66 protein-coding genes (2 of these 66 cut by a window edge) are annotated in these 57671 nt (G+C 32.6%); 29 read left to right on the top strand and 37 right to left on the bottom strand.

The genetic code is table 11. The features are described 5' to 3' along the window. The 6 genes from metH to O5O44_RS15640 all read left to right on the top strand — a co-directional run. A protein-coding gene (gene metH, locus O5O44_RS15665; protein WP_289195147.1) for a methionine synthase crosses the window boundary here: on the top strand, positions 1-1524 show its 3' portion. The gene continues 1149 nt to the left of window position 1, outside the view; 1524 of the gene's 2673 nt are visible here — the last part of the coding sequence; the start codon falls outside the window, past its left edge; the stop codon is at positions 1522-1524. Between the two features lie 5 nt (positions 1525-1529). After that, positions 1530-1763: a hypothetical protein gene (locus O5O44_RS15660; protein ID WP_289195146.1), complete on the top strand. Its 234-nt coding sequence runs from the start codon at positions 1530-1532 to the stop codon at positions 1761-1763. A gap of 142 nt (positions 1764-1905) precedes the next feature. Next, positions 1906-2862, top strand: a complete 957-nt coding sequence (metF, locus tag O5O44_RS15655; RefSeq protein ID WP_289195145.1) for a methylenetetrahydrofolate reductase [NAD(P)H] — start codon at positions 1906-1908, stop codon at positions 2860-2862. A gap of 34 nt (positions 2863-2896) precedes the next feature. Then, on the top strand, positions 2897-3997 hold the full coding sequence (locus tag O5O44_RS15650) for an acyloxyacyl hydrolase (RefSeq protein ID WP_289195144.1): 1101 nt from the start codon (positions 2897-2899) through the stop codon (positions 3995-3997). Positions 3998-4007: 10 nt separating this feature from the next. After that, entirely contained in the window at positions 4008-4427 is a 420-nt protein-coding gene (locus O5O44_RS15645) for a VOC family protein (RefSeq protein WP_289195143.1), read from the top strand. Between the two features lie 13 nt (positions 4428-4440). Next, positions 4441-5187 carry a head GIN domain-containing protein gene (locus tag O5O44_RS15640; protein WP_289195142.1) on the top strand — a complete coding sequence of 249 codons (747 nt, stop codon included), beginning with the start codon at positions 4441-4443 and terminating at the stop codon, positions 5185-5187. Here the strand turns inward: O5O44_RS15640 and O5O44_RS15635 are convergent. The 3 genes from O5O44_RS15635 to gldA all read right to left on the bottom strand — a co-directional run bounded on the left by O5O44_RS15635 (position 5173) and on the right by gldA (position 9566). Beyond that, on the bottom strand, positions 5173-6360 hold the full coding sequence (locus O5O44_RS15635; protein ID WP_289195141.1) for an acetate/propionate family kinase: 1188 nt from the start codon (positions 6358-6360) through the stop codon (positions 5173-5175). The two genes, O5O44_RS15640 and O5O44_RS15635, sit on opposite strands and share 15 nt — an antisense overlap. A gap of 3 nt (positions 6361-6363) precedes the next feature. Then, the gene (gene pta, locus O5O44_RS15630; protein ID WP_289195140.1) at positions 6364-8454 is read right to left on the bottom strand and encodes a phosphate acetyltransferase; all 2091 of its coding nucleotides are present in this window, start codon (positions 8452-8454) and stop codon (positions 6364-6366) included. A gap of 215 nt (positions 8455-8669) precedes the next feature. Next, positions 8670-9566: a gliding motility-associated ABC transporter ATP-binding subunit GldA gene (gldA, locus tag O5O44_RS15625; RefSeq protein WP_289195139.1), complete on the bottom strand. Its 897-nt coding sequence runs from the start codon at positions 9564-9566 to the stop codon at positions 8670-8672. A gap of 330 nt (positions 9567-9896) precedes the next feature. On the opposite strand from gldA, the gene O5O44_RS15620 reads away from it, so the two are divergent. The 4 genes from O5O44_RS15620 to O5O44_RS15605 are packed head-to-tail and all read left to right on the top strand — an operon-like array spanning position 9897 to position 13810. Continuing rightward, positions 9897-10724 (top strand): prephenate dehydratase, encoded by an 828-nt coding sequence (locus tag O5O44_RS15620; RefSeq protein WP_289195138.1) that lies wholly within the window; start codon positions 9897-9899, stop codon positions 10722-10724. Next, positions 10721-11866: a pyridoxal phosphate-dependent aminotransferase gene (locus O5O44_RS15615; RefSeq protein ID WP_289195137.1), complete on the top strand. Its 1146-nt coding sequence runs from the start codon at positions 10721-10723 to the stop codon at positions 11864-11866. Before O5O44_RS15620 ends, O5O44_RS15615 begins: the two co-directional genes overlap by 4 nt. After that, positions 11866-12717: a prephenate dehydrogenase gene (locus tag O5O44_RS15610; protein ID WP_289195136.1), complete on the top strand. Its 852-nt coding sequence runs from the start codon at positions 11866-11868 to the stop codon at positions 12715-12717. The genes O5O44_RS15615 and O5O44_RS15610 overlap by 1 nt, the downstream gene beginning before the upstream one ends. 10 nt (positions 12718-12727) lie before the next feature. Further along, positions 12728-13810, top strand: a complete 1083-nt coding sequence (locus O5O44_RS15605) for a bifunctional 3-deoxy-7-phosphoheptulonate synthase/chorismate mutase type II (protein ID WP_019387765.1) — start codon at positions 12728-12730, stop codon at positions 13808-13810. 119 nt (positions 13811-13929) lie between these two features. Here the strand turns inward: O5O44_RS15605 and O5O44_RS15600 are convergent, their stop codons facing one another. Then, a complete protein-coding gene (locus O5O44_RS15600) occupies positions 13930-14379 on the bottom strand; it encodes a hypothetical protein (RefSeq protein WP_289195135.1) in 450 nt (149 codons plus the stop codon). An 88-nt stretch (positions 14380-14467) separates the two neighbouring features. Here O5O44_RS15600 and rsgA point away from each other — a divergent pair, with 88 nt between their 5' ends. The 10 genes from rsgA (at position 14468) to O5O44_RS15550 (ending at position 25556) form a co-directional block, all read left to right on the top strand. Continuing rightward, a complete protein-coding gene (rsgA, locus tag O5O44_RS15595) occupies positions 14468-15418 on the top strand; it encodes a ribosome small subunit-dependent GTPase A (RefSeq protein WP_289195134.1) in 951 nt (316 codons plus the stop codon). A gap of 42 nt (positions 15419-15460) precedes the next feature. Further along, entirely contained in the window at positions 15461-15913 is a 453-nt protein-coding gene (dtd, locus tag O5O44_RS15590) for a D-aminoacyl-tRNA deacylase (RefSeq protein ID WP_289195133.1), read from the top strand. Next, a complete protein-coding gene (locus tag O5O44_RS15585; protein ID WP_289195132.1) occupies positions 15913-16449 on the top strand; it encodes a metal-dependent hydrolase in 537 nt (178 codons plus the stop codon). The genes dtd and O5O44_RS15585 overlap by 1 nt, the downstream gene beginning before the upstream one ends. A gap of 61 nt (positions 16450-16510) precedes the next feature. Further along, on the top strand, positions 16511-18421 hold the full coding sequence (locus O5O44_RS15580; protein WP_289195131.1) for a DUF3857 domain-containing transglutaminase family protein: 1911 nt from the start codon (positions 16511-16513) through the stop codon (positions 18419-18421). Between the two features lie 5 nt (positions 18422-18426). Beyond that, complete coding sequence (locus O5O44_RS15575) at positions 18427-20445, top strand: transglutaminase family protein (protein WP_289195130.1); 2019 nt, start codon at positions 18427-18429, stop codon at positions 20443-20445. Continuing rightward, on the top strand, positions 20445-20771 hold the full coding sequence (locus O5O44_RS15570; RefSeq protein WP_289195129.1) for a nucleotide pyrophosphohydrolase: 327 nt from the start codon (positions 20445-20447) through the stop codon (positions 20769-20771). Before O5O44_RS15575 ends, O5O44_RS15570 begins: the two co-directional genes overlap by 1 nt. 112 nt (positions 20772-20883) lie before the next feature. Then, positions 20884-22107, top strand: coding sequence for a 3-phosphoshikimate 1-carboxyvinyltransferase (aroA, locus tag O5O44_RS15565; RefSeq protein ID WP_289196452.1), 1224 nt, complete (start codon positions 20884-20886; stop codon positions 22105-22107). Positions 22108-22197: 90 nt separating this feature from the next. Continuing rightward, on the top strand, positions 22198-23247 hold the full coding sequence (gene queA, locus O5O44_RS15560) for a tRNA preQ1(34) S-adenosylmethionine ribosyltransferase-isomerase QueA (protein ID WP_289195128.1): 1050 nt from the start codon (positions 22198-22200) through the stop codon (positions 23245-23247). A 254-nt stretch (positions 23248-23501) separates the two neighbouring features. Next, positions 23502-24542, top strand: coding sequence for a dual-specificity RNA methyltransferase RlmN (gene rlmN, locus O5O44_RS15555; RefSeq protein WP_019387775.1), 1041 nt, complete (start codon positions 23502-23504; stop codon positions 24540-24542). A 36-nt stretch (positions 24543-24578) separates the two neighbouring features. Then, positions 24579-25556, top strand: a complete 978-nt coding sequence (locus tag O5O44_RS15550) for a polyprenyl synthetase family protein (RefSeq protein WP_289195127.1) — start codon at positions 24579-24581, stop codon at positions 25554-25556. Here the strand turns inward: O5O44_RS15550 and O5O44_RS15545 are convergent, their stop codons facing one another. Genes O5O44_RS15545 through O5O44_RS15535 form a run of 3 tightly spaced genes read right to left on the bottom strand, consistent with a single transcriptional unit; the run spans position 25557 to position 28898 of the window. Beyond that, entirely contained in the window at positions 25557-26510 is a 954-nt protein-coding gene (locus O5O44_RS15545; protein ID WP_289195126.1) for a transglutaminase family protein, read from the bottom strand. A gap of 3 nt (positions 26511-26513) precedes the next feature. Then, a complete protein-coding gene (locus O5O44_RS15540) occupies positions 26514-27437 on the bottom strand; it encodes an alpha-E domain-containing protein (protein ID WP_289195125.1) in 924 nt (307 codons plus the stop codon). A gap of 18 nt (positions 27438-27455) precedes the next feature. Beyond that, positions 27456-28898, bottom strand: coding sequence for a circularly permuted type 2 ATP-grasp protein (locus tag O5O44_RS15535; RefSeq protein WP_019387779.1), 1443 nt, complete (start codon positions 28896-28898; stop codon positions 27456-27458). A 317-nt stretch (positions 28899-29215) separates the two neighbouring features. On the opposite strand from O5O44_RS15535, the gene O5O44_RS15530 reads away from it, so the two are divergent. Genes O5O44_RS15530 through O5O44_RS15520 form a run of 3 tightly spaced genes read left to right on the top strand, consistent with a single transcriptional unit; the run spans position 29216 to position 31662 of the window. Beyond that, positions 29216-29815, top strand: a complete 600-nt coding sequence (locus O5O44_RS15530; protein ID WP_289195124.1) for an RNA polymerase sigma factor — start codon at positions 29216-29218, stop codon at positions 29813-29815. Further along, the gene (locus tag O5O44_RS15525) at positions 29802-30533 is read left to right on the top strand and encodes a hypothetical protein (RefSeq protein ID WP_289195123.1); all 732 of its coding nucleotides are present in this window, start codon (positions 29802-29804) and stop codon (positions 30531-30533) included. Before O5O44_RS15530 ends, O5O44_RS15525 begins: the two co-directional genes overlap by 14 nt. 49 nt (positions 30534-30582) lie before the next feature. Next, on the top strand, positions 30583-31662 hold the full coding sequence (locus O5O44_RS15520) for a hypothetical protein (RefSeq protein ID WP_289195122.1): 1080 nt from the start codon (positions 30583-30585) through the stop codon (positions 31660-31662). 28 nt (positions 31663-31690) lie between these two features. On the opposite strand, the gene O5O44_RS15515 is transcribed toward O5O44_RS15520, so the two are convergent. Together O5O44_RS15515 and O5O44_RS15510 are read right to left on the bottom strand one after the other, a co-directional pair. Then, a complete protein-coding gene (locus O5O44_RS15515) occupies positions 31691-32236 on the bottom strand; it encodes a cupin domain-containing protein (protein ID WP_289195121.1) in 546 nt (181 codons plus the stop codon). Positions 32237-32319: 83 nt separating this feature from the next. After that, positions 32320-33123: a helix-turn-helix domain-containing protein gene (locus tag O5O44_RS15510; protein ID WP_019387784.1), complete on the bottom strand. Its 804-nt coding sequence runs from the start codon at positions 33121-33123 to the stop codon at positions 32320-32322. Between the two features lie 344 nt (positions 33124-33467). Between O5O44_RS15510 and O5O44_RS15505 the strand changes: the two genes are divergently transcribed. Continuing rightward, entirely contained in the window at positions 33468-33944 is a 477-nt protein-coding gene (locus O5O44_RS15505) for an Hsp20/alpha crystallin family protein (RefSeq protein ID WP_019387785.1), read from the top strand. Between the two features lie 59 nt (positions 33945-34003). Here O5O44_RS15505 and O5O44_RS15500 read toward each other — a convergent pair whose 3' ends face one another. The 10 genes from O5O44_RS15500 to O5O44_RS15455 all read right to left on the bottom strand — a co-directional run bounded on the left by O5O44_RS15500 (position 34004) and on the right by O5O44_RS15455 (position 41430). Continuing rightward, on the bottom strand, positions 34004-34906 hold the full coding sequence (locus O5O44_RS15500) for an alpha/beta hydrolase family protein (RefSeq protein WP_289195120.1): 903 nt from the start codon (positions 34904-34906) through the stop codon (positions 34004-34006). Between the two features lie 39 nt (positions 34907-34945). Further along, on the bottom strand, positions 34946-35557 hold the full coding sequence (locus O5O44_RS15495) for a MarC family protein (RefSeq protein ID WP_289195119.1): 612 nt from the start codon (positions 35555-35557) through the stop codon (positions 34946-34948). Position 35558: 1 nt separating this feature from the next. Then, a complete protein-coding gene (locus tag O5O44_RS15490; protein ID WP_289195118.1) occupies positions 35559-36065 on the bottom strand; it encodes a DUF3124 domain-containing protein in 507 nt (168 codons plus the stop codon). A gap of 15 nt (positions 36066-36080) precedes the next feature. After that, positions 36081-36587 (bottom strand): hypothetical protein, encoded by a 507-nt coding sequence (locus tag O5O44_RS15485; RefSeq protein WP_289195117.1) that lies wholly within the window; start codon positions 36585-36587, stop codon positions 36081-36083. A 187-nt stretch (positions 36588-36774) separates the two neighbouring features. Beyond that, positions 36775-37314 (bottom strand): NUDIX hydrolase, encoded by a 540-nt coding sequence (locus O5O44_RS15480; RefSeq protein ID WP_289195116.1) that lies wholly within the window; start codon positions 37312-37314, stop codon positions 36775-36777. A gap of 146 nt (positions 37315-37460) precedes the next feature. Continuing rightward, on the bottom strand, positions 37461-38402 hold the full coding sequence (locus O5O44_RS15475; protein WP_289195115.1) for a TerC/Alx family metal homeostasis membrane protein: 942 nt from the start codon (positions 38400-38402) through the stop codon (positions 37461-37463). A gap of 172 nt (positions 38403-38574) precedes the next feature. Beyond that, on the bottom strand, positions 38575-39696 hold the full coding sequence (chrA, locus tag O5O44_RS15470) for a chromate efflux transporter (protein WP_289195114.1): 1122 nt from the start codon (positions 39694-39696) through the stop codon (positions 38575-38577). A 73-nt stretch (positions 39697-39769) separates the two neighbouring features. Then, positions 39770-40204, bottom strand: coding sequence for a DUF1801 domain-containing protein (locus O5O44_RS15465; RefSeq protein WP_289195113.1), 435 nt, complete (start codon positions 40202-40204; stop codon positions 39770-39772). 173 nt (positions 40205-40377) lie between these two features. Then, positions 40378-40743 (bottom strand): nuclear transport factor 2 family protein, encoded by a 366-nt coding sequence (locus O5O44_RS15460; RefSeq protein WP_289195112.1) that lies wholly within the window; start codon positions 40741-40743, stop codon positions 40378-40380. A gap of 174 nt (positions 40744-40917) precedes the next feature. Continuing rightward, entirely contained in the window at positions 40918-41430 is a 513-nt protein-coding gene (locus tag O5O44_RS15455; RefSeq protein ID WP_289195111.1) for a VOC family protein, read from the bottom strand. 124 nt (positions 41431-41554) lie between these two features. Between O5O44_RS15455 and O5O44_RS15450 the strand changes: the two genes are divergently transcribed. Next, entirely contained in the window at positions 41555-41863 is a 309-nt protein-coding gene (locus O5O44_RS15450; protein WP_434088357.1) for a winged helix-turn-helix transcriptional regulator, read from the top strand. A gap of 185 nt (positions 41864-42048) precedes the next feature. Here O5O44_RS15450 and O5O44_RS15445 read toward each other — a convergent pair whose 3' ends face one another. The 9 genes from O5O44_RS15445 to O5O44_RS15405 form a co-directional block, all read right to left on the bottom strand. Continuing rightward, on the bottom strand, positions 42049-42966 hold the full coding sequence (locus O5O44_RS15445) for a hypothetical protein (RefSeq protein ID WP_289195109.1): 918 nt from the start codon (positions 42964-42966) through the stop codon (positions 42049-42051). Positions 42967-43223: 257 nt separating this feature from the next. Continuing rightward, on the bottom strand, positions 43224-43979 hold the full coding sequence (locus O5O44_RS15440) for a DUF6090 family protein (protein WP_289195108.1): 756 nt from the start codon (positions 43977-43979) through the stop codon (positions 43224-43226). Positions 43980-44200: 221 nt separating this feature from the next. Continuing rightward, positions 44201-44950, bottom strand: a complete 750-nt coding sequence (locus O5O44_RS15435) for a CPBP family intramembrane glutamic endopeptidase (RefSeq protein ID WP_289195107.1) — start codon at positions 44948-44950, stop codon at positions 44201-44203. A gap of 134 nt (positions 44951-45084) precedes the next feature. Next, positions 45085-45945 (bottom strand): alpha/beta hydrolase, encoded by an 861-nt coding sequence (locus O5O44_RS15430; protein WP_289195106.1) that lies wholly within the window; start codon positions 45943-45945, stop codon positions 45085-45087. A gap of 143 nt (positions 45946-46088) precedes the next feature. Further along, on the bottom strand, positions 46089-46859 hold the full coding sequence (locus O5O44_RS15425) for a DUF6090 family protein (protein ID WP_289195105.1): 771 nt from the start codon (positions 46857-46859) through the stop codon (positions 46089-46091). A gap of 166 nt (positions 46860-47025) precedes the next feature. Then, on the bottom strand, positions 47026-47931 hold the full coding sequence (locus O5O44_RS15420; protein WP_289195104.1) for a hypothetical protein: 906 nt from the start codon (positions 47929-47931) through the stop codon (positions 47026-47028). A 186-nt stretch (positions 47932-48117) separates the two neighbouring features. Further along, positions 48118-48417: a type II toxin-antitoxin system RelE/ParE family toxin gene (locus O5O44_RS15415; RefSeq protein WP_019387801.1), complete on the bottom strand. Its 300-nt coding sequence runs from the start codon at positions 48415-48417 to the stop codon at positions 48118-48120. After that, positions 48410-48661: a type II toxin-antitoxin system ParD family antitoxin gene (locus O5O44_RS15410; RefSeq protein ID WP_289195103.1), complete on the bottom strand. Its 252-nt coding sequence runs from the start codon at positions 48659-48661 to the stop codon at positions 48410-48412. The genes O5O44_RS15415 and O5O44_RS15410 overlap by 8 nt, the downstream gene beginning before the upstream one ends. A 153-nt stretch (positions 48662-48814) precedes the next feature. Beyond that, a complete protein-coding gene (locus tag O5O44_RS15405) occupies positions 48815-49225 on the bottom strand; it encodes a winged helix-turn-helix transcriptional regulator (protein WP_289195102.1) in 411 nt (136 codons plus the stop codon). Positions 49226-49330: 105 nt separating this feature from the next. Here O5O44_RS15405 and O5O44_RS15400 point away from each other — a divergent pair, with 105 nt between their 5' ends. Genes O5O44_RS15400 through O5O44_RS15385 form a run of 4 tightly spaced genes read left to right on the top strand, consistent with a single transcriptional unit; the run spans position 49331 to position 52016 of the window. After that, on the top strand, positions 49331-49912 hold the full coding sequence (locus O5O44_RS15400) for an NAD(P)H-dependent oxidoreductase (protein ID WP_289195101.1): 582 nt from the start codon (positions 49331-49333) through the stop codon (positions 49910-49912). A 10-nt stretch (positions 49913-49922) separates the two neighbouring features. Next, positions 49923-50441, top strand: coding sequence for a peroxiredoxin-like family protein (locus tag O5O44_RS15395; protein ID WP_289195100.1), 519 nt, complete (start codon positions 49923-49925; stop codon positions 50439-50441). Between the two features lie 9 nt (positions 50442-50450). Then, positions 50451-50876, top strand: a complete 426-nt coding sequence (locus O5O44_RS15390; RefSeq protein ID WP_105217437.1) for a hotdog fold thioesterase — start codon at positions 50451-50453, stop codon at positions 50874-50876. 6 nt (positions 50877-50882) lie between these two features. Further along, positions 50883-52016 (top strand): low temperature requirement protein A, encoded by a 1134-nt coding sequence (locus tag O5O44_RS15385; protein WP_289195099.1) that lies wholly within the window; start codon positions 50883-50885, stop codon positions 52014-52016. A gap of 170 nt (positions 52017-52186) precedes the next feature. Here O5O44_RS15385 and O5O44_RS15380 read toward each other — a convergent pair whose 3' ends face one another. The 9 genes from O5O44_RS15380 to O5O44_RS15340 all read right to left on the bottom strand — a co-directional run. After that, the gene (locus O5O44_RS15380; RefSeq protein WP_289195098.1) at positions 52187-52987 is read right to left on the bottom strand and encodes an SH3 domain-containing protein; all 801 of its coding nucleotides are present in this window, start codon (positions 52985-52987) and stop codon (positions 52187-52189) included. Between the two features lie 137 nt (positions 52988-53124). After that, on the bottom strand, positions 53125-53682 hold the full coding sequence (locus O5O44_RS15375; protein WP_289195097.1) for a hypothetical protein: 558 nt from the start codon (positions 53680-53682) through the stop codon (positions 53125-53127). A gap of 224 nt (positions 53683-53906) precedes the next feature. Next, positions 53907-54275, bottom strand: coding sequence for a hypothetical protein (locus tag O5O44_RS15370; protein ID WP_289195096.1), 369 nt, complete (start codon positions 54273-54275; stop codon positions 53907-53909). Further along, positions 54272-54724 carry a hypothetical protein gene (locus O5O44_RS15365; RefSeq protein WP_289195095.1) on the bottom strand — a complete coding sequence of 151 codons (453 nt, stop codon included), beginning with the start codon at positions 54722-54724 and terminating at the stop codon, positions 54272-54274. The genes O5O44_RS15370 and O5O44_RS15365 overlap by 4 nt, the downstream gene beginning before the upstream one ends. A gap of 149 nt (positions 54725-54873) precedes the next feature. Beyond that, positions 54874-55356 (bottom strand): hypothetical protein, encoded by a 483-nt coding sequence (locus O5O44_RS15360; RefSeq protein ID WP_289195094.1) that lies wholly within the window; start codon positions 55354-55356, stop codon positions 54874-54876. Between the two features lie 139 nt (positions 55357-55495). Then, entirely contained in the window at positions 55496-56263 is a 768-nt protein-coding gene (locus tag O5O44_RS15355) for a hypothetical protein (RefSeq protein WP_289195093.1), read from the bottom strand. Between the two features lie 147 nt (positions 56264-56410). Continuing rightward, the gene (locus O5O44_RS15350; protein WP_289195092.1) at positions 56411-56887 is read right to left on the bottom strand and encodes an SRPBCC family protein; all 477 of its coding nucleotides are present in this window, start codon (positions 56885-56887) and stop codon (positions 56411-56413) included. A gap of 121 nt (positions 56888-57008) precedes the next feature. Further along, complete coding sequence (locus O5O44_RS15345) at positions 57009-57473, bottom strand: hypothetical protein (RefSeq protein ID WP_289195091.1); 465 nt, start codon at positions 57471-57473, stop codon at positions 57009-57011. A gap of 156 nt (positions 57474-57629) precedes the next feature. Then, positions 57630-57671, bottom strand: the final stretch of a protein-coding gene (locus tag O5O44_RS15340; RefSeq protein ID WP_289195016.1) for an alpha/beta fold hydrolase. The gene runs 723 nt beyond the window's last position; 42 of the gene's 765 nt are visible here — the last part of the coding sequence; its start codon lies beyond the right edge, outside the window — the gene reads right to left on this strand; its stop codon occupies positions 57630-57632.

Here is a 57671-nt window from a genome sequence, read left to right as displayed (position 1 = left end):
GTTGTAAAATCGGCTAGGGTCATGAAAAAAGCTGTGGCTTACTTAAATCCATTTATTGAAGCTGAAAAAACTGATAAGCAAGAACCAGTTGGTAAAATTTTAATGGCTACTGTTAAAGGCGATGTTCACGATATTGGAAAAAATATTGTAAGTGTAGTATTGGCATGTAATAATTATGAAATAGTAGATTTAGGGGTGATGGTACCGCCTGAAAAAATCATAGAAACGGCCATAAAAGAGCGTGTTGATGCTATTGGACTTTCTGGGTTAATTACGCCATCGCTTGATGAAATGGTGTATTTAGCGAAAGAAATGCAGCGTCAAAATTTTGAAATACCATTATTAATTGGTGGTGCTACAACATCAAAAGCACATACCGCTGTAAAAATTGATACGCAATACAATAAAGCCGTAGTTCATGTTAACGATGCATCACGTGCGGTAACGGTTGTGGGCGATTTATTAAATAAGAAAGGCACACACGAGTATACAGCGAAATTAAAAAAGGATTATGACGAATTTCGCACCAAGTTTTTAAAACGAGGCAAAGAGAAATCATATATTTCAATTGAAGAAGCTAGAGCCAGAAAATATAAAATTGATTGGGAAACTTCGGAAATTGTAAAACCAAAGGAACTTGGCGTTCAGATTTTAAAACAATTAAGTTTGAAAGAATTGGAACTTTTCATAGACTGGAGCCCGTTTTTTAGAAGTTGGGATCTACACGGTAAATATCCAGATATTCTGAAAGATAAGGTTGTTGGTGAACAAGCTACGCAGCTTTTTGAAGATGCTAAAGACATGGTGCAGCAAATTATTGCTAAACAATTGCTAAAACCCAAGGCGGTTTTTGGATTATTTGAAGCAAATTCGATTAATGACGATGACATTACTGTTCAGAAAAAAGGAAAGGAAGTCGCCGTTTTTAGAACTTTACGCCAGCAATTAAAAAAGCGTGAAGGGATTCCTAATCATGCGTTAGCAGATTTTATCGCACCCAAAGAAACTGGTAAAACCGATTATATAGGAGCGTTTTGTGTTGGAATTTTTGGAGCGCAAGAATTGGCTGATAGTTATCGTGCAAAAGAGGATGATTATAATGCTATTATGGCGCAGGCTATTGCCGATAGGTTTGCCGAAGCATTCGCCGAATATTTGCACAAGCAAATAAGAGTGAAGCATTGGAGTTACGCAGCCAATGAAGATTTAACTAACGACGATTTAATTAAAGAAAGTTATAAAGGCATTCGTCCAGCTCCGGGTTATCCGGCATGTCCTGATCATTTAGAGAAGGAAACCATTTGGGAACTACTAGAAGTGGAAAAGCTTATAGGTGTAAAATTAACCGAAAGTTTAGCCATGTGGCCTGCAGCAGCAGTTTCTGGATATTATTTTGCAAACCCGGAAGCCAAATATTTTGGTCTAGGTAAAATTACCGACGATCAAGTAACGGATTATGCAACACGAAAAGGAATAACAAAAGCAAAGGCCAGAAAGTGGTTGCACCCAAATATTGCAGAATAAAAGATATGGAATTTATAGAATTAACTTTAGGGAGTTATGTGATATCGCACGGATATGATGACAAGAACAAAGAAGTTTTAGAGCATGTACACTCGGATACATTTTCAAAGAAGATTGTTGCGGTTTCTCGAATAAAATCTATTAGTGATAAGTATATTTTAACGGATTATGTGGATGGACGATGGATATATTGGGAATATAAAGAGGCTTTTGCTGAGGTTAAAAAAGCTTTGATTTAGCGGCGTTAGCGATTGAAACGACATCCTTTTTTGAGGGACGAGAAAAAGATATAGTATAAAGCGCGACCCTTGTGGTAACGCTAAAAAAATAAAAATAAAACTGATGAGATTTCCGTTTTTTCGGGAATGACAAATACGAGTTATGAAGGTTACAGATCACATAAAACAGGCGAAAGGAAAAACGTTGTTTTCGTTTGAAATTATACCACCACAGAAGGGTAGAAATATTCAGGAATTGTATAATAATATTGACCCTTTAATGGAGTTTAATCCGCCATTTATTGATGTTACCACTTCGCGCGAGGAGTATGTTTATATTGATAAAGGTGATGGACTTTTAGATAGAAAAATTACAAGAATGCGCCCTGGAACGGTTGGTATTTGTGCTTCTATACAGCATAAATATAATGTGGATGCCATACCACATGTGCTTTGTGGTGGATTTACTAAAGAGGAAACGGAATATGTTTTAGTAGATTGTCATTATCTTGGGATACAGAATGTTATGGCGTTGCGCGGTGATGCCATGAGCCATGAAAAGTATTTTAAAGCATGCGCTGGCGGACATGAATACGCAACCGAATTGGTCGCGCAAATTCAGAATTTAAACACGGGTAAATATCTACATGATGTGATAGAAACGGAGCATAAATCTGATTTTTGCATTGGTGTTGCGGGTTACCCTGAAAAGCATATGGAAGCACCTTCTTTACAAACCGATTTAAGACGATTAAAAGAAAAGGTTGATGCTGGAGCAGATTATGTAGTTACACAAATGTTTTTTGATAATAACAAGTTTTTTGAGTTTGCAAAAGCGGCTAAAGCCATGGGTATAAATGTGCCTATTATTCCGGGTATAAAACCAATTGCAGTAAAGCGTCATTTGCAACTATTACCACAAGTATTTAAAATTGATTTACCTGAAGAATTAATTGTTGAGGTTGAAAAATGTAAAGACAATAAAGCGGTAAGACAAGTTGGAATCGAGTGGGCCATTAAGCAGTCTCAAGAGCTGAGGGAAGCTGGTGTGCCAGTATTACATTATTATTCTATGGGTAAAAGCGACAATATTAAATCCATTGCATCGGCATTGTTTTAATAATTAAGTTATTTTTGCTGCGTAACACCTATTTATGCGCCAAATACTTGTTTGTGTTTTTTGTTTTGTTTTTAGCTTTTCTTTTTCTCAAGATAAGACGCATACATCCTATGTAGATGTTAATTATTTTCGCGGGAATATTGCGCTTCATAACAATGAAATTCTTCATTTAATTAAAGGACATCCTGAAGGTGTTATTTTAGCTTGGAATAAAAAAACTTATGGTTTTCAAGACTGGGAGCAACGATTTAATTATCCTGACTATGGGGTTTCGTTGACTTATCAGAATATGAAAAACGATGTTTTAGGAAACAATATTGCGCTTTACGCACATTACAACTTTTACTTTTTAAAGCGTCATTTAATGTTTAGAATTGGGCAAGGTTTGTCATACAATACCAATCCATATGATATAGATACCAACTTTAAAAATGTGGCCTTTGGCTCTACATTTGGGAGTAGTACCTATGTAATGCTTAACTACAAAAAAGAGCGCATTATTGATAGATTTGGTTTGCAAGCTGGGTTTTCGTTGGTACATTATTCAAATGCGAATGTGAAATCGCCTAACAACGGAACCAATTCGATTACCTTTAATTTGGGTGTAACCTATAATTTAGACGATACCGATATAGAATACCAATATACTTTAGATAAACAGGCGGATCGGGATTTTTCTGAGCCTCTAAAATACAACCTTGTTTTTAGGTCTGGAATTAATGAGAGCGATGTTGTTGGTAGCGGACAATATGCTATGTATGTTATATCTGCCTATGCCGATAAGCGTATTAATAAATCAAGTGCATTTCAGCTAGGAACCGATGTGTTTTTTTCTAACTTTTTGAAAGAGTTAATTTATTATCAGAGTGTAGCTTTTCCTAACAAGGGGCTTTCAGGTGATGAAGACCATAAGCGTATTGGTGTTTTCGCAGGACATGAATTGTTCATTAATAAAACATCGTTAATCACCCAATTGGGGTATTATGTATATTATCCTTTTGATTTTGAAGGAAGAACCTATTTTAGAATAGGGTTAAAACGATACATTTCAAAGAAATGGTTTGGTTCGTTAACTCTAAAATCGCACGGTGCTAAGGCTGAAGGTGTTGAATTTGGACTTGGAATAAGACTGTAAATAGACAGATATGGAACAGAGATTAACCATTATAGGTTTAGGCGTAAAAAATCTAAAAGTATCTTCAGAGTTTTATGAAGAAAAATTTGGTTGGAAAAAAACAGAATCCAGTAATGAGAGCATTGTATTTTTTCAATTAAACGGGATGCTATTGTCGTTATATCCGATAGATAAATTAGCTGAAGATGCTGGAGTATCTAGTGAAGGTGAAGGATTTAAAGCGTTTTCTCTAGCCTATAATACTAGAACAAAAGAAGAAGTTGATACGTTGATTGAAACACTTAAAGCTAGAGGTGTTAAAATTGTAAAACAACCCGAGGAGGTGTTTTGGGGTGGCTATAGCAGTTATATTGCAGATCCTGATGAAAATTTATGGGAAATAGCATTTAATCCCTATTTGAAATTGGATGAGAAAGGAAACGTTGTTTAGTTTAAAATAATTCATGCAGAAATTAAAATACATATTAATTTGTCTAATCGTGATGGCTTGCGATAGTGAAAACGCAGGTGATTGTTTTCAAAAGTCAGGATCTATAATTCAGCAGGATATTGTAGTGGATAGTTTTGATAAAATTTTAGTGAATCGGGATATAGAATTGATTTTGAAAGAAGACGATAATCAAAAAGTAACTATTGAAACCGGTGAAAATTTACTAAATGATGTGGTGGCTGAAGTTATTGATGGCAGATTAATTTTAACTGATAATAACACCTGCAATTATGTTAGAGATTACGGTGTTACCAAAGTGTATGTAAACGCTCCAAATATTGCCGAAATAAGAAGCTCCACACAGTATGATGTGAGTTCAGATGGTGTTTTAACCTATCCTAATTTGAATATCTTGTCTGAAGATTTTGGCGCTGCAGGATCTTTTAATGTAGGTGATTTTAGATTACAAATCGATAATACTAGTCTAAATGTGGTGTTTAATAACATTTCTATTTGCTATGTTTCTGGGCAAACAGAGAATTTGAATGTAATCTTTGCTTCAGGAACATCGCGGTTTGAAGGGCGAAATTTAATCGCTCAAAAAGTTACAGTTTCTAATAGAAGTTCTAACGATATGATTGTAAACCCACAGCAAGAATTATCAGGACAAATTTTAGGTATTGGAGATGTAATTTCTACAAATACACCTCCAATAGTGAATGTTGAAGTCCTATATCGTGGGCAATTAATCTTCGAATAAGTCTACCGATTGTTTAGCGATTTCTAATTCTTCATTAGTAGGAATTACTAATATTTTTACTTTAGAAGTATCCGTATTTATTTCGGTTAACTTATCAGGTCTAATGTTGTTTTTCTCTTTATCTAAAACAATTCCTAAGTAGTCTAAATCTTCGCAAACACGTTCTCTTATGTCTGGAGAATTTTCGCCAATACCTGCAGTAAATACAATAGCATCTAAACCATTTAGAACAGCTGCATAACTTCCAATGTATTTTTTAATTCGGTAGGCATTCATCTGTAAAGCTAATTCACAATCTCTATTTCCTTTTTTCGCTTCGGCTAGAATATCTCTTAAATCACTATAACCTGTTAATCCTAACATGCCACTTTTTTTCTGAAGGATATCATTTATTTCATCTAAACTATAATTGAATTTTTTAGCTAAGTGGAAGATGATAGATTGATCTATCTCACCAGAACGGGTTCCCATAATTAAGCCGTTTATTGGCGAGAACCCTAAAGTATGGTCAATACTTTTTCCATCTTTAACTGCTGTCATGCTACAACCATTTCCTAAATGAATGGTAATAATTTTTGAATGCGTTTTACCCAAATATTCAACGGCCTTTTCTGAAATGTACTTATGGCTTGTACCGTGAAATCCATAAACACGAATATTGTGTTTTTCTAAAAACTCGTTAGGAATGGCATACTTATATGCATATTCTGGGATAGATTGATGAAAAGCAGTATCAAAAACAGCTACTTGTTTTGCGTTTGTAAAAATAGTTTCAGCTACTTCTATGCCTTCTAAATTGGCTGGATTGTGCAATGGAGCTAATGCGGAAAGCGCTTTTATTTTATCTTTTACTTCTATTGTAATTTCGGTAGTATCGCTAAAATGTTTTCCACCATGCACTACACGATGCCCAACAATATTGATATCGTCTGTAGACTTGATGATGCCCGTATCTTTATCTAAAAGTTGTTTTGATACCAGCTCTAAACCAACTTTATGGTTTGGTATTGATTTTACAACTTCTATAGAATCTTTGTCTGTTTTGTATTTAAATATGGCATCTTCTAAACCTATGCGCTCAATTATTCCAGAACAAAGTATTTTTTCTTCTGGCATTGAAAATAGTTGAAACTTTAATGATGAACTTCCTGAATTTAGAACTAATACTTGCATGTTTTATTGGTCTTGAGCTTGAATTGCGGTTATTATTACTGTGCTATATATGTCGTCTGCAGTACAGCCCCTGCTTAAGTCGTTCACAGGTTTGTTTAGACCTTGTAACATGGGTCCGATAGCTAAAGCTCCTGTTTCACGTTGTACAGCTTTGTAAGTATTGTTTCCGGTGTTTAAATCTGGAAATATTAAAACACTAGCTTGTCCTGCAACCTCAGAGTCTGGTAGTTTGCTTTTACCAATGCGCATATCAACGGCTGCATCATATTGTATTGGACCTTCAATTTTTAAATCTGGCGCCAGTGCTTTAGCCATTTCGGTAGCTTCTCTAACTTTATCAACATCTTCACCTTTTCCTGATGCACCAGAAGAATAAGAAAGCATTGCGACTTTAGGTTCTATACCAAAATCTTTAGCTGTTTTTGCAGAAGAGATAGCAATTTCGGCTAATTGTGCGGCATTAGGATTTGGATTTATGGCACAATCACCAAAAACAGAAACTCTGTCTTCTAAACACATAAAAAATACCGACGACACAATATTGACACCTGGTTTCGTTTTTATAAACTGTAAAGCTGGGCGCAAAGTGTGTGCTGTGGTGTGAACCGCTCCTGAAACCATACCGTCTGCATGCCCTTTATAAATCATCATTGTTGCGAAATAAGACACATCAGACATGGCATCTTTCGCCATATCTAAATTTACATTTTTATGTTTTCTTAATTCGTAAAATGTGTTTACATAATCTTCAAAATGTGGAGATTGTTGCGGTGATACGATATTAATATCTTCAATATTTAAAGCAATATCTAATTTAGTAATGGTCTCAATTATTTTGTCTTTATCACCAATTAAAGTTAAATCTACAACTTGTTCGTCAATTAATCTTGCGGTAGCACGAAGGATACGCTCATCATTTCCTTCGGGTAAAACAATATGTTTTTTATGTTTTAAGGCTTGTTGCAACAAGTTATACTGAAACATTCTAGGTGTGAATATACCAGATTCAAAAGTGATTAAATCTTCTGCGAGTTTATCCGTATCAACATGTTTTTCAAAAGACGCAATAGAAGTTTCAATTTTCTCGATATTCTCTGCGTAAATTCTAGATTTAATCTGACCAATTGAATTGGTAACATTAAACGTACCTTGTTTCACACTAATGATTGGTACAACACTCGAAAGTCCTTCAATTAATTTTAATATAGGATCTTCAGGAATTAAACCACCTGTAAGAATGATACCAGCAATTTTAGGATAGTTTTTCGATATATTAGCCTGAAGGGCTCCTAAGATAATATCGGCTCTATCACCAGGCGTAATTACCAAAGCATTTTCTTTGAGATGTGTTAAATAGTTACGCAGTTGCATCGCACCAACACTAAAGTTTTCAGACTGATTATTTATCATGTCTTCACCAAAAAGAATTGTGGCTTCAAGTTTCTTTACAATTTCTTTGATTGTAGGATTTGCTAAACTTTTAATTTTAGGTATAACAGTTACATCTGTACCGTTATTTATTTTTGCTTTTAAAAGCTCTTTTAAAGTTGTTATGTTTTGTGGATCAATTTTGTTGGTCATTATAGACAGCACATCCACCTCTTCTCTGTAGGTATTGTGCGCCAATTGCACATTATCAACAATCTCGTTTAACGGTTTTCCATCACCCTGAGATACAATAATAACGGGAAGACCTAAGTTTTTAGAAATTAATATATTGATATCTAGCTCTAAACTTGAATTTTCATGCGAAAAGTCGGTACCTTCAACCAAAACAAAATCAAAGCGCTCTTCAAGGTATTTATATTTTTTGATAATTTCATCAATAACATCACCAGATTTACCTTTATTATAAAGGTCTAAAACTTCACTTCTCGTAAAAGCAAAAGTTTTTTTGTAATTAATGTCAATTTCAAAATAGGACACCACCGTATTAATGTGGTTGTCGGGTTCTCCATTTTTTGTGTCTTCAATAATTGGTCTAAAATAACCTACTTTCGCTGTTTTCCCTAAAAGCATGCGCATTAAACCAAGTACTACAACAGATTTTCCACTATTTGGCTCAATGGTTGCTACATAAATTCCTTTACTCATAGTCTTTAATTGCTATAATTTTAATTTCTTTTATTAGAATATAGCTGTTGTTTATTGTGTTGTTTTATAAAATATGTGCGCAAAATTAGGGCGTTCACTTTATCTTTAAGATGATATTTATCATAAAAATAAATTGGTTAACCAATTTTAACAAAAATAAACTATTTCGTAAATAATGTACTAAAAAATAGAGGAAAAGCCCGAATTTTTATGATTTAACCTTGGGTTAATTCTCTAAACAGACTTTCTAAACTTGCGTTTTTTTGATTGAGCTGCAATATTTTTAATTGATTATCATGAGCAAAATCAAAAACATAAGAGCGCATATCTTCGGATGTTTTAAAAGTGATTTCGTAAATGAAATCATGAGTATTAACTACTTTTTCAACTTTTGGAAGTTTAAGTAAAAAGGCATCTTCCACACGATAATCAAATTCTACTATTACAATTTGTTGTTTTTCGTCACGCAGATCTTTAAGCTTTTTATCGGCAACTATTTCTCCTTTATTAATGATAATCACACGTTCGCACATCGCTTCAACCTCTTGCATGATATGAGTTGAAAGAAAAACTGTTTTTGTTTTACCAATGGACTTTATAAGGTTTCGAATATCCACCAATTGGTTTGGGTCTAATCCTGTTGTAGGTTCATCTAAGATTAAAACATCGGGGTCGTGCAATAATGCATTGGCTAACCCAACACGTTGTCTGTAACCTTTTGAGAGTTGACCTATTTTCTTGTGTGCTTCAGGGTTAAGACCTGTTAATTCGATAACTTCTTGTATGCGTTGTTTACTAACCCCGTATATATTTCCATTAAAAGCTAAATATTCTTTGACGTATTGTTCTAAATATAAAGGATTATGTTCAGGAAGGTAACCCACATTTTGCTGAACCGCTTTTTGTTGAGTATGCACATCAAAGCCATTAACTTTTGCGTTCCCGTTGTTGGCTTGTAAATACGTCGTTAAAATTTTCATCATGGTTGATTTTCCTGCACCATTAGGTCCTAAAAACCCAACAATTTCTGGTTTTTCAATTTTAAACGAAATATTGTTTAACGCCTTTTGTGTGCCATAAATCTTGGTAACGCCTTCAACTTCAATAGACATAATTAAAATAATTTGTTCAAAAATAATCGATTAACTAATGTAAAGGTACATTTGCTGTAAAATCTTTAAAACTTTTCAGAAAAATAAAAAAAAGGTTTTATTGTATTTTGATTTCTTAAAATAATAATTACTTTAGCCACATAATTATGAAGATGACAGCAACTTATACATATTTTAACAACTGGTTCTATTTCTTTTTTAGCAAAAGGATCGAGGCGTTGTATGTATAATTTATACTAATAAATTAAAATATGAGTCTCGATGAAAATCGAGACTTTTTTTTGTTTAAGCGTTTAAAAGATTGAATTAAAACCATAGAAATTTTAAATTTTGATAAAAGCAGTAGCCATTCAAGGTGTTAAAGGATCGTTCCACCATATAGTATCTCAGGAGTTTTTTACAAAACCTGTTGATGTTATAGAGTGTATGACGTTCGATGGTGTTGTTGATTCCTTAATAACAAAAACTTGTGATGCTGCAATTATGGCTTTAGAGAATTCTATTGCAGGTTCTATAATACCTAATTACGCTTTAATTGATAAGTATGGTTTACATATTGTTGGCGAGCATTATTTAGATATTCAACACAATTTAATGGCCTTACCAAATCAGAATATTACCGATATTAAGGAAGTGTATTCGCATCCTATGGCACTGTTGCAATGTAAAGAGTTTTTTAAATTACATCCGCATATTAAATTAGTTGAAGATAAAGATACGGCAGAAGTTGCACAACGTATTCAAGAACATAAATTGGAAGGTATTGCGGCCATAGCAAGCGTTACGGCTGCTGAAATTTTCAATCTAGAAATTTTAGCACACAGCATACAAACCATAAAACACAACGAAACGCGTTTTGTAGTTGTTAAACGTACCAATTCTGAAGTACCAGAAAATGAAATTAATAAAGCTTCGGTTAAATTTGAAGCCAACCATAAAAGAGGAAGTCTCGCTACAATTTTAAATGTGATGAGCGATTGTAAACTTAATTTAACAAAAATACAATCCTTACCCATTGTTGAAACACCTTGGAAATATGCTTTTTTTGTAGATGTGACATTTGAAAGTTTTGTAGATTTTAAAAAAGCAAAATCTATAATTGATATTATGGGTGATGCCTTTAAAGTTTTAGGAGAATATAAAAACGCTAAGTTATGATAGAAGTAGCTAACAGATTGCAAACTGTTGAAGAATACTACTTTTCTAAGAAATTAAGAGAAGTAAATTTACTTATAGCTAGTGGTAAGCCAGTAATTAATTTAGGTATTGGTAGCCCAGATTTGCAGCCACCAAAAAAGGTGTTATCTGCTATTTCTGCGAGTTTAGAAAATCCTATTGCACATAAATACCAAAGCTATCAAGGGCTACCAGAGCTAAGAGACGCTATCGCGAAATTTTATAAAACACATTTTTCGGTAAACGTAAGTCCTAGTACAGAGATTTTACCTTTAATGGGAAGTAAGGAAGGCATTATGCACATTTCTATGGCCTATTTAAATGAAGGCGATGAGGTTTTAATACCAAACCCTGGGTATCCAACTTACCAATCGGTAACCAAATTGGTTGGAGCAAAGGGTGTGCTTTACGAGCTTGATGAAGCTAACAACTGGATGCCAGATTTTAAGGCTTTAGAAAAATCAGATTTATCTAAAGTAAAGCTCATGTGGGTAAATTATCCACACATGCCAACAGGTGCAAAACCTAGTAAGTATGTGTTTGAAGAGCTAGTGGCTTTTGGAAAACGTCACAATATTTTAATTGTTAACGACAATCCGTATAGTTTTGTTTTAAACGATAATCCATCAAGTATTTTAAGTGTTGAAGGGGCGAAAGATGTGTGTTTAGAGTTAAACTCTTTAAGCAAGACTTTCAATATGGCAGGATGGCGTGTTGGGATGGTTTTAGGAGCAAGCGAACATATTAATAACATTTTGAAGGTAAAAAGTAATATGGATTCGGGAATGTTTTACGGCATTCAAAAAGGTGCTATTGAAGCTTTAAAATGTTCAGAAATGTGGTTTGCAACCTTAAATAATGTGTATAGAGAGCGCCGCAATTTAGTATGGAAATTAGCCGATGCTTTAAACTGTACTTACGATAAAGAGGCAACTGGGTTATTTGTTTGGGCAAAATTACCAGCATATTTAAAGTCTGAAGAGTTTATAGATTTGGTGTTGAAAGAAAACCACATATTTATAACACCGGGAACCATTTTTGGAACCCAGGGTGAAGGTTACATTAGGTTTTCTTTATGTGCATCAACCGAAGTATTAGAAGAAGCTATAGCAAGAGTAAAGTAATGAAAAATATATACGCCATAGGAGTTGGATTGATAGGAGGAAGTCTCGCTATTGATATTAAAAAGAATAATCCGGATGTGATTATTCACGGTATCAGTAGAAAAGATACAACGCTAAATACGGCTTTAGAATTAGGCTTGATTGACAAAAAAGCAACATTAGATGATTTAGGGAATGCCGATTTGGTTATTGTGTCTATCCCGGTTGATGCTACTGTAAAATTATTGCCAACTATTTTAGATAAAATATCTGATACGGGATTGGTGGTTGATGCTGGTTCTACGAAAGAAGATATTTGTAAGTCTGTTGAAAATCATCCTAAACGAAGAAATTTTTTAGCCATGCACCCCATTGCAGGAACCGAACATTCAGGGCCAACAGCTGCAATTGAAGGCTTATTTAAAGGCAAAACCAATATAGTTTGCGAAGTTGAAAAAACAACGTTTAAACTTCAAGAAAAAGCATTGAAGCTGTTTACAGATATTGGTATGCGTATTCGATATATGAATCCTGTAGATCATGATAAGCACATCGCATACATGTCTCATTTATCGCATATCAGTTCTTTTATGTTAGGAAAAACGGTTATTGATAAAGAGCGAAATGAACGCGATATTTTCGATATGGCGGGAAGTGGTTTTGCGTCTACAGTGCGTTTAGCAAAGAGTTCACCAGAAATGTGGACACCCATTTTTAAGCAGAATAAAACAAATGTAATTGAAACATTAGAAGAGTATATTATCAACCTCACTCATTTTAAAGAGTTGATGAAACAAGACGATTTTGATGCTATTTATGAAGAAATGGCAAGCACAAATCATATAAAAGATATTTTAAACGGAATTAGTTAAGAGTTAAATTATGGAAAACAAGAAAGAAATGAGAACCTGGTTAGATGATTTAAAATTAGATCATCCATTAGTAATTGCAGGTCCATGTAGTGCAGAAACAGAAGAGCAAGTATTAAAAATTGCTCACGATTTAAAAAACACAGATGTTAGCTATTTTAGAGCTGGTATTTGGAAACCAAGAACACGCCCAGGTATGTTTGAAGGTGTTGGTGCTTTAGGTTTAAATTGGTTACAAAAAGTAAAGGCAGAAACGGGCATGAAAGTTTGTACAGAGGTTGCCAATGCAGCTCATGTAAAATTGGCTTTAGAGCATGATATTGACATGCTTTGGATTGGTGCACGATCTACCGTATCACCTTTTATTATGCAAGAAATTGCAGATGCACTAGAAGGCACTGACAAACCTGTATTAATTAAAAACCCAGTAAATCCTGATTTAGCTTTATGGTTAGGAGGTATCGAAAGAATATACAAAGCAGGGGTAAACAATATTGGTGCTATTCACAGAGGGTTTTCAACTTATGAAAAAACGAAGTACCGAAATAATCCAGAATGGCAGATGGCTATCGAGTTTCAAAATAAATTCCCAGATATTCCATTAATAAACGACCCGTCGCATATTACTGGTAAAAGAGATATGATTTTTGATGTGTCTCAAACGGCATTAGATTTAAATTTTGATGGCTTAATGATAGAAACACATTACGACCCAGATAATGCTTGGAGTGATGCGGCTCAACAGGTTACGCCATCTACTTTAGTACAAATCATGAGAGATTTAAAAATTAAAAAAGAAACTGATCCAGAAGCAGAATACAATAGTGCTTTAGGTAATTTAAGAGCTCAAATTGATGTGATTGACAATCAAATTATAGAGTTGTTAGGTAAGCGAATGAAATCTTCGGATAGCATTGGTGAGCTTAAGAAGCAAAAAAATGTTGCTGTTTTACAATCTAAAAGATGGAACGAGATTTTAGGAAAAATGGTATTGGAAGGAGAGCAACATGGCTTAAGTGAAGAGTTTATCTTAAGAATGTTTAAAGCGGTTCATCAAGAATCTATAAACCATCAAGAGAAAATTATAAACGGATAAATTTATTTATCTATTCAATTAATTCCGATAAAAAATGCCTCATGAAAATGAGGCATTTTTTATTAAAATCTATTTTTCAAAGGGCTAAAAAATTCAGACGCCTAAGAAATATGTAACCACTATTTATTTCTTTTGAAAATATAACGCGTTATAAAAATACCTTGTCCGTCTCCTTTTCCTCCTTCACTTTCAACAGCACTAGCAACAAAAGCTAATTCCCAACCTTCGGCAATCATCGAATTAATTTTAGAAGTAATAATAGCATCATTGGCCGCAATATTTTGAAAACGAATGCCTCCAAGGTTATAGAAGTTTAATAATTTAGTTTCATCAAAATCTTTTACTCTAATTTCGTCACGTTTCGATTTGTTTCGAGAGTTATCATCTTCAGTTTGAGTCGTTGTAAACTCTTTGTAATCTTTGTCTTCGTTGGCGCTAATAATTCTTGAACGCCCTAAACCATTAGGTACAATGGATTCAACACTAGTGACAATTTTGTATTCTACTTGAGCATGTATCTCTATAAAACTAAAAAGCGAAACAGTAAAAAGGAATAATAATTTTTTCATGTTGTATGGATTTTTAAAAGTTGATGTCTAATATATGTCTATTCTTACGTTTAAAATAATTATTTTACTCTATTTTTGAAGAATTCTTATGACAGGACACGTTTATAAATCTACAGGAAGCTGGTATACCGTAAAAACCCAATTGGGCCATACGTACGAATGCCGTATAAAAGGCAAATTTCGTCTTAAAGGCATAAAAAGCACCAATCCTATTGCTGTTGGAGATTTTGTGGATTTTGAATTAGAAACTGATAACAATGAAGAAACAGGAATTATTCATAAGATTCACGATAGAAAAAATTATATAGTTAGGAAGTCGGTAAACTTATCGAAGCAAACTCATATCATCGCCGCTAATTTAGATCAGGTATTTTTAATGATTACCATTAATAACCCACCAACGTTAACGAGTTTTATAGATCGGTTTTTGGTAACTGCCGAGGCTTATTCCATAAAAACAGTTCTGCTTTTTAATAAAATTGATACTTACGATAAAGAAACACTTGATGAAGTTCGATATTTAGCCCACATTTATCGCAAAATAGGGTACGAATGTATTGGGGTTTCGGCAACTACGGGCAAAAATGTAGATAAAGTAAAGGCCTTAATGCAGGATAAAGTGAGTATGTTTTCTGGTCATTCTGGAGTTGGAAAATCAACTTTAGTTAATACCATTGAACCCACATTAAACATTAAAACCAAAGAAATCTCAACGCTTTATAGCCAAGGGCAACATACCACCACGTTTGCCGAAATGTTCGATTTGAGTTTCGGTGCAAAAATTATTGACACACCAGGAATAAAAGGTTTTGGAATAGTAGATATGGAACGCGAAGAAATTGGAGATTATTTTCCTGAAATTTTCGCACTTAAACAAGATTGTAAATTCAATAATTGTTTACACCTAAAAGAGCCCAAATGTGCTGTTAAAGAAGCTTTAGAGAATGATGAAATCGCCTATTCGCGTTATAGAAGTTATGTGCAAATTTTAGAAGGTGAAGATGAACATTACAGAACCGATATTTGGGAGAACCAATAATAAAATCACGAATATTAAAATACCTACTGAAATTAAGAATCTATGAAAGCGGTAATTCAAAGGGTTTCAAAAGCGAGCGTTACTATTGAAGGCAAACAAGTGGCTTCTATAAAAAACGGACTTTTAATTTTATTAGGAATTATAAATGAAGATGCTCAAGAGGATATTAATTGGCTTTCTAATAAAATTGTAAATCTTCGAATTTTTAATGATGATAGCGGTGTCATGAATACCTCGTTACTCGATGTAAAAGGCGATGCCATTGTAGTAAGTCAATTTACACTACAAGCATCAACAAAAAAAGGAAATCGCCCAAGTTATATAAAAGCCGCAAAACCAGATATAGCCATTCCGTTATATGAGCGTTTTGTGAAACAACTAGAAAAAGATTTAGGAAAAACCATTCAAACCGGACAATTTGGAGCGAATATGCAAGTGGAGTTAATAAACGATGGACCCGTAACTATTATTATTGATACTAAAAACAAAGAATAATGGCCTCAATATTCGGGCACAGTATTGTTGGGTTTACACTCACTAAATTAATTGATAATAAACAGGTTAAGTGGTTGTTATTTGCTGCTATTTTTTCTGCGATTTTACCAGATTTTGATGTGCTTACTTTTAAATTGGGCATACCATACGAGCATCCCTTAGGTCATCGTGGTTTTACACATTCTATACTTTTTGCTATTATTTGGGCACTCATATTAATGTTGGCTTTTGGTAGAAAAAATAAACTCATTTGGTTTATGGTTATTTTTTTAACCACCCTTTCACATGGTGTTTTAGATGCTATGACATCAGGCGGCATGGGCGTTGGCTTCTTTATTCCTTTTGATAATAGTCGGCATTTCTTTTCTTTTCAAGGTATTATAGTTTCCCCATTGGGTGTGGGAAGGTTTTTTTCAGAATGGGGGCTTCGAGTTATTGTAAGCGAAATAAAATATGTTTTAGTGCCGTGTTCTCTGTTATTGATTGTGCGATTTTTAGTCAATAAACTAAAAAACACGCATTACAACGAAATATGACTTTTCTCATAAAATCGTTTGTATAAAAACAATATTTTTAGGCTTCAACAAGATATTTTTTATGCATAAAACGAATTTAGCCTACATTCTACTACTGTTGTTTTCCATTCAAGTTTTAGCCCAAGAAAGTTTATACACGAGTTTAACAATTCCATCAAAATTACGAGAAAATGCCAACGCTGTGGTTCGTTATAACCATGTGCAGATAGCTTTAAATTCTTCTTATGAAATGTCTGTTCTTCAGAAAAGAGTTGTAACAATTTTAAACAAAGAAGGGGATGATGCGATTAATGCTGTAGTGCATTATGATAAAAATGTTAAAATAAAAAACTTAGAAGTTAAAGTTTATAATAATTTTGGAACTCAGATTAATAAATTCAAGAAAAACGACTTTAAAGATGTAAGTGCAGTTGATGGTGGCACCTTGTATTCAGATTCTAGAGTCAAGTATCTTGAATATACCGCAGTAAACTATCCATATTCGGTTGAATTCATCTCAGAAACCGTAAGCAATAACACAGCATTCATTCAGCCTTTTATGCCAATAGATGATTATTTTTTAAGTATTGAAAGAAGTACGTATCAAATTAACTATCCAACAGAAATTACACTTAGAACACTAGAGAGAAATTTTGATAATTATGAATTAATTAAAGAAGAAGCTAGTGGGGTTTTGAAATATAAAGTCAAGAATATTAATGCATTTAAGCCAGAAAAATATGCACCAGCGTTTTTTGATCTAGCTCCAAAAGTATTATTAGCTTCAAATCAGTTTACGTTAGAAGGGGTGCAGGCAAAAGTTGAAAATTGGAATGATTTTGGAAAATGGATGTATCATGATTTAATTAAAGATACACACGATTTACCTGAGAGTACTATTACTATGATTCAGGAACTAGTTAAAGATGAACCTAATGATATTGAGAAAGCAAAAAAAATATACAAGTATGTACAGGATAAAACACGATATATAAGTGTACAAGTGGGTATTGGAGGCTGGAAACCTTTTAACGCATCTGATGTTGATAAATTGGGCTATGGCGATTGTAAAGGGCTTACCAATTATACAATGGCGCTTCTTAATGCAGTTGGAGTTAAATCTAATTATTGTGTGGTTTGGCGATATACACAAGGTAGAAGCATTGAAAAAGATTTTACCTCAATGCAAGGTAATCATGTGTTTCTAAACATTCCCACCGAAAATAACGAAGATATCTGGTTAGAATGTACCAGTCAGAAATTGCCGTTTGGTTTTATAGCCAATAGTACAGATGATAGAGATGTGTTAGTCATTACAACCGATGGTGGAGAAATAAAACATACAAAAAAGTATAACGCAGAAGAAAGTATTCAAACCATTAATGGAAAATATAGTATTTCTAATGATGGTAACCTACAAGCGCAGGTTAAAGTTGGTTCAAAGGGGATTCAATACGATGATAAATATTGGCTAGAAACCGAAACTGAAAGAGATTTAGATAAACATTACAAAAAACGATGGCGCTATGTTAATAGCATGTCTATTGAAAGTATGGATATTCAAAATGATAAACAGGACATTCAATTTATTGAACAAGTAAGTTTTAATGCTACAAATTATTCTAAGGTTATAGGAGACCGAATGCTATTAACTGTAAATGCATTAAATAGAAGTACACATGTGCCAGATCGTTACAGAAATAGAAATTATCCACTTAAAGTAAGTCGTGGGTTTGTTGATATTGATGAAGTTGAAATTGAGTTACCATCAGATTATAAAGTAGAATCTATGCCTAAAAACATTGCTATAGAAAATAAGTTTGGACATTATAAAACGGAAATTGAAAAAATAGACGAAAACAAACTTTTGTACAAAAGGGAGTTTAAGGTAAATGATGGCGAATTTCCCAAAGAAGATTACGAAAAATTCAGATCGTTTTATAAAACAGTTTCAAGACAAGATAACGCAAAAATAGCATTAATTAAAAAGTAGTATCCATGAGAATTTCAGCATTAATAATAGCCCTTAGCTTTACTTTAAGCGCATTTGCACAAGATTATGATTTTGGAAAAGTATCCAAAGAAGAACTTCAAGAAAAATTTAACCCTTTAGATTCTACTGCCAGTGCAACGTATTTGTATAAAAACCGACGGACTTACTTTGATTACATTAAAGGTCTCGGGTTTGAGTTAAAAACAGAAATCCATGAGCGTATAAAAATATACAATAAAGATGGTTTTGATTATGCAACAAAACAGTTAAACTTATATAAAAATGGTAATACTAAAGAGTCTATTTCTCCAATAAAGGCTTTTACCTATAATCTTGAAAACGGTAAAATAGTAGAAGAAAAATTATCTAAAAAGGGAATGTTCAATTCTGAAACTAATAAATATTTTAATAAGGTGAAATTTACTATGCCTAATATAAAGCCTGGTTCTGTCATTGAATATAAATACCAAATTACCTCCCCATTTTGGTCTAATATTGAAGAATTGGTTTTTCAGCATGATATACCAATAAAGAAATTAGAATCAAATATTGAAATTCCGGAGTACTTTAATTTTAGAATCAATACAAAAGGATATTTAACAGTTAATCCTACTACAGATAGTAAAACGGAGTATATCAGATTCGTTAATAAAACTAGAAATCAAGGCTCTGGATATTCTGCAAGTAGCACTACTACTTTTAATACTTCAGAAGTGTCTTATTCTACAAAAATAAGTAAATATGAAATAGAAAATGTTCCAGCACTTAAAAATGAACCATATGTAAATAGTATTAATAATTACAGATCATCAATTAAATATGAACTTTCTTATACAAAATTTCCATATTCACAAATAGAATATTATACCACAACTTGGGAAGATGTAGTGGAAACGATTTTTAAAAGCTCCAATTTTGGAGATGAATTGGATAGAACGGGTTACTACGAAGATGACATAGATAACATCGTGTCTTCAATTTCCGACCCAGAAAGACGTATGTCTCTTATTTTTGATTTCGTAAAATCTAAAGTTAAGTGGAACGGTTACTATGGAAAGTATACCGATGATGGTGTTAAAAAATCTTTTAAAGAAGGCGTTGGTAATGTTGCCGAAATTAATTTAATGCTCACTTCAATGCTACGTTATGCAGGTCTAAAAGCGCATCCTGTTTTGGTGAGTACAAGAGGTCATGGTATTTCGTTGTTTCCAACAAGAGAAGGCTATAATTATGTGGTTACTTATGTAAAACTTCCTGATGGCAATGTTGTACTGCTTGATGCAACTAATAAGTATTCAGTACCTAATGTCTTGCCACTAAGAGCCTTGAATTGGCAGGGTAGGGTCATCGCAGAGCATGGGAGTTCAGAATTAATCGATTTGTATCCTAGTGTGGCTTCTAAAAATACAATTACCATGATGGCAAAGTTAGATAGTGAGGGTGGTGTTGAAGGCATGATTAGAAGTGTTAAAACCAATCATAAGGCGCTAGATTTTAGAGAACGCTATGTTGAGGCTAATAAAGAAGAGTTTTTAGAAAAATTAGAAAATAAATATAATGGATTAGAGGTGTCTGATTATGCTGTAAAAAACGATGTCGATTTGTCAAAACCAGTTATGGAATCGTATAATTTTTTCAAAGAAAATCAAGCAGATATTATTGGCGACAAGATCTATTTTTCACCTCTATTTTTCTTAAGAACAGCAGAAAACCCTTTTAAATTAGAAAAAAGAGAATTTCCAGTCGATTTTGGTTACCCATCGTCAACAACTTACAGAGTCATAGTTACGATTCCAGAAGGTTATAAAATGGAAAGTATACCAGAACCATCTGCTATGGCTTTGCCAGATAATTTAGGAGAGTTTAAGTATAATATATCCGGAAATGGTAATTCTATTCAGTTAATAATTTCAACTAAAATCAATTCTTCTATTATTACGCCATTGTATTATGATGCTTTAAAAGAATATTTTAATAAATTTATCGAAAAAGAAGCAGAACAAATCGTTTTAACAAAAGCATAATGAACATACAAAACGCGCAACAAGAAGTTGATAATTGGATAAAAGAACACGGTGTACGCTATTTTAATGAGCTTACAAATATGGCGCAACTTACCGAAGAGGTGGGGGAAGTAGCTAGAATTATTTCCCGCAGATACGGCGAACAAAGCGAAAAAGAAAGCGATAAAAATAAAGATTTAGGCGAAGAGTTAGCCGATGTGCTTTTTGTTTTGCTATGTTTAGCCAACCAAACCGATGTCGATTTACAACAAGCTTTTAACAAAAGAATGGATAAGAAAGCAAAACGAGATCACGATAGACATCATAGTAATGAAAAATTAAAATAACATTTTTATAATCGTACTTAAGTAAAACCTCAAAAAAAACACGAAATAACTTAGCATTAATATCCATTATCCAGTAAATTTGCTGCTTCTTTAAATAGAGATTTAAATGAGTATGCATTTTACACTTCAAAAATCTAATATTGCAAAACAATCGTCTATAAAAATCACAGGTTCAAAAAGTGAATCTAATAGATTGTTGCTATTACAAGCGTTATACCCAGAAATAGAATTGAACAATGTTTCAAATTCTGATGACAGTAATTTAATGACCAATGCATTAAAATCTTCATCTAAAGTGGTAGATATTCATCACGCAGGTACTGCAATGCGATTTTTAACCGCTTATTTTTCTATTCAAGAAGGAAGAGAAACGGTACTTACCGGTTCAAAACGCATGAAGGAGCGCCCCATTAAAATTTTGGTTGAAGCCTTAAAAGAACTAGGCGCCGAAATAAGTTATGTGGAAAATGATGGCTTCCCTCCAATAAAAATAATTGGAAAAAAACTTACCAAAAACAAGGTGTCATTAAATGCAAATGTGAGTAGTCAATACATTTCAGCGTTGTTATTGATAGCTTCAAAATTAGAAAACGGTATCGAATTAACCTTAGAAGGCGAAATTACATCGGTGCCTTATATAAAAATGACTTTAAGTTTATTGGATGAAATTGGTGTTGAGTCAACATTCAAAGAAAATACAATTACCGTAAAGCCAAACTCAAAAAAGTTAGAGGCTAAAACACTAACTGTGGAGTCTGATTGGTCATCGGCGTCATACTATTTTAGTATCGCAGCTTTAAGTCCTGTGGGTACCGAAATTACTTTATCATCATATAAAGAACATTCACTTCAAGGCGATTCGGCATTAGTTTCAATCTATAAACACTTCGGAGTTACTGCGCAGTTTCATGAAAATTCGGTAACCTTAACAAAGGAAAACACGACTTTAACACCGCTTAATCTAGATTTAAAAAACGCACCGGATATTGCACAAACCATAGCAGTTACCTGTTTTGCTTTAGGAATACCTTGCGATTTAACAGGGTTACATACCTTGAAAATTAAGGAAACCGACAGACTGGTCGCTTTAAAAACAGAAATTGAAAAGTTAGGTGGTAGCGTAAAAATCACTGATAAATCGTTGCATTTGGCAGCATCAACAGCAATTAAATCTATGGTGTCTATAGCAACTTATAACGATCATAGAATGGCAATGGCATTTGCACCTTTAGCTCTAAAAACCTCAATTGTTATTGAAGATGCTATGGTGGTTTCAAAGTCCTATCCAACCTTTTGGGACGACTTAAAATCTATTGGTTTTCAAATAACTAAATAATAATCACGCATTTACTTGACAACCCCTATCCTCAGATTGTATATTTGCAATCTTGTAAAAATTAAACACGCCTAAAAAATTAAATAATTTATGAAATTATCACACTTCGGCTTTGAGTTACCAAGCGAGTTATTAGCAGAATATCCTGCAGAGAATAGAGATGAATCTCGATTAATGGTTTTGAACAGAAAAGAACAAACCATTGAGCATAAAATGTTCAAAGATATCATCAACTATTTTGATGAAGATGATGTTTTAATGCTTAATAACACCAAGGTATTTCCAGCTAGACTTTATGGTAATAAAGAAAAAACAGGGGCAAGAATAGAAGTGTTTTTGTTAAGAGAACTAAACGAAGAACAACGCCTTTGGGATGTTTTAGTAGATCCGGCTCGTAAAATAAGAATTGGTAACAAGCTTTATTTTGGCGACGATGATACTTTAGTTGCAGAGGTTATTGATAACACCACATCAAGAGGGCGTACTTTACGTTTCTTATACGATGGGTCTTACAGAGAATTCCGCATCAAACTTAACGAATTAGGAGAAACACCACTTCCAAAATACATCAAAAGAGATGTAGAGCCTCAAGATGAAGAGCGCTACCAAACTATATTTGCTAAAAACGAAGGTGCTGTAGCGGCTCCTACTGCAGGTCTTCACTTCTCAAAACACTTATTAAAACGTTTAGAGATTAAAGGTGTAAAATTTGCAGAAGTGACGCTTCACGTTGGTTTAGGAACTTTTAATCCTGTTGAGGTTGAAGATTTGTCTAAACATAAAATGGATAGCGAAGAGCTAACAATTGATTCTAAAGCTGTTGAAATAGTAAACACTGCAATTAAAGAAAAACGTCGCGTATGTGCCGTAGGGACTACCGTTATGCGTGCTGTAGAAAGCTCGGTTTCGTCAAGCGGTTTACTAAACGAATTCGACGGTTGGACCAACAAATTTATTTTCCCACCTTACGAATTTAGCATTCCAAATGCCATGATTACTAACTTTCACACGCCAAAATCAACACTGTTAATGATGGTTTCAGCATTCGCAGGTCACGAATTTATCAAACGTGCTTACGACGAGGCTATCAAAGAAGGTTACAAATTCTATAGCTACGGTGATGCTATGTTAATCATCTAAAAGCTAAGGTTTTAAATATAAAAGGGTCCCGTTTTAGCGGGACTTTTTTTATGAATTATTTGGGCATTCCCCAAGGGTCGGGCTTTCACTACTCGCTTCCTCCTGCGTCGGCGAGCTTAAACATGCCGTTCAATCCCTAATGCAAATTACTGCTAGCATTTAAAAATCGTCAAGCAGTAATTCGGCAATCGTAAAACCTTTGCTTACTTTTGCAACTAATCGATTATAATTAATCCAAGTTTCAGGATTAAAACATGGAAATCAAGAAAAAAGACATACGTGCATTAACCAAAGAGCAACTCCGAGAATTCTTTGTGAATCAAGGCGATAAAGCCTTTCGTGGCAATCAGGTTTACGAGTGGCTTTGGCAAAAAGCAGCACATACTTTCGAGGATATGACCAACGTTTCCAAAGAAACGCGCCAAATGCTAGAAGATCATTTTGTTATTAATCATATCAAAGTCGATCAGATGCAACGTAGTTCAGACGGAACCATTAAGAATGCAGTACAATTACATGATGGTTTAATAGTCGAGTCTGTTTTAATTCCAACAAAAACCAGAACAACAGCCTGTGTGTCAAGTCAGGTAGGCTGTAGTTTAGATTGTAAGTTTTGTGCAACGGCACGCTTAAAACGTATGCGAAATCTGAATCCAGACGAAATTTACGACCAAGTTGTTGCCATCGATAACGAGAGCAGATTATATCATAATCGTCCGTTAAGTAATATTGTTTTTATGGGTATGGGCGAACCTCTTATGAACTATAACAATGTAATAAAAGCCATAGATAAAATAACATCACCAGAGGGATTAGGTATGTCGCCTAAACGCATTGTAGTGTCAACTTCAGGCGTGCCAAAAATGATTAAAAAAATGGCCGACGACGATGTGAAATTCAAACTTGCAGTGTCTTTACACTCAGCCATCGATGAGGTGCGAACATCGATCATGCCGTTTAATGCCACTTTTCCGCTTAACGATTTAAGAGAGGCACTTCAGTATTGGTATTCAAAAACTAAAAACCGAATTACTTACGAGTATGTGGTTTGGGATGGGATTAACGACAAAAGAAAAGATGTAGATGCCCTTGTAGAGTTCTGTAAATTTGCCCCTAGTAAAGTCAATCTTATTGAATACAATCCTATTGACGATGGTGAATTTCAACAAGCCAATTCGAAAGCCTTAGAAATGTATGTAAAAGTACTTGAAGCAAATAATATTACAGTAACTGTTAGACGCAGTAGAGGAAAAGATATTGATGCCGCTTGCGGACAATTGGCTAATAAATCTTAAATAAACTTATATTTGAACGTCTTTTAAACCAACCAATTGAAAGTAGTAGAACAAATAAAACAACCTATAGCCTACGAAATGGATCTTTTCGAGCAAAAGTTCCAGCTTTCTATGTCTAGCAAAGTGGCTTTGTTAAATAGGATTACGCATTACATTGTAAATCGAAAAGGCAAACAAATGCGACCTATGTTTGTGTTTCTTGTGGCTAAAATGGTTTCAAATGGCGAGGTGAGCGAGCGTACTTATCGTGGGGCATCGGTTATAGAATTAATTCATACGGCAACTTTAGTGCACGATGACGTGGTTGATGACAGTAATCGCAGGAGAGGATTCTTTTCTGTAAATGCCCTTTGGAAGAATAAAATTGCAGTTCTTATTGGCGATTTTCTGCTCTCAAAAGGTTTATTACTTTCTATTGATAATAACGATTTTGATTTACTTAAAATCATCTCGATAGCCGTTCGTGAAATGAGTGAGGGCGAATTACTACAAATTGAGAAAGCCAGAAAACTAGATATTACAGAAGCTGTTTATTACGAAATTATTCGTCAAAAAACAGCAACTTTAATTGCTGCTTGCTGTAGTTTGGGGGCAGCGTCGGTAAAACCAGAATCGCAACATGTTGAAACGATGCGCAAATTTGGTGAGTTAATAGGAATGGCGTTTCAAATAAAAGATGATTTGTTTGATTATGGCGAAGAGCAGATTGGAAAACCTACAGGTATAGATATTAAAGAACAAAAAATGACTTTGCCTTTAATTTATGTGTTAAATCAGGCCACTAAAAAAGATAAAAAATGGCTTATTAATTCCATTAAAAATCACAATAAAGATGTTAAGCGCGTTAAAGAAGTTATTGCTTTTGTAAAACAAAATAATGGCTTAGACTATGCGGTAACTAAAATGAAATCCTTTCAGCAGGAGGCGCTTCAACTATTAAATTTCTACCCCGAATCGGAATTTAAAAGTTCACTAATTCTTATGGTGAATTATGTTATCGATAGAAAAAAATAATTATTGCTGCATTTGTTGCTGTTGAATACGCTCTAAGTTTTGTTGGAAACTGTTGTCCGTTTCTAATGGAATGAAATTATCAGTTTGAGTCGTGCTATTCACCATGTTTTTTGACGTACTTACATGAACCTTAACATGCAATTCTGCCTCAACTTTCCCTTTAAAAACACCTTTTGCTGGCGAGCAATCGTTGTAATTTCTTCCTATGGCTAATCGCACATGATTTTCATTAGCGATGGCATTATTTGTAGGGTCAATACCTAGCCAGCCATAAAATGGAATGTACGCCTCAATCCATGCATGGGTAGCGCCTTCACCACGTGTAATAGCATCATTAGGGCAAATATAGCCGCTTACGTAACGGGCCGGAATCCCTAACATTCTAACCATTTGCAAAAGTAAAACAGTAAAATCCTGACAAACGCCCGCCTTTAATTTCCATACTTCTTCAATAGAAGAATCCACGTTAGTAATGCCTTTATGGTATTTAAAATTTTGGTAGATATATTCACATAGTTCTAAAACAGCTTTGTATGGCGATTTAGATTTTAAGTTTTTAGATTCTATTAGTTTTAATACATCTTGGCTACCACTAAATGGCCTATGCTGCAAAAAGTCTATAAAATTAATGTCTTGCTTTAACTTTTTTAGGGCTAACCATTGTGATGGTGTGTCTACACTATCATCCGGAAAAATTCTATCAAAAGTGATAACTTCAACATCCGATTCTATAACCAATTCACTATGTGGTTCAGTAATCATAAAAGTGCCTACCCTATTATTGTAAAAATCGGTAAAGGTTTCAACAAAAGTATTATTTGTTATGGTTAGGAAGTGCGAATTCACTTTCTGAAATTCATCATTAATAGGGTGGAGCCTAATTAACGTAGCGCCATCAATAACATCTTTACTATACGTGTATTTGGTAATATGTTTTATATAAAAAGTCGCCATAAATTAAGTATTAGAAAAGTAAACTGAATTGATATTCAAAGATATATTTCTAATATCTGCTTTAATATCATCTATAAAATTATGCAATCCTTGAGCATTAATACTTTCAATAGTAGTGTATTTAATTGTACTTTCAAGCTTTCCAAGTAAAAATTCCAAATTATTTTTCTCGAGCTCGTTGCTTTCTATAAGTTCATTGATGTGTCTGTTAAGTTTGTTAACACAATAATACACAGACCTTGGGAATAATTTGTCTTGAAACACCATTTTTATAACGTGATCTTCATTAAAGGTAGATTTATACGTTTTTAAATATAATTGGTAGCCTCCTACAGAAAGAAGTAAATTTTTCCAATACACAGTTTGTTCCAATTTATCAGTTGTTTTCGCAATATCTGCGAGTTTTAGTACGGTAAAATCTGAAATTTGAATAACACGTTCTAAATATTTACCAACATTTAAAAAATAATAAGAGGCACCGCGCTCTTGCGTGATATCTAAGGTGCCATTATAGATTAAATGATGACTTTTTAACTCCTCCAAAAATTGAACAGGGTCATCTTCTTTAAGTTTTTGAGGTAAATCTTTACGAGTAAGATGTAAATAATAGTTGTTGATGCATAACCACATTTCTCTTGATATGTGTTCTTGAACACTTCGGGCATTTTCTCTTGCCCTAGTAACAATATTAAGGAGTGAATTAGAATTATCAAGGTTGAAAACCATAAAATCGATGCATTCAATGGCGTCTTCAGTATAAAATTCGTTATCCGAAGTCGTGAAATTATTTATTATTGGTGTCCAAGAAAACAGTTCTGGAGAGTCTTGATTGGCATAAAAGTTTACTTTTAATAAACTTAAAATACCATTTCCACGTTCCATGTATCTTTCTAACCAAATAAGATTATTTGCTACTCTACTTAACATATATTGTTTTTTTTAAATTTATTGAAGTACCCAAGTATCTTTACTACCACCTCCTTGAGAACTGTTAACTACTAATGATCCTTTTTTAAGGGCGACTCTGGTAAGTCCGCCAGGGCAAATATCAATACCATCTCTACCAGAAAGCGCAAAAGGGCGTAAATCGATACAACGCGGTGTCAGTTGCCCATCAATATAACATGGCGCAGTCGACAATCTTAAAATAGGTTGTGCAATAAAATTTTCTGGTTTCTTTTTTACATTTTCTAAATAATCTTTTATTTCAGCTTCTGAGGCTTCATGCCCCATAAGCATACCATAACCACCACTACCATCGGTTTTTTTAATTACCATGTCTTTGATGTTTTTAGCAACGTAATCATACTCTTCTGGGTTACCCAATTGATAGGTTTCTATATTTTTTAATATTGGTTCTTCCTTCAAATAGTATTTTATCATGTCGGGCACGTAAATATAAATGGCCTTATCATCTGCAATTCCTGTTCCAGGAGCATTTACGATATTAACATTACCTTTTCTATAAGCCGCCATAATGCCGGCAACACCTAATACACTTTTAGCGTTAAATTCTAGTGGGTCTAAAAAGTCGTCATCAACGCGTCTGTAAATCACATCAACTTGCTTTAAACCATTTGTGGTTTTCATATAAACCGTATGGTTTTTAACTACCAAATCACTCCCCTCAACAAGTTCGATACCCATAAGTCTAGCTAATGTAGTATGCTCGTAATATGCCGAATTATATATGCCTGGAGTTAAAAGCACAATATTTGGGTTAGGTTTAATAGAGAGTTCTTTCAATTTTTTATAAAGCATGTTTGGGTAGTTTGACACCCCTCTAACATTACTTTTTGGTAAAATACCAGGAAATAATCGTTTTGAAATTTCTCTATTTTCAAGCATATAACTAACCCCAGATGGTGTTCTTAAGTTATCTTCAAGCACATAAAATTCACCATCATTATTTCGTATTAAATCAACTCCCGAAATATGCACATAAACGTCGTAAGGCACTTTCACACCCTTCATTTCTCTTAAAAAATTAGGGCACGAGTAAATCAATTCGGCAGAAATAATTCCATCTTTAATTATAAATTGCTCATTATAAATATCTTTTATAAATAAATTAAGTGCTTTAAGGCGTTGTTTGATGCCTCTTTCTATTTTATCCCATTCTGCTGCAGTTATAATTCTTGGTACAATATCGAAAGGAAATATTTTTTCGATACCTTCATTATCATTATATACAGTAAATGTAACCCCTTGTTTCATAAATAGCTGTTTCGATAATTCTTCTTTTTTATAAAGAATATCGGGTGAGGTTTTTTTAAGATATGCATTAATAACATCGTATTGCGATCTAATATTCGTAGGATCTGTATGCATTTCATCCCATGTTTTAGGGACTAATTCGTATGTAGAAGATAGCGCGTCGTTTGTCATATATATTTGCTTTTTAAAAGGAGAAAGTTGGTAATATATTATTAATCAATTTAAGGTTTTTTAATAAATAAATCATTGTTTACTTTATTTTGTTGCATATTATTTCGTATTTCAATAAAAACACTGCGAAAATTTATAGTTTTCTAATTCTGTTTACGTGAAAACCATCAATCTTTAAAAGATTCTTAAAAAAAATATAGATTCGAGGCAACCATTTATATAAAATTTACGTCTTTATAAATAGAAGTCTCAATGAAATATTCATATTTTAATTTTCTAATTATTGAAATACTTAAAATGAGTATTAATTCTGACCGATGAAAAAAAAGAGTTATCGACACATAAAATCATTTTTGAAAGTTATTCCGTTACATAAAAACGAATCGGCGTTGATAAAAAAAGCGATTAATAATAATCGTGAAGCGCAGCATGTACTTTTTGAATTACATGCCCCAAAAATGTTAAGTGTGTGTAGATATTATATAAAAGATTTGCAACAAGCTGAAGAAGCCATGTTAAACGGTTTTTTTAAAGTGTTTTCAAATTTAAAAAGCTTTAAAAGTGAAGGCAGTTTTGAAGGTTGGATAAGACGCATTATGGTAAGAGAATCTATTTCGTTTTTAAGACAACAAAAACATGTCGAGTTTTTATCTGATGAAATAGAAATTAATAACCAGCTAACCGATGTCATTCAAACCGATTTAGAAGTAGCAGAAATACAACAAATTATTGATGATTTGCCCGAAGGCTACAAAATGGTATTTGTTTTATATGCTATTGAAGGTTATAAACATCATGAAATTGCCAACTTATTACAAATTACAGAGGGCACATCAAAATCGCAATTATTTAAAGCTAGAAAAATGCTTCAGCAGAAAATAAAAAAATTAAACAACTTAAGTTATGGCACCAAATAATATTGAAAATAGCATAAAAGATAAGCTTGAAAAGAGAGCCTTAACACCATCGGTTGATGCTTGGAGCAAACTATCTAACAAGCTAGATATACAAGAAAAAAAACAAAATAATAAGGCATATTGGTGGCTTGGAATTGCCGCGAGTATTATTGGTGTTGTATTTGTGGTTTCTCAGTTCTTAAATGATAATACTCAAGAAATTGGCATACCAAAAATAGCCGATTCACCAGAGGTAATTCAGGACGAAAAATCGAATGCTATTGTTTTAGAAAATACAGATTTAAATACCGTTGAAGACCTCAGTGCAAGTCCTATTGAAATTCATGATCTTAAGAAAGTACAAGATATTGTTACTGTGGTTAAAAAGAATGAATTGGCTGAAAAAGAAGTAGCCAAAACCACAAGTATTGTTGAAACACCTAGGAAAGAACTGAGCTTTGAAGAACAGAAAATACAAGATGTTGTAGCTCAAGTTCAAATTATGAAAAATGAAAATCAAGAAATTACAGATGCCGATATTGAGCAACTGTTAATTGAAGCCCAGAAAGAAATTAAATTAAATAGATTAAATAATGAAACCCTAAATATGGTTGATGCCAATGCACTACTTCAAGACGTTGAACAAGAGCTAGATCAATCTTTTAGAAGTAAGGTTTTTGAAGCCTTAAAATCAAGTTTCGATTCGGTAAAAACTGCAGTTGCCCAACGTAACGATTAATAAAAAATTCAATCATCAAATCAATTAATTAAAATCAAAACGAACAGTTATGCAAACAATTACAAAACATGTGGTGCTTATTATCATGGCCTTAAGCATGCAACTTCTTTATGCTCAAGACACCATTAGAAACGTTAATAATAAGTATAAAATAGAAACACTAGAAGACATTAAAGAGCTCGTTAAAGAAGAAGAACGTAATTTCTTAAAAGCAGAAGTTGAAATTATTAATTCACGTTTAAGCAATGGTGAGATTACCCAAGAGGAAGCAGAAAATCTTAAAAAGCAATTGGCAAAAAAGCGCGCTCTAAATATTGAGAACCGGTTGGACATTATAAACAATAAAATTTCTTTATTAGAACGGAATGATGAAGGATATCACATTAACAATGAAGAGGATTTATCGAGAGTTGGTTTTAGTATTGGTGGAAATGACGACAGTTTCGCAGGTGTAAAAATTAATTATAAAAACAAACCTAAAAAATACGATTTACGAACTTCCAGCGATTTTGTATTAGCCTTTGGTTTAAATAATGCCATTATTGATGGTGAAAAATTAGATGATTCGCCTTATAAATTTGGAGGTTCTCGATTCTTCGAAATAGGTTGGGCGTGGAAAACAAGAGTATTTAAGAACTCAAATTTCTTGAGATTGAAATACGGGTATTCTCTTCAAATTAATGGATTAAAACCTACCGATAATCAATATTTTGTTCAGAATGAAGGCGAGACTTATTTAGAAGAATTCCCAGAAAAACTTAAAAAATCTAAACTTTCTATTACCAATTTAGTATTTCCTGTGCATTTTGAATTTGGCCCTTCAAAACGAATTGATAAGGATACTTATTTTAGATATTCCACAAAAAATCAATTTAAAATTGGCATTGGGGGTTACGCAGGTTTCAATATAGGTACAAGGCAGAAATTGAAATATGAACTGGATGGAGAGCGCATTAAAGACAAACAAAAGCGTTCGTTCAATACTACAAACCTCGTTTATGGTTTAAGTAGCTATATCGCATTTGATGATGTGGCACTTTATGTTAAGTACGATTTGTCACCTATATTTAAAAACCAGACGATAGACCAGAATAATATTTCGTTAGGAATTCGATTTGATATGGATTAGAAAGGGTTTTTATTCTAAGTCATCTTGTTTACAGAAAACTAATGCCGTGTCTGCCACAAATTTCTGTAACTTTTTCAAAATCTGGTGGTCCTGGAGGTAGTTTTGCTATTTCTTGAAACATCAATTCAATACCAGCAGGAAAAGCTGAAGTCATCATTTTAGCTTTTTCAGTTCCTATTACTTTCCATGAATGGGGAACGTTTTTAGGAGCAAAAGCCACATCACCAGGATTTAAAATAGTAGTTTGTCCATCTACCATGATTTCAATTTGGCCTTTAATAACTCTAAATATTTCATCTTCTAGAGTGTGAATATGAGGAGGAATACCAACACCTGGTTCAACATTATCAACCCATTCTACTATTTGGTTTCCAGTATCGCTTCCAACTAGTTTGTGGGTTTGTATATCGCCAATAACGTTTAATACATCACCTTCTGAATCTTTAACAATTTTAGGTTTGGCATTAGTAGAAAATGTGTTTTTGGCTTCTTGATTTTGGCCTTGAAGCAATTTAGGAACTAGCGCAAGGCCTAAACCTATACCTGTAGTTTGAATGAATTTTTTACGGTCCATGATTTTGTTTTATTGCAATTTACACTTTCAATTGTCTCATTGCCATGTGAAAATCACAGTAATCTCTTAGAATTTAGGAATTCCTAGCCCTTTCTCAATGCCGAAGGGGTTATTCCTGTATGAGTTTTAAAAAAGTAACTGAAATAATCGGGTGAAGAAAAACCTAAATCAAAACTAATCTCTTTTATTGATTTATCTGAGAATTTTAATGCGTGTCTGGATCGCATAAGTAATTGTTCTATAACAATGCTTTTTGAGCTCACAGAAAGTACTTCTTGGACACATTCATTAAGATATTTAGGTGTAATATTTAAAAGTTTGGCATAATAAGCTACATCATGATTTTCTAAAACATGTGCGTCAACAAGCGTTTTAAATTTATATACAATATTGGATTTAGAGTTGTTGTTCGAGGCTACCGATTTAATATTACATTGCCCGTCGCAATAAACAAAAAAGGTGTAAAGTAAAGAAAGTATAGCATCCTCTTTATGATTGAGATGAGAACCTGCAAGTTCATCAATCATTTCAAGTATGGCCTGAGTTCTTTTCTCAATTCCTGGACTTAATTTAAAAAGAGGAATTTCGCCAGAGTTAAAAAGTCTTACCTTATTGATATGAAGATTGCTTAACGCCGGATTATTCAAAACTGTTTTAGACAAATATAAAATATAGCCTGCAGAGGTTGAACTGTCTTTTTTCAATACCTTCCATTGATGTCTTGGGTCTAAGAAAAAAATAGAATTAGAGACATCCTTATAGAAAACACCATTTAATTCAATGCCCTTTATTTTGTTTTTAATCCAACAAAAAGCATAGTTTTCACTATTGGGTTTTACTGTAATCTCTTTAATTATTTGCGATATGTTAATTGAATCTTCAATCATATTTTACAAATTAAATAGCCTGATTAAGATTTACAGTTATGGATTTAGAATATTTTGTATCGTTTAGTATATGCAGAAGATTAGGTATTATAATATGAGTTAATGTTGGTTGAACACCTAATTTAATAAATATTATCTTAATAGAAAACAGAAAAACTTAAGAGTCTAAGTATCAGTGTCAATATGACATTTTGACCAATGAAAAAATGACAATTATTCTGAAATTTTAAGAAATTAATCATGTTTTTATGTCATTTTTATTTTGGTATTTTTTTTGCATTACACTCAATGAAAAAATAATATTTTCAAATTTGAAATCATGTTTAATTTAAAATTTTGTAATTATGAGCAACTTAGTTAATGTTCCTAAAAACGGAAGTTTATCAAACAGTAATTCAAATGTAAGCTTCCCAAATTGGTCTAACTGGATAGATGATTTATTCAATAGAGATTTACCTTCGGTATTTACCTCAAATTTTAATACCGGAATGTCTTTACCGAAAGTTAATATAAAAGAAACTGCTGATGCATATCTTGTAGAAATGGCGGTTCCCGGACTTAAAAAATCAGATTTCCATATAGACATTGATAATCAAGTTCTTTCTATTTCAACTGAAACGAAAGATGAAAAAGAGCTTGAAGAAGAGAATTACACAAGACGCGAGTTTGGTTATGCTTCTTTTAAAAGATCGTTTACACTGCCAGAAAGTGTTGATGATGATAAAATAAATGCGAAATATAATGAAGGTATTTTAACAGTGCATTTGCCTAAAAAAGAAGAAGCAAAGCAAAAACCAGCTAGAAGTATTAAAATTTCATAATTGATAAAGTCATTTTGGGATTTAATTACATAAAAGGAGGTACATATTTAGGCCTCCTTTTATTTTTTTAATCGTTTGTCAAACCAATCAATTATCATAGCATTCAATTCTGTTTTATATTCTGAAAAGTAATGGTCTGTTTTGAACTTCCTTAATTCATGGTCATATTTTATTTCCTTTAACTTATTGGCAATTTGATCTGCTTGTTCAGGATTAGCTCTTTTGTCGTTTGTTCCGCATAAAATTAAAAGACTACTATTTTTATCTAATTCATCTGCCCAATAAATTACCGAACGTTTTTTTAATTCCGATTCTTTATTATTCCAATAGTCAGGAATACATTCAGCAAACACATTGGTTTCCATTTCTGGTCTCATCTTGGTTGTGTCAAACAAGTTGGATACACCATTACCGACAATTGCTGTTTTTATTTTGTCAGATTTTTGTAGCGCTAAATAAGTCATCATGCCACCTCTGGACCAACCAAACATGCCTATACAATTCGGTTCGGCTTTATCAATATCTTTTACGGTTTTGGTTAAATTTAGTACATCGTTTATATCCGCACCTCCAAACTCGTCTTTTTCACGGTAATTACTACCAATTATCACGTAACCTTGTTCGGCTAGTTTAGAAGTGTACATAATCATTGTTGCCACCGTTAAACCTCCAAAATCTCTATTCCCACCACGATTGAAAATCACAACTGGGTATTTTCCTTGATTTTTCGGTTCTATTAATATGCCTTTAACTTTTAGGCTGTCACTTTGGTAGGTAATAAAATAGAAGTTCAATTTTTTTAAATGCTCAAAATTTGGTTTCAATTCATCGTCTTGAGATATGGTATTCCAAATAGGTGTTTTAGAAAGATCAACTAATCTTTTTGAGAGTAGTTTTCCGTTTTGAGCAAATCCAAAACTTAAAAAGAGTAAGAAAATAATGGATGATATAATTCTGTTCATCGGTTGGGTTAAATAACAGCTAACTTCTTTTATTAAACTTTACACTTGCCCAAAGTAATGACTTATACCACTCAATATACTTTGTACAGCGTAAGATGCTAGAATGAGTCCCATAATTTTACTGATGACTGTAATTCCGTAACTCCCGATGCGCTCTTGTAAATGATTTGCAGTTAAAAGTATTAAACAAGTAATCCCAATTACAACCAATACAAGTCCGGTTGTAATGCTTTGTTGCTGGATGGTGTAAATATGATTATCAGTCATTAAAACTACGGCCATTATTGCTCCTGGTGACGCTATTGAAGGTATGGCTATTGGAAATATGGTAACATGTTTATAGTCTGTAATTCTGTTTTTTTCTTGCTCTGGTTTACCATCGCCAAATATCATTGTTAATGCGAAAAGGAATAGAATAACGCCTCCTGAAATTTGAAAAGCATCTAGAGAAACCGACATGCCTTCTAAAATTAACTGCCCAATAACAATAAAAAACAGTAGGATAAAAAAGGCCATGACCGAAGCTCTTATGGCAATTTTTTTCTTATGTGCTATGTCAAATTCCTTTGTGGCTTCAAGATATACAGGAATAGATCCAATCGGGTCAATAACTGCAAATATGAAAAACAAGGTGGTTATATATTCTGCCATATTATTTTATGCGTATTGCTTTTGTGGTGAATGAAAGTCCTTGTTGTCCAACAGTAGAATTCATAATACCTTCAAATAAAGGTTCCGGACAACCTTTTGGAATGTTCCATTCAAAAATAAAATTCGACCCCGTTCCTCCCGATGTATCAATTTCATCAATTATAATTTCAGTAGTTTCCATTGGCGCCAAAAAAATGGGCTTTTCAAAATATGTTCTTACTAGTACACCGTGTGTATCAAAATACTTGGCTTTTAACAAGTAAATAGTGTCTGTGTCACTGGTGTTTCTCAAACTAACCATGGCTGTTAAATTGTGCGTTTTATGTTCAGACATGCTATAAATTTGCGAGTAAATAGAAAGATAAGATTTCCCGTATTCTAGTGAATCTTTAGTGCTTATGTTAGCCGTTCGTTTCGACCAGTTTTCTGGATTTATTGAACTGATTTCTTTGGTTTCGTTACATCCCAAAACTAGAACTAAAGCGATTATTAGATATTTTATTTTCATAGTCTTTATTTCTATTTATTCATTTTTATCAAGAGTCATTTCAAAAAACTGGTTCCAGTTACCTTCTCTTTGATATTCTCCTTTTTCATACCACTGACCATTTTCAGTTAACCAAATGATATATCGTACATTTTCATTGGGATACCAATACAGTTTGCTATCAATTAATTCCGCTTTAAACTCTGCGTTTTGCCCGCTAGGGAGGTAAGATCTGAATAAATAATTATCATCATTTTTGTTGTAAGTAAGAATGGCAAGAGCATCATGAATTGTTTTCCCGTTTGCCATTCCTTTTCCTTCAATATGAATTGCGGTTGAGTCGAGTTTGAAACTAATATCTTCGGTTTGAACAAAATTTGATTTCCCTTGGCGTCCCATCATCCAGCCTGAACCCTCCCATTTTCCTACCATAAATTGTAATTCTGATATTTTGGATTTTGATATGGAATCGGTTTTTGAAGATTGTGAGAATGCAAAGTTAGTCATGAAGAAAATAAGTAGGATATGACATAATATTTTCATGAAATCTGGTTTTATCGGGTTATTAAAAAAAGAATTTGGTTTAGAAATTTGTTCAAGACTAATTTAACAAAAAGAATCGAGGCTTCGAGGTATTTAGCAGGAATTTAAAAATTCTGTATTCAGAAAAACATGCAATTGGGAGCTGCTTGTTGCTACAGTGATTTAGCACGTTATTATTTTTTCATTTTCATAGCGCATAAAATTCCTCTAAAATCTTTGCTTTCCAATTATCGTTTTCTTTAAACTGAAGTAAAGTACCGCCCCAAATCTCATCTGGATGCGTCATTATTTTCTCAATAATCATATTTATATGCGGAAAGGATATCAGTTCCTTTGCTTTATTTTTTGAAAGCCATTTTACTTCTGCAATGCCATTAGGCAATTTTATTTTTCCATCTTTTATATTTGCGGAATAAACAATTCTCAAAGATGTCGAGTGCTTTTCATTTAATTCTCTTTGCAGTAAAAAGATGCCATGTAGTTTTAGATTTTTTAATTCAATGCCGTAAGTTGATGCGATACTATCTAACCCTGTTTTACTGTGTTGTTTTTTAGTTTGATAAAGTCCAGGTGTTACCCAAAAATCGGTATTCTCAATGTTTACAACCATGAGTTCATTTTGAGAATTTAAAATTAATAACCTATGAAATATGGCTATATCTTTTTCAACTTGGGCTTTTACTGAATGAAATAAAAAGATGAGAATTACGACGATAATTTTTTTCATAATTGTTGGTATTATGGTTGTAATAAAGTTCCTAAGTATGGTAAATCTCAAGTTGATTTACTCACATTTATATACATTTCAAACGTACTTCATCCTTTAAATATAGTCTAAAAAAGTCATTTTAATAACCATGATACCAACTCGCGTTATTCAGCTTTTTTAATATTAATAACCGAAATGTAAATTCCAATGGCTAATGAAATTCCAATAAATAAAAGCGAAAACCATTCAGGAATATCCACAAAGTTTGCTGTCATTAATTTTATTGAAACAAACAAGAGTATAGAAAAAACACTGTATTTTAAATATTTAAATTTTTCAAGCATATTTGAAAGAAAGAAGTAAAGCGAACGTAAACCCATTATAGCGAATATATTCGAACTATAAACAATAAATGGGTCTGTGGTTACCGCAAAAATAGCTGGTATACTGTCTAAAGCAAATAGTAGATCTGTAAATTCAATGGTTAACAATGCGCCAAAAAGAGCCGTAAAAACGCGCTTACCGTTAATTTTGGTAATAAATTTTCCTCCGTCAAGTTCGTTACTAAATCTAAAATATTTCATGATGCTTTTAGGCTCTTTAGCATCCTTATGTTCGGCTTCTTTTTTTAACATTTTTAGAGCACTGAATAGAAGTAACAGACCAAAAATTATACTCATGCCATGAATTTTGTGTATAAGCACAAGTCCAACACTTATTAAAATGGCTCGAAATATAATGGCACCTAATATGCCTAAAAAAAGTAATTTGTGTTGGTATTGGCTAGGGATTTTAAATGATGTAAAGATAATTGCGATAACGAATAAATTATCAACACTTAAAGAGAGTTCAATAATATAGCCAGTTAAGTATTTAACTAGCGCTTGATTAGGGGTTAAATTATTTATATTCTCAACAAGAGATTGACTATAGCACCAATACAATATTCCGGAAAATATTAAGGCATTTGAAATAAAGAAAATGGTTTCGAAAATCGCCTTTTTTACTGAAGTTACTTTATTCTTTTTATGTAGTACAAAGAAATCTATAAATAAAAGAATCAGCACATAAATAATTAAAATGATCCAAGGCGTTAAATGATTCATACGATTCAATAAATATTTAGTGTCAGCATTTAGTTTCGCGTTTTCAAATCAATTATAAATCAGCGAACTTTTACTGTGTAATGGAAAGATAGCAAATTGCAATGAATTCTAATTGGAAATTTAACCCAAATAGTAACTTGTTGTAGTATGTTCACAATTAAGTGTTTGTAATTTAAATATAGGTTAATAGATAGCCAATAGATGCACTGCCTAAAACAATAAAGGCACTATTCAATTTTTTAAAAACGAATACAACAACCAAACTTGCAATAGCTATGACGATTGTTCGCCAATCTGTTAAAGTATCTTTTGCCATTTCTAGACAAACAGCAATAATTAATGCTACTGCGGCTACATTTACGGCATTTAAAATGGCGCCAAGAATGTTCGATTTTCGCATTTTTGGAATTAATGGGTTTAATACCAATACGAAGAAAAATGACGGCAGGAAAATTCCAATTGTTGCAGCCATTGCTCCTGTTATTCCATGCATTTGCCAACCTATAAAAGTAGCAGTAGATAGAACAGGGCCAGGTGTGATTTGTCCCACAGCAACGGCGTCAATTAAAGCTTGTCTTGTAAGCCAACCATTTGCTACTAGTTCAGAATCGAGAAATGCAAACAAAACATAGCCACTGCCATAAAGTATGGCGCCAACTTTTAAGAAGGTTAAGAATATTTTAAAAACTCCAATTTTAGAAGGATCGGCTATCTGAAAAATAATAAGCGGTATGAAACTCTTTAAATTACTAGTATTTTTTTTAAACAAATAAATGCTTAAACCAAGTAGACCGCAACCAAAAAGGGCGATTATTTCATTAACACCCAATAAGCAAACCACCAAAGTTATAATGCCTAAAATGGCGAGCTCCATATCTTTTACTGCCTTTTTTCCTAGGCGGTACGCTGCCATAATTATAATGGCAATAACTGCAGGTTTAATACCGTAAATAAAAGGCTCAACGTTAGGTAGTTGGCCGTATTTCTGATAGAGCCAAGCAAAAATAGCAGTGATAACTACGGCAGGAAAAATAAAACAAAAACCAGCAACAAATAGTCCTTTCCAACCGGCTCGTTCGTAGCCGCAATGCATGGTCATTTCAGTAGAATTTGGGCCAGGAATTAGATTGGTAGCGCCAACAAGATCTAGAAAGTGTTCTTGGGTCATCCACTTTCTTTTTTTAACAACCTCATCTTCCATCATGGCGATATGAGCTGCAGGACCGCCAAAAGCAATACTTCCTAATTTAAAGAATAATTTCGCTATTTCTTTTAGTTCATTTTTTTGAGCCATTACATGTTCAGTTCAAAAGTTTCACGTTAGCATGGTTTTTAACTTTCTACACTAGTTTACTAAAAGTCTGTTGTTATTTTCTACAAGAACACTCATGATGTTTTTCGAGATACGCAATGGTTTCCATACTTAGTTCTTCCACAATTGGAATATTTATGTCTGCCAGTTTTTTAAAATAAATACAAGCTTTTCCCATTTTGAATTTCCCTAGGTCTTTCAAAAGTGCATCACTTTTTTCTGTTTTTGAATAGACGTATAGGGAGAATTGCGCTTTTCTTGGTGAGAAACCTAATAAAGGAGCATCACCTTCATGACCACTTGCATATTTATAGTGATAGGTTCCAAAACCGATTATTGTCGGCCCCCACATTTTTGGTCCAAAACCAGACCATTCACTCATTAATTCTATTAGCTTGTAGCTATCGGCTTTCTTTTGATCGTTGTCTACATAAGATTCAATAAAATCAAATACATCTACTTCAGTTTCAGTTGTTTTATTTTTAACCATTTCTTTAATTGTGTTAAGTGCTTTAAAATGCCTGCCTAAGTGTTCGTGTGTGATTTCGGAGTAATAGAACTAAGATAGTAAATTAACAGAAACCTATAATTCATAGCATCTAGTTTTCCGAATGAAATCAAGCGCAATCAACTATACCCGTTGTTGGCGTGTCGTGGTTTAATTTAATTATTATAGTTTTTTATCTTTCGTTCGTCACGAATTTCACCTACATGATAATATGCTAAGATTTGCTCAATGAGATTGTCTTTTGCGTAATACCATTCACTTACATCCAAACTAAATTCTTGACCTTGTTTCGCTGTATATCTTACACATGCTTTATTTGATTCATAAATTACATCGTGAATCTTAAATTCATATCCCAGAAATTTATCCTTATTTTCTTCAATTAAGTTTGTATACGCTTTTTTTCCTTCTATGATCCCGAAAGGGCTTGTGTGTTTGAAATTTTCAGAGATTGGCAAATTAAGAAAATCACCTTTTTCCCATTTGTCAAACCATTGTTTCACTAAATCTTTTAAGTCCATTTTATAAATTAGTATCGCAATTTAGTATGTACGCCAACGTGTTTGTAACAAATTAGTTGCTCGGTTTAGCCCCTAATTTAATAAACAATAACGAGCTCGAGAAAATTTAGAAGAAATAATCCAAACAAGAAACGGCCAAAGCAATGAATTATACACGTTGTTGGTAACTGGTTTTTATTTTGAATAAGCACCTGAAGAATATGTCAATTCATAACTATGCGTGTAGATTTCAAATACAATTCCAAACGGGTCTTCAACATAACACATTTTGAAAGGCTTGTCATCTGGATAGTATGCTCTTATTGGCATTCTTTGTTTTCCTCCATAAGACAAAATTTTATCAATGAGTTCTTCAATATTTGGGTCTTGTACACAAAAATGAAATAGACCGGTATTGAAAGGATTAAATTCAGGTGCTTCTTTAATTCCATTCGGAAAAGAAAATAATTCTATTCCAATACCGTCAGAAGTTGCTAAATGAGCGATTTCAAACGACGACCAATCATTTCCGAAAACGTCAATGCACATTTGACCAATAGCAGTTTCCTTTTCTTTTTTGACTTCTGAAGGCTCCATAATTATATACCAGCCCATTACTTCTGAATAGAATTTAACGGCCTCTTTAATATTTGGAACTGTTAATCCGATATGCGAAAATGATTTTGGATAATTTTTATTCGTTGTCATAAGTTATATTTTAGATTGCAAAATTAATCTATATTTGCCTAATCGGCAATAACTTACTAAAAAGTGGTATAGTTACTAAAATGAGTAAAATAATGATAATCAATAATTTAAAGTTGTAATTTTGATGAAAGAAAATAGTTGTCCATTAAATTATACTATGAATTTAATAGGAACAAAATGGAAACCTTTAATTCTATTTCATTTATTAGAAGGCGGTTTACGTTCAGGAATATTACAAAAGAAAATTCCAGAGATTTCAAATAAAATGTTTACGCAAACAGTAAGAGATCTAGAAAAAGATGGACTTATTTCTAGAAAAGTTTTTCCTGTAGTTCCTCCTAAAGTGGAATACAGATTAACCACTAGAGGGAAATCACTTGAGAATATTTTAAGAAGTTTGGATAAATGGGGACTGGAAGATTGTCAGAATTAATTTAATGTGCACGATTTCAAACTTGTTGTTTTACGGTTTTGTGAATGGTTAGTTGCGTGTTTAAGCAACTAATTTAGCAAACAAAACCGAACGCGAGAAAATTCCGCAGGAATATTCGTAAGCAGTCTATAACAAGCAATGAATTATAAACGTTGTTGTGCCTGCCTGGGTTAGGTAGGCTTTCGTTATTCTTTAATTAGTATTTGAGTTATAACGCCATTACTTCTTTTCAGGACGTGCTGCCCCTTTTCATTTTTGTATAACCTTATAATCGCAGCCCTACCGGCAAAATAATAATTGTCCTGATGCCAATATAATTGGGTTTGGTTGTCTTCCGTTTTAATGAATAGTTCGTTGTTTTCAAAGATTAAGGAAAGCCTTTGGCGAATCCCAAGTCCTTCTGAATGGATGTAATCCCCTAAAAAGGATTCAACGTCATCTTTATTGGCTGAAAGTCTTAAAACTTCTGGAGTCTTGGAGCCATGATTCCCTAGTAACGAATCAATTTGATGGTACAGATCTGTAGCCTCAAACCTGAATACAGATGATATAAAGGCCACACTACGAAAGGCTTTCATGTACTCTGCCGTCCTGTTTTTCAAAAAAGGATCATCCAATAGATATTGTCTGGCTTCTTTTGTAGTAAAGTTGTTGAATTGATGTTCTGCATGATTTGGATCTATGTATGCCCGGTTATACCTGCTGTCATCAGCTTTTGCAATTAAGGTGGCATTACTGTCGGTAATATCTTCTTGTGTTACCGTATATAGTCCATTTAATCTAGGGATGAGCACAGAGTATTTATCCGGCAAATTTTCCAGATTGTGCATCAAGCGCTCATAACCTCCTCTATTAACACTAAAATTTACAAAACCATCATATGGCCGTAACTCATAGGGTGTAGATTCCACCGTTAATAAGTCCTTATAAACTTTATAAGCCATTGAGTCTTTTCGAATATAATGTTTGAATATTCGCTTGGAGTCTTTTATATCAATAAGAATATCTTCTTGTATCTGGGTAAGGATAGTTCTAATTTTTTGCTCGTTTTTAGAAGCATTATAGGCATCATTTATGGCGACAGCAATCAAGATCCCTATCACCACTAGAAAGATCTCGCCAATGGCGTATTTGAAATACTTTCCAGTTTTATTTTTTTCCATAAGATCGTATCTAATCTTTCTAAAAAACTTAATCATATATCTAATTTAAGCATTTAGTCTGTCCGCAAGCGGCTATCTCAACCAAATGTCCAATGGACATTCGATTTTGTTGTACAAAATTATGTTTCGATAATCTAAAGAATTTAATCATTGTTAGCGGTTTCTGTTAATGAGCTATAAACGGTGTTGTACTTTCGTTATTTCTCAATATCTTCTTCAATTAATACTATAGTTTTTTCTACTATGTCTAGAATATTTTTACAAATTGATGCTATGTAGGAATTATTTGATGAAGCTAAAACATATGTATTTTTTAAACTTTTATCACCTTTAATCATTTCAATATTCTGTTTTAATAAAATGGAATCATTTTTATCAAAATCCACTTTTTTCGCATTAAACATAAGCTCATAATCGATAGAATTAATATTTTTTTTATAAAGAAATTCGTGATACTCATATTTTAAATGTTCTTCCATCATTGCAAGTTGCACATATTTTGAATTTAAATTTAAAAGATGTTGTCTTATTTCATTACTATTAATTAATGACAATTGACCGGAACTTTTAAGTTCGCTAAATGAGTTGTTGTTTGGGTGATGAACTCTCCAAATAAATGCTCTGAACTGATTTTTATTGAAAGAGACTAAATCTTGTTGTCTTTTTCCATCAATGTAATCCCTTATAGTATCAGAAGCTTTAGATTGTGATTCTTTAAATTTTATCATTTTTTCTAAAGCAATTACTTCTTGATTTAAATCTTGAAGAATATTATTTAGATGTACAATTTCATTTTTTCTCAAATCACTATTCTCTCGACTAATATTTAATTGCAAAGCAATCAAAATACCAATAACAACAAGTATAATTTCTCCAATGGCGTATTTAAAATACTTTCCGATTTTTCCCTCCGAAAGTAAATTTTGTCTAATTTTTCTAAAGAATTTTATCATTAGTGGTTAGTTTCTTTAAAGGTAGGAGAATAAATGAATTTGGGAATTCTGATAATGAAACACAACGTGTTTGTGTATGGTTAGTTGCATGTTTCAGCAACTAATTTAGTAAACAAAAACGAACACAAGAAAATCCCGAAGGAATTTTCCAAATAAGCAACAACCAAAGTAATTAATTAGACACGTTGTTGTGCTTAGATTTAATTACTAAGTTATCTGTTTTAATTACTTGCCATATACATTTGTATCATTAGTATACTGTCCATATATGCATGGGCTAAAATTAAAATCCAAAGTCTTCTTTTCAATTTGATGTAGCAGATACCTAAAGCTAATCCCATAAATCCTGTTTGTACCATTCCCATTGGGCCCCACGAATAATGGATAAGTCCGAAAATAATTGAACTAAGGATTATTGCAATTGTAATAGCTTTTCTAGAATCAGTTCCAATTTGAGAAATTCGGGTTATTAAAAATCCTCGATAAATAACTTCTTCACCAAATGAAGAAACGATGTAAACACCTGCTAATGTTAAAAGTAGCATGCCAATATTATCTTTCAAATAATCATAACCAGTCAAGTTTGCACCTTCTGGAATGCCTGTTATATTGGCCATAATAATAGACCCTATTATAAAACCGGCTAATGCAAGAACAAAAACTAAAAGAGAAAGTAGAAACACTTTAATACCACCTCTCCAAGAAATGGAATTAAAGGTCAATCCAAAGTCTTTCCAACTTTCTCCACGAAGTTTAAGACCGATCCAAACGTAAATCAGCATTAGAATATTTGCTATCCAAAGTACAGTTTGCATCAAAAGAGGCTTGTTCTTAGCGAGAGGAAGTATTAGTAAAATAAAAGCATAGGCAAAAATGAAAAGGAATATAATCTCTCCTATTTTAAATATCTTATTCTTTTGCAGTTGATTTCCGAGTTTGGTCAATGGAACCTTATTTACTTTTTCGATCATTGATTCATCCTTTTTAATTTAAGCATAACGGTATTGTATGGGATTAGTTGTGTTGGCTAGGTCTAAGTTAGTAAAAGGAAACGAACCTTAGGAAAATTCCGCAGGAATTTTCTGAGTTCACATAACATCAACAATTAATTATATTCGTTGTTAGGTGCAGTTTTATATTTAGTTAAGTGCTCTATAATAGCTTTTTCTACTTCTAAATAATTTGATTGAATCAGCCAATGACCTCCATCCAATTTTAGAAAAGTATAATCGCCTTTCATATACTTATGATTATTTTCGGCAGCAACTTTACCAATTGCTAAATCATTTTTACCCCAAATAAATAGAGTAGGTGTTACAATATCTCCAACAGGTTGATTCTTGCCTTTTTTAAAATTCGCTCTATAATAATTTAATGCAGCTGTTAATGTATACTTTCTTCGAAAAACAGTAAGATAATTATTCAGTTCTTCAGGTGAACTGTGTTTCCATAATTTTCTGAATTTTTCAAAATCATTTTTACGTAACATAATTTCCGGAATAATAGGAAATAAGAACCATCCTATGTAACGACTCTTTTTTCTTTGTTCATTATCCATTTTAATAGCTTTTCTAAAACCTCTAGAGTGAGGAACAGATAGCGCTGTCCAGCTAATTATTTTTTCGGGATTATGATAGACAATATTCCAACCTATTCCAGCTCCCCAATCATGAGCTATGAGATGAAATTTATTTACATTAACAGCATTAACAATATTCAAAATATCATCACTTAATTTTTTTATCGTATAGTTTTTTACTCCTTTCGGACAAGCATTCTCACTGTAACCACGCATATCTGGTGCCAAACAATAATATCCTATTGAAGATAGTTTTTCCATCAAATTCATCCACATAAATGAAGTTTCTGGGAATCCATGAAGAAATATTATTAGCTCGTTTTCTTCATTACCTAAAACTCTACAATCAAATTCAAATTCTTTCGTTTTAATTTTTTTTATTTGCATGATTTTTAGATAATTGCACCTAACGTTTATTTATAAGAATAGTTGCGGGTTAATATGCGTTAATATTCGGTTAAGTACTGACGTTAGCAATTCCGAGTGGATTCGGACGTCGTCGAATCCGCCGTAAATGCGGTTATACATTGTTAGCCTTTCGTTATTTCTTTATTAATTAAGTCAACAACTTTTTTGTTCAATTCTTTCATTCTTTTGTAATCATCGATAATCAATGAATTCGTAAATACTGAAACGACAAATCCATTCTTAAAGACTTTATTATTAATCAGTCTATCTATTTCTTCCCTTGAAAGCTCTATCTTATTATCAAATTCTCCATTGTTAGCATAGAAAACAAAGCTTTGGGCAAAAGGGTCTAAATCAACAGTTCTAAACCAAGGATCATAAAAATAGTGCTCCATATCATTTCTCAAATGCTCTCGATATGATATAATTTGTTTGTGGATTAAGTCTAAATTTAAAAGTTCATTTTTTATTGATTCGTTTGAGATTATTGTAAAATTTCCAGAATTCAATAATTCTACGAAAGTGTTGTTATTCCGCTGAAATTCTTGCCAGATGCCCACATTAAAGGTATGGAAGTTAAACATTTGAATATTCTCTACAGGCTTTCCATTAAAATGTTCAAGAGCAATTTGGGCAGAGTTCACTATACTTTCTCTAATACCAATGTAGCGTTCAAGTTCACTTTCTTCAAAAACTAAATCACTCTTTAAATTTTTCAAGAATTGTACTTCTTTGGCTCTTTGTTTATTTAATTCGTTATTGTTGTTGATTTGTAATGCTATTAAGATTCCAATTACTACAAGAACTATCTCTCCAATTGCATAAATTAAATACTTACTGAATTTATTTTCAGAAAGTAAATTTTGACGAATTTTTCTAAAGAATTTTATCATTGGTTAATGGTTAGTCATAATGAAGGCTAACGTGTTTGTGTATGGTTAGTTGCGTGTTTAAGCAACTAATTTAGTAAACAAAAACGAACGCGAGAAAATTCCGAAGGAATTTTCCAAATAAGCACTTGCCAAAGCAATTAATTATACACGGTGTTGTAAACAGTTTTTATTCCCAAGTATAAGTGATGATTTCGGAATAGGTATTTGTGTTAATAATGTTTATCCTTTTTGAAATAATGTAACCATTTATATCAAATGAATAATCAATATAATCCCTATAATTCCATCCGTTGAATTGATACCACTGAATTCTTTCTGGATACCTATTCCCTTGCTGATTTACAAGAACTTCTTTCAATTGAAAAAAACTACTACTATTAAACAAAACATTATAATCAAAAAGAGCATTGAAGTGTGTATTTTTTTCTTTATTACCATAAACAACGTTTAAATCAATATCAGTTGTATCATAAAGTCCCGGTTCGTAGGGTCCACTTCCTGAAATACAATTGCCTTCATTGTCATAAGTGAATACCATATCTGATACTAATTCATTCGAATTAAAAATTTTGACTCCTGTAATTAAATTGTTTGATAACGTTAATTCTACTATACGATTACTTATATCATCATAAATAATAGTAATAGAATTATTTCCATATGTTACCATTCTATTTGAGTTATTTTGATAATTTAAAGTACCATCATCTGCATTGTACACATTAAATATTTCTTCAATATTTGAAATTTTGTTATCGTTGTTATATGTTATTTTTTTAATCATTTCAAAGTTTGAATTATCATCATTATATTGATAATCTATTACTTGAATAAGATTATTAGAACTGTTATAGCCATAAGAACTTTCAACTAATCCATTTTCATCATTTATTTCAATTAAATTATCATTTGTATCATATACTAAGTTTTGAGTAAGTCTAACTTGACCATTAACATTATAAATAATTTTTGTTAGTTTTTTTTGAGAATTGCTATTGTCACCGTTATCAGATGAGCAACATATTAATGTTAATCCGAGTATTATTCCAAAATAAATATTTAAATTTTTCATTTCGTCAAAATGTTTTGTACTGAAAAATGGCTATAGGTCAAAATTGTTTACAACGTGTTTGGCTATGGTTTCGTTGCGTGTTTGAGCAACTAATTTAGTAAACAAAAACCTAATATAAAATCCGCGAGGATTTTCGTAAGTAGGCTAGAACTAGCAATAAATTATATACGGTGTTGTGTGCAGTTTTTATTCTGATATTCTTTTCTTCAAATCCATTCTTTCGTGCAATATTCTCGTTATTTCAACATAATTTTCATTCAAAGTTCTGTAGAATATTATATGTCGATTTGTATTCATTCCGAGAAGTTGCTTTGATATTCCATCGTAGAATTTTCCGATGTCTGGGTTTTCTGCAATTTCTTGACAATTAGAAATCAGTTCAGCGTAATATTTGTCAGCTTGTTTTTCCGACCAAACCTCAAAGGTATAATCCCAAATCTTTGATAAATCCTCAACAGCTTTGTTGGTCAATTTATATTTAGCCATTCGAGTGCTTTTTCGCTTTTAGAGATTCAAGATGTTTTTTTGGGTCAAAGTCGTGAGCTATTCCGCTGTCAATTCCTTCTTGAATAGCTTTTTTCAATGCAGTTACTTTACTTTCTTCTTCTTCTAAAAGTCTTAATCCTGCACGAATAACTTCGCTAACGTTCTTAAACCTTCCTTCGCTTATGCTATTTTGCACGAATTGGTCAAAATAACTTCCAAGTGATATAGATGTGTTTTTGTTCATTTGAGTACTAATTTATCTCAAATATACCAAAAATTGGTATAATAACCAAATTCCACAAATTGCACACAACGGTTTTGTGTATGAAAAGTAGCGGATTTTACTCACGGACTTTTCGGTTTGGTACTGCCTTAAATTTATAAAATTCATTTTCGATTAAGCACTTAAACCGCTATTTTTTATATACGTTGTTGTACGCTGGCTTTTTTCCTTTTCTATTATTCTACATTGTTCAAATTCCATTTCGGGATAAGCTTCATTTGCCCAATCACTTAACTTTCTTAAAACGGGCAAAAGTCCAATTGCTTTTTCAGTCAACGAGTATTCAACTCTTGGTGGAATTTCAGCAAAGGACTGTCTTAAAAGTAATCCATCATTTTCCAATTCTTTCAATTGATTAGTCAGTACTTTTTTTGAGATTGTAGGTATAAGTGCATTTAACATTCCAAATCGCATAGAACCATTAGATAGTAAATATAAGATAATCGGTTTCCATTTGTTTCCAATTATGTTCATCGTATGCACAAGGGAACAAGCATTCGGGTTGTCTATATATTTTCTTGCCATTAGTTACTTTTTGGTTACCACTATTTGTTCAAATGAAAGTATAATAGTTTCTTTTTTAAACTAATATTAGTTTCTTTGCGATACAAATATAATTAAAATTTTAAAATGAAAAATATTTTTATAATCAACGGTCATCAGAAATATCCATTTTCTGAAGGAAAATTAAACGCAACTTTAACTGAAAAAGCGGAAAGCTACTTTAAGAGCAATGGTTACAATATCAAGAAAACTACAATGGAAGGCGATTATGATGTCAATGAAGAAATCGAAAAATTCAAATGGGCAGATGTGGTCTTTTTTCAAACACCATTGAACTGGATGGGTGTAAGTTGGTCGTTTAAAAAATACATTGATGAAGTATTTTCGATGGGTATGATGGGCGAAATGTCTGATGGTGATGGCAGAAGTAAAGAAGCACCGAAGAAGAATTACGGATTAGGTGGAAAGTTAAATGGAAAGTATATGATGTCAGTAACCGCTAATGCACCAAAAGAAGCTTTCAATAATCCAGAGGAATCATTTTTTAATGGAATAAGCGAAGATGAACTTTTAAAACCAATGCATCTAAATTTTAAGTGGTTTGGTTTTGAACCATTACCAACATTTATGGCATATGATGTAATGAAAAATCCAGAAATAGAGAATGATTTTAATCGTTTTGAAAATCATTTAAAAGCAAACTTTTAAAGTATTTATTATGAATAGACCAACGCCAAAACATATAGCATCAGATTTACAATTTCCATTATTAGATGGAAACCAATGGGTTTTAGCAGACCAAAGACCAGATAATTTTACTTTGGTTGTTTTTTATCGAGGATTGCATTGTCCACTATGCAAAAAGTATTTACAACAATTACAAGAATTGCTACCGGAATTTGAGCAAAGAGGTGTTAATGTAGTAGCTGTAAGTATGGATACTGAAAAGAGAGCAAGACTTTCTCGTCAAAAGTGGGAATTGTCTAATCTTACTTTGGGCTATAGTTTATCTGAAAAATCAGCAAGAGATTGGGCTTTGTATTTAAGTGCAGGTGTAAAAGATGGTGAACCAAGTGAGTTTAGTGAACCAGGATTATTTTTAATTGACAATAATAATCAAGTTTATTATTCAGCTATAAACAGTAACCCTTGGGGAAGACCATATTTGCCGTCATTTGTAAAAGCAGTTGATTATATCGTTCAGTCAGGCTATCCTGCAAGAGGTGAAATGCTATAAATCTGTCATATGGATATAAAGACAAAAGAAAGATTGATAAAATTGGCAGAAGAAGAAATCCCAATTCATAAACATTTTGGATTAAAAGTTGAAATTGTTGAAAAGGATTTCATCAAAGTACGAGTACCATTTAGAAAAGATTTAGTCGGTGATATTCGCACTAATCATTGGCACGGCGGAATTATTGCTACAATTTTAGATTCTGTTGGTGGCGCCATAGGAATTGCCAATTTCAATTCGCCAGAAGATAAACTGTCAACAATAGACTTGAGAGTAGATTATTTGAGATTTGCAGATGGAAATGATTTAGTTTTTGAAGGAAAATTGGTCAGAATGGGAAATCGAATAATGGTGACCAAAATGAAAGCTTTACAGGAGAATATATTAATAGCTGAAGGTAAAGGAGTATATGATTTTATACGTGCTAAAAAATAGTTTCTATTGAAGAAAACATTTAAATATTTAGTTCAGAATAGGCATGCCACATGGTTGGAGCTTTTTTTTGATTTGGTTTTTGTATCCAGTATAGGTATTGTTACGCATCAACTTGCACATACGCATCATAACCATATAGACCCTAAACAAATTTGGATGTTTCCTCTTCAATTCCTATCTATTTGGTGGATTTGGACGCTGCACACCTTATTTGCTAATCGTTTTGACACAGATAGTAGGTACCATAGAATTTCAAGTTTGGCTATCATGTTTTTAATGATAACAATGACTGCCTTTTTAGGCAGTGATTTATTTGAAAACTATGGGTTGTTTATTGGCTTTTATGCAGTTATTCAAATCATTATAGCAGGCCTGTATATTAATTCTACTAAAGCACTTAATGAGTCAAAAGAGTATGCTAGTAAATGCGGTATAATTATAATTATTGGAACAATTATTATTGGTACTTCATTTCTCTTCCCTGATCCTTACAGAGAAATTACTTTAGTTTTAGGAATCGTCTTTGAAATGATAGCTTTTATTCTTGTAAGCAAAAACAAGAATGTACCTCCAGTACATAAAGAGCATTTAGTTGAAAGAATTGGTCTTCTTTCCATTATACTTTTAGGTGAATCTATTATTAGTTTAACAACAGCCTTAAGAGATATTAATTGGGATGCATTGAGTGTCATTGCTGCCGTAACTGGATTTATAATGATAGGATTAATCTGGTGGATTTATTATGATAGCTTTCATGTAATGGAAAGATTAAAAGCAATGAAGAATGGTTTTACTCTTATTTATTCTCACTTCTTTCTTGCTATGGGATTTGTAATATTAGCTAATGTCATCAGACATGCTATTTTGAATGATTTAAACCAAAACGATTTTAGGGTACTGGCAATAGTAGGAATGTGTTTCTTTTATGTAGGAAAACAAACCATATATTTTAAATTTTTACCACCTTTTAGAAAACCTATAGTTATCAATACACTTATTTGTGTTTTTATAACAGTGGGTTCAACGTTTCTTTCAAAAATTGAATATGCACTTATAGGTATAACAATTGGAATGTTATACTACACAATAGGGAATTTTAAGTTTACATTGACAAAGGACGTGTCGAGGTTTTTGGATTAATAAAGATTTGAAACAGTCTTTCAGCTTGCGTACAACGTGTTTGTGTATGGTTAGTTGCGTGGTTAAGCACCTAATTTAGCAAATAAATCACAGATAGAATATTCCGCAGGAATGTTCGTAAGTCGGCAGTGACCAAGCAATTAATTATACACGGTGTTGGCAAATCGTTATTATTCTTTTTCGGTTTCTATTTTTGGTAATAACTCTTTTCCATTCCATTCTAAAACTCTTCTGGTCGCTTTACTTTCAGTCCATTCCGTTTCATATTCTTTAGTTTCACCAATTTCGCTTATGTAAACTATTTTTCCTTTTATACCATCTTTTTCGTTTGGAAAAATGTACTCTTCAATGAACCAATATAAATCAGCGTCCGCAACTTGAGTATAATCAATTGCTTTTATTAATTCATTACCATCATAGAATAAATAAATTCCGCCACCATTCACTCCACAAGATTCTGCGAGGTAATCAATTTCAAATATGTTTATTATATTTTCAAGTCCTTTATTTCCGGTTACTTTTATTGAAAATTCTCCAGTCATAAGTTGAGAAACATTCTCTTTAAAATCTAGTCCGTTTTCAAAAACCCTTGTTTTAGCAAACAATTTAAGTCCGTCCTTTTTCAAGGAAACCAAATAAGTCAAATTTCCATTAGTTGCTTTATCAAGTGAGATTAGGCTTCCGAGTACGAATCCAACTTTATCTTTTGTTTTTATTTTGTACCAAGGTGATTCAATTCCGTCGAATTGCATTGTAGAATTTGACTTTTCTACTATTTCAATTTGTTCTCCAATTTTTAAAAGTAATAAAACATCAGATTCAGTATTTGGTTGTTCACGAAGTTTAACGTCATTACCAAACATATAGGCAATTTCACCATTTTTGAATTCATAGTTTTCAGAAAGGTATTTAGTATCTTGACCAAATCCAATTTTGAAAATAAGTAGGAATATTAATAGTAGTTTGTTCATTTTCTAATGTTTGCCAACGTTTCTGTATAAGAATAGTGCGGTTTTGCGTGCGAGGAATTTCCGCAGGAAATTCAGAAGTAGCAAAAGTGGACTATTCGTTGATTTAGCACTTAACTAAGCATTATTTTTATACGTTGTTAGCAGCTGTTTTTTATTTTCGGTTCATAATTATTCGGGATAAAAACTTCATTTTCCGATTTCTCAATTAAAATCCCTAATAAAGTTTGAATTTCGTCAGTTTTATATTCTGTCGTTTTTATTGAAATTCCAGATTTTGATTTGAAGTCGATTTTTAAATTTTTGCTAAATCGGTCAAATCGGATTTGAGTGAGTTCAGTCAGATTCCGCTTTTGAGTCCAACGCTTATTTAAAATCAATTCATTGTCTTTGATGAAAAGTGTAAATGGTTTTTTCTTTTTGTAAATAAACCACATAATCAATTCAGTTATTGGAAATGTCCAAAATATTAAAATTAAGAATATTACATCTTTATAATTGTCATTGATAAAAGACAGTAACAGTGTCCATGCAATTGCGTTTATTAATTCAAAAATGCCAATTACTTTTCTTTGACTTCGCATTTTAAAGTCAGATTCATAATTTTTATTCAGAACAGAATATTCCCAAAGAACTGTTGTCAGTAAAATTGAAACAACCAATGCAAAATTCAGAACAAGATGAAATTCAGTTTCCATTATTTGTCCGTAAGTCAAGATGATTATAAGTAATATTAATGTTATAAAATACTTCATTCGTTGTTGGTCTGTTCAAATTGCTGCTAACGGTTTTGTGTATGGTTAGTTGCGTGTTTAAGCAACTAATTTAGTAAACAAAAACGAACGCGAGAAAATTCCGAAGGAATTTTCCAAATAAGCACTTGCCAAAGCAATTAATTATACACGGTGTTGGCAATAGTTTTTTATTCATTTATTTTTTCCCTTAATGAACTAATAAAAGTTAAGAACTTCATTCTCATTTTGCATTCAGGACAAAACTTATCTTTTTCCATTTTGGGTTTGTCAATCTCTGTTATAAAGTTCATGTTTTCAAATCCGATTGTCGTACTATCCTTGAATCCTAGGAAGTCAGATTTGTATGAGCCAAAATCGATTTTGCATAAATCACATAGTTGAAGAGTCAAGCCGTCATACAAGTCATAAACATTGAACTTTCCTCCAATTACATTAAACTTTTTAACTTCATTCTCAAAATGTCCACAATCATGACAAGGCGTGCAATCAATTGACTCCATTTCAGAATAGCACAAAGGACACTGCTCTTTTTTCATGTATAGTCGAATTCTTTTATTTCTCCAATAAATTCAAAATTTTCCGATTTTTCTATGGAACGAGAAATTGAAAAAGGTTCAGAAATCCAATTGTTTTTTAATAGGTATTTTTTGATTTCTTCATCAAGTTCTTTTTCAGCTCTAAACCTTGGATTGACAAAATCTTTGAATTTCTCAAAATAATAGTTCAGTTTATATTTATAAGCAGACTTGGTAATTACAAAAACCCGATTTTGAGTTTGGCTATATTTAATATCGTCTCGTAAAACAATTTTAATTCTCCAAAAAACTGGCTTGTGTTCTTTAAAACAAATCAAGTTTCCAATTGGTGTTTCTAAAGTTCCGCCAAACTCATTTTTTATATAATGTCGTATTTCGGCAACAATGACATTTTCATTCCTTTCTTTCCATAAAAACAGGTATTTGTCTAAAAGGATTGTGTTTTTCATAAATTATTGCCAACGGTCTCGTATAACCGTCAGTTACGGGTTAATATACGCAGGCTTTTCGGTTTTGCACAGGCTTTAGCAATTCCGAGTGGATTCGGACGTAGTCGAATCCGCCGTAATTGCGGTTATACATTGTTGTAAAACGTTTTTTATTCATCTACAACTCCAATAAATTTTAAATATTCAATTTCGGTATCATAGATTTCGAGTAAGTCTTCTTTTGTTAAGTCAACTTTTTCTTGATTCAGAGCATATTCCACAAGTTCATTAACATCTAATTCAACATTTGATTCAGTTTCGTTTTCAGAATTCGGATTCTCGGAAATCAGTCCAATATTATTCATATAGTTTTCTTCCGCAAGTAATGCGTCACGAATTAAATTCAAGTCAGATGCTTTTTTGTTCAGTTTTAATGCGATAAAACAAGTTGCTTCGTTTAAATCATAGATTTGTTTTCCAACATTATTCTCATTTACAGAACAAATTGATTGATTTATCAAAACTGGTTTTTCAGATGAGCCATAATTATCAGCTTTCTTGCCCATAGCAGTTCCTATAAAAATCATAACTCCGATTAATATTAAACTCCCAATTCCGAGAATAACTAATAATATGTCCAGTACTTTCTTCAAATGTTTTACAACGTTCTCGCATATGACCTGCGCCGATATTTATTAAAACAGGATACACGAAAATTTATTTAATTGAAAGGTAATAAATTTTTGGGTAAGGGTAGAGGCGTGGGTTATATGCGTTGTTGCCCGTAGTATTTTATTTTAATTCATATAATCGGTTGTCAAAATCCTCCATAAGAAAGACTTTCTCAAAAGTTGTTTCAAAATTCAATTTTAAATCATTTCTAACATAAAATGAATGCTCTCCAACTCCACCAATTAGCAATAATAACCATTGTTTACAGTTCGTATTGCTAATATATTTTTCAACCTTATTTTCTTTTTTTTCTATCGCTGTCATTAGTCTATTCTCATCAAGTGTAGGAACCATATAAGCTCCGAAATTCACATTTATACTTTTTTGTGAATGAGGCATTTTCATTAAATCATCGAATAGATTATTTTCGATTACAGTATCGTTAAGGACAAATTCTCTAATAACATCAATAAATATTTTTAAGATTTTATTCTTGTCTTTATTAGAAAATGAAATGTCTTTTCTTATATAACAGTTAACTAAAAAATTCGGTATTTCGGATTCCTTTTCAAACTCACGTTCAGCAAGTAAGGCTAGATTATCGAAAAAACCTGTCCTTTGAAGAATTTCATCAACGAATATTGATTGATGCTCAAGTCCAATATTTATAGAACCATCAGTTATTATGAAATCCGGTTGTTCTCTTGATTCAGAAATATTAAAATCAGGGAAGTATGTACATAAAAATTTCCCTACTTGACACAGTTCCAAAATTTTTTGTTTCTCACTTTGATTGAACCTATCTAAACCCTCGACAAGATGATTTATTTTTTCTCCTAAACAGTCATTAAGAGAGACTTTATTTTCTTTAGGTTTGAGTAAGTTCATATTACGGGCAACGGTATTGTGTAAGGAACGTTGCGGTTTTGTATGCGAGGATTTTCCGCAGGAAAATCAGAAGCTAGCAAAAGAGCAACGACCAAACGATCGAACTAAAATAAGCAATGTTTTTTACACGGTGTTACCATACGTACTTTATTCAGTTATTATTTCTTTCCACCTTTCAGATTCCGCAAACTGCTTTACAATTCGATTCCGTTCAGTTAGCAATTCAGTCATATATTTTTTGAGAAACAACTTGTCAACTATTTTTCCTAAAATTCCAAAAGGTGATTTATAATCAAAAAAGTCAGTCATCAAAGTTCCGCCATTCAATTCCGCAAAGTGGTGTTCGTGCTTAAATTCTTTGAAAGCTCCTTTTACCATTTCATCCGCAAAGTATTTTGGTCGGTCATATTCCGTGATTTTGGAAGTCAGATTTTGATAGATTCCAAAGTGTTTTGCTCTCCACGTTACACTTTCGTCCATTCTGATTAATCCGCTTGTTTTTCCGGCGATTGCTTCCTCATTCGTGTGTTCAGTCGATATTTTGTGTAAATCTATACTTCGAGACAGGTCAAACACGATATTTCTCTCGGCTTTTATTTCTGTTTGAAGTTCAATTCTCGGCATTGTTTGGGTATGTATGGTAACGTGTTCGTGTATGGCTCGTGCCGTTTTCCAGCAAGAGTGAGTTACACGGGATTTATTTAGTTTAAAGGTAAATAAATTCCAGTGTATTCAAAGGCATGAGTTATACACGTTGTTGTAAGTAGTTTTTTCTTTCCGTTACTAATTCCGTTAATTTATTCAGTTTTATTTGGTCAATTTTTTCCCAATCAGTTTTGTCAAATTCCAACGTACTGAACTTTTTCAAACTCCGATACATTGGTAAAATCACAGACTCAAAATCTCCAGTCAGTTCATAAATCAGATTTCGGTTTTCTGTTATTCCTCCACTTTTTGAAATATTCAGATCAATTCCTTTTCCGATTTGTTTTAATTCAAAGAAATAACATTCAGGTTCCAAATTCCAACATATTTCCGTTTCGATTCCGTTCATTGCTAAAATCAGAGATTCGCAAAGTTTGTCAGTCGGATTTTCAGGAATATTTGATGCATTAAATTCCAATTTAAAATCCGTAGATTTTAAATCAATCGGAAGCCATCCATTTTTCGGATTTCCTAAATTCAGTTCTATTTTTCTTGGTTTGGTCAAATTACTTACAACGTGTTTGTGTATGGTTAGTTGCGTGTTTCAGCACCTAATTTAGTAAACAAAAACGAACGCGAGAAAATTCCGAAGGAATTTTCCAAATAAGTACTTGCCAAAGCAATTAATTATACACGTTGTTGGCTGTAGTTATTTTTGTTATCAGTTTTTGATTAAAAATTTAATAACTGATTTATGTGCTTT

It is taken from the genome of Algibacter luteus (assembly GCF_030344935.1).
GTDB classification, from domain to species: Bacteria; Bacteroidota; Bacteroidia; order Flavobacteriales; family Flavobacteriaceae; genus Arenitalea; species Arenitalea lutea.
The sequence above is the reverse complement of the archived record's forward strand: the minus strand, read 5'-3'. Positions and strand labels throughout refer to the sequence as shown.

Bases quoted from the DNA above. Each gene is read 5' to 3' on its own strand.
- O5O44_RS15645 (WP_289195143.1), top strand. From the start codon at position 4,008: ATGGAACAGAGATTAACCATTATAGGTTTAGGCGTAAAAAATCTAAAA.
- O5O44_RS15650 (WP_289195144.1), top strand. From the start codon at position 2,897: ATGCGCCAAATACTTGTTTGTGTTTTTTGTTTTGTTTTTAGCTTTTCT.
- O5O44_RS15405 (WP_289195102.1), bottom strand. From the start codon at position 49,225: ATGGCAAGAAAATATATAGACAACCCGAATGCTTGTTCCCTTGTGCAT.
- O5O44_RS15395 (WP_289195100.1), top strand. From the start codon at position 49,923: ATGAATAGACCAACGCCAAAACATATAGCATCAGATTTACAATTTCCA.
- rlmN (WP_019387775.1), top strand. From the start codon at position 23,502: ATGGAAATCAAGAAAAAAGACATACGTGCATTAACCAAAGAGCAACTC.
- O5O44_RS15580 (WP_289195131.1), top strand. From the start codon at position 16,511: ATGCATAAAACGAATTTAGCCTACATTCTACTACTGTTGTTTTCCATT.
- pta (WP_289195140.1), bottom strand. From the start codon at position 8,454: ATGAGTAAAGGAATTTATGTAGCAACCATTGAGCCAAATAGTGGAAAA.
- O5O44_RS15475 (WP_289195115.1), bottom strand. From the start codon at position 38,402: ATGAATCATTTAACGCCTTGGATCATTTTAATTATTTATGTGCTGATT.
- O5O44_RS15425 (WP_289195105.1), bottom strand. From the start codon at position 46,859: ATGATAAAATTCTTTAGAAAAATTCGTCAAAATTTACTTTCTGAAAAT.
- O5O44_RS15375 (WP_289195097.1), bottom strand. From the start codon at position 53,682: ATGGAAACTGAATTTCATCTTGTTCTGAATTTTGCATTGGTTGTTTCA.
- O5O44_RS15420 (WP_289195104.1), bottom strand. From the start codon at position 47,931: ATGAAAAATTTAAATATTTATTTTGGAATAATACTCGGATTAACATTA.
- O5O44_RS15535 (WP_019387779.1), bottom strand. From the start codon at position 28,898: ATGACAAACGACGCGCTATCTTCTACATACGAATTAGTCCCTAAAACA.
- O5O44_RS15500 (WP_289195120.1), bottom strand. From the start codon at position 34,906: ATGAACAGAATTATATCATCCATTATTTTCTTACTCTTTTTAAGTTTT.
- O5O44_RS15520 (WP_289195122.1), top strand. From the start codon at position 30,583: ATGCAAACAATTACAAAACATGTGGTGCTTATTATCATGGCCTTAAGC.
- O5O44_RS15430 (WP_289195106.1), bottom strand. From the start codon at position 45,945: ATGCAAATAAAAAAAATTAAAACGAAAGAATTTGAATTTGATTGTAGA.
- O5O44_RS15615 (WP_289195137.1), top strand. From the start codon at position 10,721: ATGATAGAAGTAGCTAACAGATTGCAAACTGTTGAAGAATACTACTTT.
- O5O44_RS15635 (WP_289195141.1), bottom strand. From the start codon at position 6,360: ATGCAAGTATTAGTTCTAAATTCAGGAAGTTCATCATTAAAGTTTCAA.
- O5O44_RS15435 (WP_289195107.1), bottom strand. From the start codon at position 44,950: ATGATCGAAAAAGTAAATAAGGTTCCATTGACCAAACTCGGAAATCAA.
- gldA (WP_289195139.1), bottom strand. From the start codon at position 9,566: ATGTCTATTGAAGTTGAAGGCGTTACCAAGATTTATGGCACACAAAAG.
- O5O44_RS15415 (WP_019387801.1), bottom strand. From the start codon at position 48,417: ATGGCTAAATATAAATTGACCAACAAAGCTGTTGAGGATTTATCAAAG.
- O5O44_RS15575 (WP_289195130.1), top strand. From the start codon at position 18,427: ATGAGAATTTCAGCATTAATAATAGCCCTTAGCTTTACTTTAAGCGCA.
- O5O44_RS15510 (WP_019387784.1), bottom strand. From the start codon at position 33,123: ATGATTGAAGATTCAATTAACATATCGCAAATAATTAAAGAGATTACA.
- O5O44_RS15495 (WP_289195119.1), bottom strand. From the start codon at position 35,557: ATGGCAGAATATATAACCACCTTGTTTTTCATATTTGCAGTTATTGAC.
- O5O44_RS15600 (WP_289195135.1), bottom strand. From the start codon at position 14,379: ATGAAAAAATTATTATTCCTTTTTACTGTTTCGCTTTTTAGTTTTATA.
- chrA (WP_289195114.1), bottom strand. From the start codon at position 39,696: ATGGCTCAAAAAAATGAACTAAAAGAAATAGCGAAATTATTCTTTAAA.
- O5O44_RS15570 (WP_289195129.1), top strand. From the start codon at position 20,445: ATGAACATACAAAACGCGCAACAAGAAGTTGATAATTGGATAAAAGAA.
- O5O44_RS15355 (WP_289195093.1), bottom strand. From the start codon at position 56,263: ATGAACTTACTCAAACCTAAAGAAAATAAAGTCTCTCTTAATGACTGT.
- O5O44_RS15455 (WP_289195111.1), bottom strand. From the start codon at position 41,430: ATGACAACGAATAAAAATTATCCAAAATCATTTTCGCATATCGGATTA.
- queA (WP_289195128.1), top strand. From the start codon at position 22,198: ATGAAATTATCACACTTCGGCTTTGAGTTACCAAGCGAGTTATTAGCA.
- O5O44_RS15660 (WP_289195146.1), top strand. From the start codon at position 1,530: ATGGAATTTATAGAATTAACTTTAGGGAGTTATGTGATATCGCACGGA.
- rsgA (WP_289195134.1), top strand. From the start codon at position 14,468: ATGACAGGACACGTTTATAAATCTACAGGAAGCTGGTATACCGTAAAA.
- O5O44_RS15530 (WP_289195124.1), top strand. From the start codon at position 29,216: ATGAAAAAAAAGAGTTATCGACACATAAAATCATTTTTGAAAGTTATT.
- O5O44_RS15490 (WP_289195118.1), bottom strand. From the start codon at position 36,065: ATGAAAATAAAATATCTAATAATCGCTTTAGTTCTAGTTTTGGGATGT.
- O5O44_RS15540 (WP_289195125.1), bottom strand. From the start codon at position 27,437: ATGTTAAGTAGAGTAGCAAATAATCTTATTTGGTTAGAAAGATACATG.
- O5O44_RS15450 (WP_434088357.1), top strand. From the start codon at position 41,555: ATGAAAGAAAATAGTTGTCCATTAAATTATACTATGAATTTAATAGGA.
- O5O44_RS15610 (WP_289195136.1), top strand. From the start codon at position 11,866: ATGAAAAATATATACGCCATAGGAGTTGGATTGATAGGAGGAAGTCTC.
- O5O44_RS15545 (WP_289195126.1), bottom strand. From the start codon at position 26,510: ATGGCGACTTTTTATATAAAACATATTACCAAATACACGTATAGTAAA.
- O5O44_RS15465 (WP_289195113.1), bottom strand. From the start codon at position 40,204: ATGGTTAAAAATAAAACAACTGAAACTGAAGTAGATGTATTTGATTTT.
- dtd (WP_289195133.1), top strand. From the start codon at position 15,461: ATGAAAGCGGTAATTCAAAGGGTTTCAAAAGCGAGCGTTACTATTGAA.
- O5O44_RS15605 (WP_019387765.1), top strand. From the start codon at position 12,728: ATGGAAAACAAGAAAGAAATGAGAACCTGGTTAGATGATTTAAAATTA.
- O5O44_RS15515 (WP_289195121.1), bottom strand. From the start codon at position 32,236: ATGGACCGTAAAAAATTCATTCAAACTACAGGTATAGGTTTAGGCCTT.
- O5O44_RS15400 (WP_289195101.1), top strand. From the start codon at position 49,331: ATGAAAAATATTTTTATAATCAACGGTCATCAGAAATATCCATTTTCT.
- O5O44_RS15390 (WP_105217437.1), top strand. From the start codon at position 50,451: ATGGATATAAAGACAAAAGAAAGATTGATAAAATTGGCAGAAGAAGAA.
- O5O44_RS15585 (WP_289195132.1), top strand. From the start codon at position 15,913: ATGGCCTCAATATTCGGGCACAGTATTGTTGGGTTTACACTCACTAAA.
- O5O44_RS15410 (WP_289195103.1), bottom strand. From the start codon at position 48,661: ATGAACAAAAACACATCTATATCACTTGGAAGTTATTTTGACCAATTC.
- O5O44_RS15505 (WP_019387785.1), top strand. From the start codon at position 33,468: ATGAGCAACTTAGTTAATGTTCCTAAAAACGGAAGTTTATCAAACAGT.
- O5O44_RS15380 (WP_289195098.1), bottom strand. From the start codon at position 52,987: ATGAACAAACTACTATTAATATTCCTACTTATTTTCAAAATTGGATTT.
- O5O44_RS15350 (WP_289195092.1), bottom strand. From the start codon at position 56,887: ATGCCGAGAATTGAACTTCAAACAGAAATAAAAGCCGAGAGAAATATC.
- O5O44_RS15640 (WP_289195142.1), top strand. From the start codon at position 4,441: ATGCAGAAATTAAAATACATATTAATTTGTCTAATCGTGATGGCTTGC.
- O5O44_RS15485 (WP_289195117.1), bottom strand. From the start codon at position 36,587: ATGAAAATATTATGTCATATCCTACTTATTTTCTTCATGACTAACTTT.
- O5O44_RS15460 (WP_289195112.1), bottom strand. From the start codon at position 40,743: ATGGACTTAAAAGATTTAGTGAAACAATGGTTTGACAAATGGGAAAAA.
- O5O44_RS15365 (WP_289195095.1), bottom strand. From the start codon at position 54,724: ATGAAAAACACAATCCTTTTAGACAAATACCTGTTTTTATGGAAAGAA.
- O5O44_RS15370 (WP_289195096.1), bottom strand. From the start codon at position 54,275: ATGAAAAAAGAGCAGTGTCCTTTGTGCTATTCTGAAATGGAGTCAATT.
- metF (WP_289195145.1), top strand. From the start codon at position 1,906: ATGAAGGTTACAGATCACATAAAACAGGCGAAAGGAAAAACGTTGTTT.
- aroA (WP_289196452.1), top strand. From the start codon at position 20,884: ATGCATTTTACACTTCAAAAATCTAATATTGCAAAACAATCGTCTATA.
- O5O44_RS15525 (WP_289195123.1), top strand. From the start codon at position 29,802: ATGGCACCAAATAATATTGAAAATAGCATAAAAGATAAGCTTGAAAAG.
- O5O44_RS15440 (WP_289195108.1), bottom strand. From the start codon at position 43,979: ATGATAAAATTCTTTAGAAAAATTAGACAAAATTTACTTTCGGAGGGA.
- O5O44_RS15480 (WP_289195116.1), bottom strand. From the start codon at position 37,314: ATGAAAAAAATTATCGTCGTAATTCTCATCTTTTTATTTCATTCAGTA.